The organism is Azospira sp. I09, from assembly GCF_009177135.1.
GTDB lineage: Bacteria > Pseudomonadota > Gammaproteobacteria > Burkholderiales > Rhodocyclaceae > Azospira > Azospira oryzae.
Genome location: NZ_AP021844.1, coordinates 1,181,921 through 1,239,591 on the forward strand (window position 1 = coordinate 1,181,921; position 57,671 = coordinate 1,239,591).

The following is a 57,671-nucleotide window of genomic DNA, read 5'->3' on the forward strand; positions in this document are numbered from 1 at the left end:
CACCACCTTCTGCTCGGCCACCCGGGTCGTGTAGCGGGCGCCCAGGTCCAGGATGGTCCAGGCCGGCAGCTGGTGGGTGTTGGCTGCGTTCAGGTAGAACTTGCCGTTGTAGGTCAGGCGGCCGGTCAGGGTCAGGCCGTTCACCCAGGGCGTATCCCATTCGGAGCCCAGGGTGGCCTGCCACTCGGGCACCCCGATGGCGGTGTTGCCGTCATAGGTGCCGTTCTGGGTGCGGGTCAGCTCCGCCTTGGTGTAGGTGGCTCCGCCCAGCAGGCGCACATTGCGGCTCACCTCGCCGAAGGTGTTCCACTCGATGCCGCGGTGGCGACGTTCCTGGCCGTCGGTGTAGGCATTGCCCACCTTCATCATGCCCGGCTTGGTCAGCTCGAAAAGGGAGACGGTGTTGGCGAACTTGCCCGCTTCCCACTTCACCCCCACTTCCTTCTGCTCGGTCTTGTAGGGAGCGAAGGTATGGCCGTAGTTGGTGGCGGTGACGTCGGTGACCGTGTCGCCCTTGCTCAGGCCTTCGATGTAGTTGCCGTAGAGGGACACCGGCGCCGCCCAGGGCTTCACCACCAGGCCGACGGAGGGCGTCACGGCGCTCTTGTCGTAGCTGGAGGTCTGCACCCCGGTGGTGCCGTTGAAGTTGCGGGTGCGCACCCGCTGGTCCCGCAGGCCCAGGGTCAGCAGCACCTTCTCGTCGAGAAAGGAGAGGGTGTCGGCAATGGCCAGGCTGGTCAGGGTGGTTTCGCCGGTCTTGCGCGCGCTACGGGGCAAGGTGCCGACGTTGGCCGCCGTCGGGTTGTAGATGTTGGAGGCGAAGCTGGTGCCGGACTTGGTCAGGGAACCGCTTTCCTGCAGCAGGCCGGAGGTGCTCACCACCACGTCGTGGCCCACGTCGCCGGTCTTGAAGCGGCCCTTGAGGCCGATCTCGGAGGCGACGGAATCGCTGAAGCCGTACTGGCCGGTGAGCACCCCGGTGAAATTGCCGTTGGCCTGGATGTTGCGGGCATGGGTGCCGTTGATGAAGCCCCAGTAGTCGTAATGCTGGGTGCCCAGGGAGCCGTAGACGGAAAGCTTGTCGTTGATCTCGTAGTCGGCCCGCAGCATCAGGCCCATGTTCTCCAGGGTGCCGTAGGCGCCGGGGAACAGGTTCTGCTTGGCATCGGGCGCGCTGAGGGGGGACGGCAGGGAATCGGCGAACCAGTAGGCGGAGGCCGGCGTGCCGCCCTTCATTTCCTCCTTGCTGTAGTAGAAGTCGCCGGACAGCACCAGGGCCTCGCCCCGGTAATCGGCGCCAACGGAGAGGAAGTCCCGCTTCTTTTGCTGGCCGTCGGTGGTGGTGTCCCCTTCCCGGTGGGCTGCATTGACCCGCAGGCCAATCTGCTTGGTGGGGCCGAAGCGGCGGCCCAGGTCCAGATGGGTGCCGATCTGGGAATCGGAGGTGTAGTCCACGGTCACCCGGGTCAGGGGATCGTCCGCCGCCCGCTTGGTCACCAGGTTCACCACGCCGCCGACACCGCCGCCGGGAGGCATGCCGGTGAACATGGCGCCGGGGCCCTTCAGCACTTCCACCCGCTCCAGGAACTCCACCGGCACGTGGCCCTGGGGCGTCATGCCGAAGAGGCCGTTCACCGACAGGTCGCCAGCGAAGACGTCGAAGCCCCGCAGGCGGAAGTTCTCGTAGAGGTGGCCGGCGGAAACGGTGTAACGGGCGGAGGGCTCGTTGGCCAGCACGTCGGCCACGGTGCGGGCCTGCTGGTTTTCCACCACGTCGGCGGTATAGGCGGTGATGTTGAAGGGCGTGTCCATCACGTCCCGGTTGCCCAGCATGCCCAGGCGGGCGCCCCGGGCCACCTGGCCGCCGGCGTAGGGGGCCGGCAGGGAGAGATAATCGCCGCTGGCGGTGACCTTCACTTCCGGCAGGGCAGCCTCGCTGCGGGCCGGCAGGCGGCGCAGGGTGTAGGTGCCGTCGCTGCCGGGCACGGCTTCCAGGCCGCTGCCGGCGAGGAGTTTGACCAGGGCCGCATCGGGGGCAAACCAGCCGTCCAGGGCCGGGGCGGTCTTGCCGGCCACCAGGCTGGCATCCACCCCCAGCAGCAGGCCGGTCTTGGCCGCCAGCTGGGACAGGGCCTGGCCCAGGGGCTGGGCCGGCTGTTGCAGGTGGATGCCGGCCTTGCCGGCGGCCGGATCGGCCCACAGGGGCCCGGCACAGCAGAGGGCGAGGGCCAGGGCGGTGAGACGGAAGGCGGGCCGGGCCTGTCGGCGGCCGGGACGCTGGGCTGGTTGGGACATGCAGACTCCTGAAAAGACGGTCGAAAAAAAGTGGCTTTCACTTTCCATGACCGACGAGAAACGGAATCGGGCAGCCCCTGGGCAAAATATTTTGAAAAATTTTCAGGTGCGGACCCGGATCAGCCAGCGGGAGTGGCGCTCCACCCGCAGGGGCAGCACCTCGGCCAGCAGGCGCAGGGCCTTGTCCACATCGTCCGCCGGCAGGGCGCCGGTAAAGCGCAGGCGGGCCAGATCGTCGCCACTGGCGTGCAGGTGGCCGGGGAAATAGCGGTTGAGCTGGGCCAGGACCTCGTCCAGGGGAGCGTTGTCGAAGATCAGGCGATGCTGTTCCCAGCTGTCGGCCGCCGGTGCCGCCGCCAGGGGCTCGGCCGTGCCGCCCGGCCCCAGGCGCAGGGCCTGACCCGGGCCGAGGGTGAAGCTGGCGCCGCCCCGGGCGGCCCGCACGGCGACGGAGGATTCGATGACGCTGACCAGGGTGCCGTCGCCGCTGCGATCCACCACATAGCGGGTGCCCAGGGCCTGGGCCGTGCCCTCCTCGCTCACCACCCGGAAGGGGCGGCCCGCCGGGTCGTGGGCCACCTGGGCCAGGACCCGACCGGCCAGGAGGCGCACCCGGCGCTCCGTGCCGGAAAAATCCACATCCACGGCGGAACCGCTGTCCAGGGTCAGGCGGGAGCCGTCCGTCAGGGTCAGCTGCCGCACCTCGCCGATGCCGCTGCGCTCGTCCGCCAGCCAGTGCTGGCCGTGACCCAGGAACAGCAGACAGAGGCCGAGCAGGGACGCTGCCCCCAGCAGCAGCGGCCGGCGGGCCGGGGCGGCCCGGGGCAGGGGCTGTTCCAGGGCGTCCCACATCAGGCGGATCTGGCGGAAGGTCTCCTGGTGGCGGGGGTCGGCCCGCAGCCAAACCTGGAAGTCCCGCTGTGCCTCGCCGCCGGCATCACCCTCCCCCGTCTCCTCCAGTTCGTCGGCCAGGCGTACCACCCAGGCAGCCGCGGCCTCCCGGATGGCGGCCAGTTCCTCCCGCTCACAGGTGGCCATAGAGCCTCCCGTGGCAATGGGCCAGGGCCTTGGCCAGATACTGTTTGACGCTGCTTTCGGAGACCTGCAGCTCGGCGGCGATATCGGCGTAGGAAAGGCCTTCCAGCCGGGCCAGGAGGAAGGCGCGGCGCGGCTTTTCCTCCAGTTCCTCGGAGAGCATGAGCAGCACCTGGCGTAGCAGCTGGCGCATGGCGACGATGTGTTCGGGGCTGGGCTCGCTGTCCGGCTCCAGGAGCAGGACCAGGGCCTGCAGGGTTTCCCGCTCCACCCGGGAGCGCTGGTGCAGGTTGATCAGCAGGCGGTTGGCCGTCACCAGCAGGTAGGCGCGGGGCTCCCGCAGGGCCGGCATTTCCGGCAGGGCCAGCAGCTTGAGGAAGGTGTCCTGGGCCAGGTCGGCGGCATGGTCGCGGCAGCCCGTCTTCTTTCTCAGCCAGCCGAACAGCCAGCCGTGATGGGACCGATAGAGATGGTCGACAGATTCGGTCGAAGAAGCGACGTGCATGCAGGAACTCCGCGGGAAAGCCAGGTGGACGGAAAACGTGGCTGGCGCGGAGTAAGGCACTCACTGCTGGCTAGATGCGAATTATTCTCAAATATATCGCAAGATGCAAGCGCCGCCCGGGGGGCCGACTCCCGCCGCCATCGGGGCCGGGGCATCGGCGGCACCTGGCACCGTCCCTCCCCGCCTCTTGTTCGGAAGGCATCCAGGCCCCAGAATAAACCGACGTCATCAGCCACCGCGTTACTCACCGGGACCCCGCCAGCCATGAATGCTCCAGCCAAGATTCCCGCCGTCGAGGCCCCGGGCGCCGACATGCCGCGCTGGCTGCCCCATGCCCTGGTGGCCCTGATCATCGCCACCCTGGTGGTCTCCCTGGCCGCCATGGCCATCTGGGAGGAGCGCATCCGCTATCGGGAGCGGGCCGAGGTGGCGACCCAGAACGTCTCCCACATGCTGGACCTGCACCTGAGCAGCGTCTTCGACAAGATCGACGTGGTGCTGCAATCGACGGTGGCCCAGTACCAGGAGCAGCTAGCCGGGGGCAAGGTGCGGCCCCTGGAACTGAAGCTCTATCTGGAACGGCAGCAGGCCCTGGTGCCCGAGATCATCAGCCTGCGCATCATCGACCGGGACGGCGTGGTGCGCTACGGTGCCGGCATTCCCGGCGGCGGCCCGGTCAACCTGGGGGACCGGGAGTACTTCCTGCGGGCCCGGGACGGCAGCGCCAGCGAACTGATCATTGCCGGTCCCCTCATGGGGCGCATTGCCAAGCAATGGGTGGTCACCCTCTCCCGCCGCATCGAGGCCCCGGACGGCACCTTCGCCGGCGTGGTCTATGCCGCCATCCCCACCGTGCATTTCGAGCGCATCCTCGCCTCCGTCAGCCTCGGTCCCCAGGGCGCGGCTTCCATCCGCACCGCCGACCTGGCTCTGGTGCACCGCTATCCGAGCACCCGCAACGCCGTCGGCAGCCGGGAGGTTTCCCAGGAACTGCTGGACATGCTGCGCCGGCACCCGACGGACGGCCAGTATCTGGCCCGCACCAGCCTGGACGGCGTCGAACGCAACAATGCCTACCGCCGCCTGGAGTCCTACCCCTTCTACGTCATCGTCGGCATGGCCAGCCGGGACTACCTGGGCGGCTGGCAGGGGCACAGCCTGATCCTGGGCGGCCTGGCGGCCCTGGCCGTGCTGGCCATCGGCCTGGCCGCCTGGCTCATGTACCGCTCCGCCGAGCGCCTGCGGGCCGACCTGGCGGTGCGCAAACGCATCGGCACCGAGCTGGAGACCCTGCTGGAGGAACGCACCCGTCTGGCCACGGAACTGGCGGAGCGGGCCGACGAGGCGGAGGCGGCGAACCGGGCCAAGAGCACCTTCCTGGCCAAGATGAGCCACGAACTGCGCACTCCCCTCAACCACATCATGGGCTTCACCACCATCCTGCAGCGGGAAGTCCAGGGCCCCCGGGGCCAGGACCATCTGCACAAGGTGGAACAGGCCTCCCAGCGCCTCCTGGAACTGATCAACTCCATCCTCGACGTCTCCAGCATCGAGAGCGGCAAGATCACCCTGGCCCTGCGCGACTTCGGCCTGGCCGAGCTGCTGGAGGAGGCCCGCCAGGGCCTGGCCGAAGCGGCGGCGGCCAAGGGCATCGGCGTCCAGGTGGTGAGCGACCCGGCCCTGCCAGCCCGCCTGCACGGCGACCCGGAGCGCATCCGCCAGGTACTCAACGGCCTGCTCGACAACGCCATCAAGTTCTCCGAACAGGGGCCGGTGATCCTGCGGGCCCACCGGGTGCCCAGCGACGACGGCAACGTGCGGGTGCGTTTCGAGGTCAGCGACCAGGGCATCGGCGTCGCCCCCGAACTGCGGGACAACCTCTTCCAGATCTTCAACCAGGGCGACAATTCCAGCACCCGCCGCTACGGCGGCGCCGGCCTCGGCCTGGCCCTGTGCAAGCGCCTGGTGGCCCTGATGCTGGGCGAGATCGGCTGCACCTCCGCCCCGGGCGACGGCAGCACCTTCTGGTTCACCCTGCCCCTGGGGGCGGTGGACGAGAATCCGGGGGTCCTCGGCGCCGGCGACTGGCAGCGGGTACGCCACGTGCTGGCCGAACTGGAAGCCCTCCTGGCCGCCGACAACTTCCAGGCCCAGACCCTGTGGAAGCGCTACACCCCCCTGCTCCACGCCGCCCTCGGCCCCGGCGCCCGGGCCTGCGACGAGGCCATCGACAGCATCGACTTCGACACCGCCCTGCGCTGCCTGCGGGAGGCCCGCCGCGCCGTGCCCGAGCTGCGGGACCCGGCCCACTGAAATACCGCCGGGCCGGTTGCCCTCCGGCACCCTGCCCCAGGATCAAGCAAGCACGCCCATCTCCGGCATGGGTCGGCCACAATGGCCGCCCCATCTGCCTCCCCGGGCATGCCCCGGGGGAAAATCCGGCGCAAAAAAAAGCGGGCTAGGCAGGCCGCTGTGTGTCGTTCCCGGCCGGACCCGGCGCTTCCCCGGGAATGGGCAGGCTGAAGAGGCGCTTCAGGCGCACGCATTCCGGATTGAGGCTGCCGTCCTCCAGCAGGGCCGGAAACTCCCGGCACACCGAAGGCCGGTTGTCGTAGATGCCGCAGCGATTATCCGCCTGCAGGGCGATGCAGCGCCCCTCCCCCGACTCCGTGCCCTTCATGCAGGCGCGGAAGGGCGTCAGGGACGACGTCAGGGCTTCCGGCACATAGCCGCCGGGCTGGGTATCCAGCTCCCCGTGGTAGAAGGAAACGCGAAAGAACTTGCAGCAACAGCCGCAGCCGACGCAGGGATGGTCGTTCCCCGCCATGTCGTAGAAAACCCGGTCGTCCTCGGTGCGAATGCTGATCTGGGGCATGTCGTTCTCCCGGCCCGCCCGGGCCGGCACAAGCAAAAGATGGATGGAAATGGCCCCCGCCGCACCACCTCCGTTGCCCACCGTGGGTTGGCAACCGGACAAGAGGGCCGGGGACGGGCAGTTTAAAAAAACTCGGCGCCCTTGATAAGTCCCCCGCCCTATCCGCTCCGTTGAACATCACCAATGCCCAGCCCCGCAGGCAACGGGTCAGTACAATGGCGGCCAGCCGCAATACTGACGATCAACCGCACACGCAGCCAAACTTCACGCCGAAGGACTAGCCATGCATTACCAACGCCTTGCCACCGCCATCATCATTGCCGCCTGTCTGGGAACCTCGGCATGCCAGAAAGCCGCCGACAGCGAAGGAGGCAGTGCCTCTTCCCAGGCCAGCCCCAAAACCATCAAGGCCTTCCAGGATCATGTCGCCAAGTTCTCCATGACGCTCTTCCGGGCTGAGGCCGATGGTGTCTTCAACGGCAAGACCGGACTCACCGATCTCCAGCCCCTGGTCGATGGAGTTTACTTTAGCGGTGGCGTCCCGCTCCCCGTTCCCTCCGGCATCCAGACCGCACCCGCTCCCTGGCAGTATCTGCGCAGCGAATTCAGTGTGGTCATTGGCGGTCCCCAGGGCGAAGAACTGGGTTCGGCAGCAGCCGACGACCTGCTCCTGCTGACCAATATCCGTCCCGAAGTATGCGACGCTCTCAACGCCGGCCTGGGGCAGGACAAAGGCAGTACTGGCCGCCTGGAAAAAAAACGCATCACTGCCGCCGTCGGCAGCAAAATCGAGCAGAACGAAGGCTGCGTCGCCACCCCAGACGGATTCGCCTACTTCGTCGTCACCAACCGGCACTGATCCGATACGGCGAACCGGGAGCGTCCCTCATCTAGCGGGTGATGGGCTCGGATCACACCCTCAAAGAAAAGCGGCGGGCCTGATGTACTCAGGACCCGCCGTTTTGCCGTATTGCCACCGTTAGTTCTGCAACTCAGCCCTTGGCAAACCGCATCACCCCGCCCTCGTCGCAACTGACCAGGATGGTGTCCTTGGGACCGAAGTTGCCTTCGAGAATCTGCTTGGCCAGCGGGTTCTCGATGTGCTGCTGGATGGCCCGCTTCAGCGGGCGGGCGCCGAAGATGGGGTCGAAGCCGGCCTTGGCCAGTTCGTCCAGGGCGGAATCGGCCACCTCCAGGCGCATTTCCAGCTGGGCCACCCGCTTTTCCAGATAGCCGAGCTGGATGCGGGCGATGTTGCGGATGTTCTTCTCGTCCAGGCTGTGGAAGACCACCGCCTCGTCGATGCGGTTGATGAACTCGGGGCGGAAGTAGCTCTTCACCTCGCCCATCACCGCCAGCTTGATCAGCTGGTAATCGTCGCCGGCCATCTGCTGGATCATCTGGCTGCCCAGGTTGGAGGTCATGACGATCACGGTGTTCTTGAAGTCCACCGTGCGGCCCTGGCCGTCGGTCATGCGGCCGTCGTCCAGCACCTGCAGCAGCACGTTGAAGACGTCCGGGTGGGCCTTTTCCACCTCGTCCAGCAGGATCACGCTATAGGGCTTGCGCCGCACCGCTTCGGTCAGGGTGCCGCCCTCCTCGTAGCCGACATAGCCCGGAGGCGCGCCGATGAGGCGGGCCACGGAGTGCTTCTCCATGAACTCGCTCATGTCGATGCGGATCAGGTGCTCTTCCGAATCGAAGAGGAACTCGGCCAGGGCCTTGCACAGTTCGGTCTTGCCGACGCCGGTGGGGCCGAGGAAGAGGAAGGAGCCGTAGGGCCGGTTGGGATCGCTCAAACCGGCGCGGGAGCGGCGGATGGCGTCGGACACCAGGCGCACGGCCTCATCCTGGCCCACCACGCGCTGGTGCAGGCGGTCTTCCATTTTCAGGAGCTTGTCCCGCTCACCCTGCATCATCTTGGAGACGGGAATGCCGGTGGCCCGGCTCACCACTTCGGCGATTTCCTCGGCACCCACCTGGGTGCGCAGCAGCTTGTTCTGCTGCTGTCCGCCTTCGCTGGCCTTCTCGGCCACCTTGAGCTGGGCTTCGAGCTGGGGCAGCTTGCCGTATTGCAGCTCGGCCACCTTTTCCAGCTTGCCTTCGCGCTGCAGCTTGGCGATCTCGGCCTTGATCTTGTCGATCTCTTCCTTGACGTGGGCGGCGCCGTGGACCTGGGCCTTCTCGGCCTTCCACACTTCCTCCAGGTCGGAATATTCCTTCTGCAGCTTGGCGATTTCGTCCTCGATCAGGCCGAAGCGCTTCTTCGAGGCTTCGTCCTTCTCCTTTTTCACCGCTTCCCGCTCGATCTTCAGCTGGATGATGCGACGGTCCAGCTTGTCCATCACTTCCGGCTTGGAGTCGATTTCCATCTTGATGCGGGCGGCGGCCTCGTCGATGAGGTCGATGGCCTTGTCCGGCAGGAAGCGGTCGGTGATGTAGCGGTGGGAGAGTTCTGCCGCGGCGACGATGGCCGGGTCGGTGATGTCCACGCCGTGGTGCAGCTCGTACTTCTCCTGCAGGCCGCGCAGGATGGCGATGGTGGCTTCGACGGAAGGCTCGTCCACTAGCACCTTCTGGAAGCGGCGCTCCAGGGCGGCATCCTTCTCGATGTACTTGCGGTATTCGTCCAGGGTGGTGGCACCGATGCAGTGTAGCTCGCCCCGGGCCAGGGCGGGCTTCAGCATGTTGCCGGCGTCGATGGCGCCCTCGGCCTTGCCGGCGCCGACCATGGTGTGGATTTCGTCGATGAAGAGAATGATGCGGCCTTCATCCTTGGCGATGTCGTTGAGCACGGCCTTGAGGCGCTCCTCGAACTCGCCCCGGTATTTGGCGCCGGCCAGCAGGCCAGCCATGTCCAGCACCAGCACCTTCTTGCCCTTCAGGGTTTCCGGCACCTCGTCATTGACGATGCGCTGGGCCAGGCCCTCGACGATGGCGGTCTTGCCGACACCGGGCTCGCCGATCAGCACCGGGTTGTTCTTGGTACGGCGCTGCAAAATTTGAATGGCGCGACGGATTTCGTCGTCCCGGCCGATGACCGGGTCCAGCTTGCCCTGGGCGGCCCGCTCGGTGAGGTCCACGCAGTATTTCTTCAGGGATTCGCGCTGGCCTTCGGCCTCCTGACTATCCACGCCCTGGCCGCCGCGCACGGCGTCGATGGCGGCTTCCAGGGGTTTCTTCTCCAGGCCGTATTGCTTGGCGATGCGGGAGGTTTCACCCTTGTCGCCGGTCAGGGCCACCAGGAACATCTCGGAGGCGATGAACTGGTCGCCCCGCTTCTGGGCTTCCTTGTCGGTAAGGTTGAGCAGGTTGGTCAGGTCGCGGCCGATGGTGACGTCGCCGCCGTGGCCTTCCACCTTGGGCAGGCGGGCGATGGCCTGCTCCAGGGCGGTGCGCAGGGGCGGCACGTTGACGCCGGCCCGGGCCAGCAGGGAGGCAGTGCCGCCGTCGTCCTGGTTGAGCAGGGCCAGCAGCAGATGGGCCGGGTCGATGAACTGGTTGTCGGCGCCGATGGCCAGGCTCTGGGCGTCGGCCAGGGCCTGCTGGAATTTGGTGGTGAATTTGTCGAAGCGCATGGGAGCTCCTTTCCGATGGATTGACCGGAAGATGGGGGCACTCCCTTTGATTTCAACTACCTGGCCGCCCTAATTGCAGGGCCGCGCTTCATGGCCGGCGGCAGCCCGCAGCCAGCGGGCCTCCAGTTCCTCGGCCGGCAGGGGATGGGAAAACAGATAGCCCTGGCAGGTGCGGCAGCCGTTTTGCAGCAGGATGCCACGCTGCTGGTCGGTCTCCACCCCTTCTGCCAGGATGTCCATATCGAGGTGCTGCCCCAGCTCGATGATGGAGGCAACGATGTTGGAACTGACCGGGTCGTCGGCAATGTCCCGGATGAAGCTGCGGTCCAGCTTCAGGGTGTGCAGGGGGAAGCGCTTGAGGTAGGAAAGGGAGGAATAGCCGGTGCCGAAATCGTCGATGGCAAGCCGGATGCCCATGGCCTCCAGGGCTTCCAGCTTGGCGTCCACCTGGGCCGAATTGTCCATGAGCAGGCTTTCGGTGATTTCCAGCTCCAGGTAGCGGGGCGCCAGGCCCGTCTCCGCCAGGATGGCGTTGATGCGCTGCAGCAGGTCGGCCTGGCGGAACTGGCGGGAAGAGAGATTCACCGCCACCCGGCGGATCGGCAGCCCCCGCGCCACCCACTGCTGCATCTGGCGGCAGGCCTGGCGCAGCACCCATTCCCCCAGGGGCAGGATCAGGCCGGTTTCTTCCGCCAGGGGAATGAAGCGGGCCGGCGGCACCAGTTCGCCACCGGGAAGGCGCCAGCGCACCAGGGCCTCCACCCCCTCCAGGCTGGCGGTGCGAAGATCCACCTGGGGCTGGTAGTAAAGCAGGAACTCCTCCTTCTCCAGGCCCCGGCGCAGGGCCGCCTCCAGGGCCAGGCGGGCATCCGCCTGCCGGGTCTGGACTTCGCTGTAGAAACGGAAGGTGTGGCGCCCCGCCGCCTTGGCCTGGTAGAGGGCGGAATCGGCATGCTGGATCAGGGTGGTGGCGTTGTCCCCGTCCGCCGGATAAAGGCAGATGCCGATGCTGGCGCCGACGTAGACCTCGCTCCTGTCGTCGAGAGGGAACGGCGCCGCCAGTTGCTCCAGAAGCTTTTCCGCCACCACGGCGGCCCGTTCCGGGGTGGCCGCGGTTTCCAGCAGGAGCAGGAATTCGTCGCCGCCCAGGCGGGCCAGGGTGTCGCTCTCCCGCAGGCAGGGCCGCAAGCGCTCGGCCACGGCACAGAGCAGGCGGTCCCCGGTCGGATGGCCGAGGCTGTCATTGACGTCCTTGAAGCGGTCCAGGTCGAGGAAGAGCACGGCACCGCTGCCGCCTTCCCGGGCCGAGAGGCTGAGGGCATGCTCCAGGCGGGCCAGGAACAGGGTGCGGTTGGGCAGGTCGGTCAGGGGATCGTGGTGGGCCAAGTGCAGCAGCTTCTGCTCGGAGCGCCGGATCGGCGACAGGTCGAGAAACACGCCCACATAGCTGACCGGCTGGTGCGCCTCGTCGCGCACCGTGCTGATGGTCAGCCATTGGGGATAGGTTTCGCCGTTCTTGCGCCGGTTCCAGATTTCCCCCTGCCAGTGGCCGCTCTCCAGCAGGTCGCGCCACAGCTGGCGATAGAAGGCGCCGTCCTGGCGGCCCGACTTGAGCAGGCGCAGGTTGAAGCCCTGCAATTCCGCCTCGCCGTAGCCGGTGATCTGGCAGAAGGCCGGATTCACCGCTTCCACCCGGCCCTCCAGGTCGGTCACCACGATGCCCTCCCGGGCGGCGGAGAAGACGGCGGAGGCCAGGTTGAGGCGATGCACGTAATCCCGGCAGGCCGCCAGCTCCCGGGGAGTGCCGCTGCGGTAGAGCAGCAGGTAGAGCACGGCGGCGCTGCTCCCCAGCACCAGCACGGCGGCACCGCCGTCGGAGAGGCCGGCCGCGCCCTGCAGCACGGCCAGCAAGGCGCCGCCGGCGCACAGGTAGAGCAGCACCAGGGGCCAGGCCTGGCGGTGCCCGGGGCGCAGCAGGGGATTGGCGCAGCAGGCCGGCGCCGAGGATTTCGGCGCCGGGCTCAAAAGAGCTCCACCAGGCCGCCGGCCGGCGCCTTGCTGCTACCGGTGATGCTGGCATAGAGGCCCTGCACCAGCTGGTCCAGGGGTTCCTCCCGGGGGTGGCAGGCCTCCAGGGACTCCAGGGATTCGAGCTGCAGCACCAGGGACTGGACGTAGTCCTCCATGCGCAGCATGCCCTCCTGGATGCGTTCGATCTGCTGCCGGGTGATGTCCTGAAACTGGATGCTGCTCATCACCTGGAGAATGGCCTGGTCCAGCATGGCGGCGCCATCGCAGATGAGACGCACCGAATTGGCCTCGCCGCTGATGGCCTGCTGGATGCCCTCGGCCAGCCCTTCCAGCTGGGCGGTGATGGCCTGCAGGGAAGTACGCTCCGCGTCCACGTGGGTGCCGGCCAGCTTGTGCTCGAACTGGGACTGGATGCTCTGGGCCATGGCCGAGATGCCGGAATGGATTTGGGTGGCGGCCTGGTCCACCTCGCCCGACAGCTTGCGCACCTCGGTGGCCACCACGGCGAAGCCGCGCCCCGCCTCCCCGGCCCGGGCCGCCTCGATGGCGGCATTCAGGGCCAGCAGGTTGGTCTGGCCGGAAATGTGCCGGATCACCTCCACCAGGCCGCCCAGGGCCCGGGTTTCGCCGATGACCCGGCTGGTGCGCTGCTGGTCCTCCGCCGATTCGCTGACCCGCTCTTCGATGTACTGCTCGAGACGGGAGATGACGGTACGGTTGTGGGCCATGCGGGCCTCCGTGTCTTCCGTCAGGCGGGCACTCAGCTCGTCGGCCTGGGACACCATCTGCTTGAGGTCGCCCATGGTGGCGTCCAGGTTCTCGCACTGGACGATGATGTCCCGCGCCGCCCCTTCGGTGATCTGCACCAGCTGGCCCAGCTGCTCCCGCGTCAGCTCACCGACCCGCCCCACTTCCCGCACCCGCCCGGCCAGTTCGGCGGCGCAGGCCAGACGCTCCCGGGAGCGCTGCTGCAGATGCTCGGCCGCTACCCGGGAGCCGAGCAGGAAGTCCCGGTAGAACAGGCGGGAGATGGCGTAATGGACGCAGAAGGCAACGACCACGATGCACATCGAACCCAGGGTATCCACCACCCGGTCCGACAGGCCCAGGGAATTTTCGGCAAAGCGGTGAAAGGCTTCATGGCCGCCATAAACGGCGGCCCCCGTGGCGGCGGCGATGGACAAAAAGGCCAGGATGCCGCGCTTGAAGAGGCGTGATGCTTCCAATGATTCCTCCAGGGAGCTGTTGTTGTCCCGCATCCACGGTCGTGGTGATGGTTCCTGGAGTTGCGCGCCGGGATGGGGTGGTTTGCGGCTGCCACGGACATGGCCGGCAGCCCTGCTGGCCGCCACCGATTCCAACCAGGACAAATTTATGACGCTTTGATTCGCCCCGGTATCACCCGGGACCTGATTCCCCTATCACCTTCCTGCCGGAGGTCTGTCGTCGTTGCAACTACAGCCTGCCGGGGAAAGCTCGAGCCGTACGGAATGGCCCTAGAAGGGGGCCGGCGGGCTGGCGATGAGGCGGTTGTTGATGGCGTAGAGGGTCAGTTCGGCATTGTTGCGGATGCCCATCTTGGCCAGGATGCGGGCCCGGTAGGTGCTGATGGTATTGGGGCTGCGGTGCAGGGTTTCGGCGATCTGGGAGACGGAGCGCCCCGCCGCCAGCAGGCACATCACCTGGTACTCCCGGTCGGAGAGGTTCTCGTGGGGCAGGCACTGGCGCCGGCCGCTCACCTCCAGGGCCAGCCACTCCGCCAGGCGGGCGCTGACGTAGGTGCCGCCGGCGGCCAGCTTGCGCACTGCCCGCACCAGTTCCTCCGGTGCGTTTTCCTTGTTGAGAAAGCCGCTGGCACCGTTCTTCAGGGCGCGCATGGCCAGGTGCTCCTCCGAGTGGATGCTGAAAATGAGAATGGGCATGGCCGGCGCGATGCGGTGGATTTCCGGCAGGGCCTCCAGGCCGTTGCGGCCCGGCAGGTTCACATCCAGCACCAGCACGTCGAAGCTGCGCTGTCGCAGCAGCAGCAGGGCCTCGTCGATGGTGCCGGCCTGGGCCGCCACTCGCATGTCGTGTTCCTGGTCGAGGATCTGGCTGATGCCCCGGCTGACGACGGGATGGTCGTCAATGACCAATATTTCCAATATCCGTCTCCCTTGTTATGAGTGGAACGAGAACCCGCACCCGGGTGCCCTCGATTTCCGGGCGGGTGGCGATGTGCACCTCGCCACCGCATTGGGCCGCCCGCTCCTTGATGCCCAGCAAGCCCAGGGAATGGCCGTGGGCGGGCAGCATCGGCATCCCCCTGCCGTTGTCCCGCACCTCCAGCAGGACCCGGCCGTCAGCCAGGCCCAGGCTCACATCGATGCGGTTGGCCTGGGCATGGCGCGCCACATTGGTCAGCAGTTCCTGGCAGATGCGGAACAGATGGGTGGCCAGGACATCCGGCAGCTCCAGGCGCTCCCGGGGCACCACCACGTTGCAGCGGATGCCCAGGCGGCGGCGGAAATCGTCCACCAGCCACTCGACGCCGGCTCCCAGGCCCAGGGTGTCGAGGATGCCGGGGCGCAAATCCCAGGAAATGGTGCGCACGGCGCGCAGGGTGTCGTCGATGAGGCGGCCGACCTCCTGCAGCCGGGTCTTTTCCTCCGCCTGTCCGCCCAGCAGGCGGGCCCGCAGCCAGGCCATCTCCAGCTTCAGCACGGTCAGGCTCTGCCCCAGCTGGTCGTGGATTTCCAGGGAGATGCGGGAACGCTCCTCCTCCCGCACCCGCTGCAGGCCTTCGTTGAGGGCCCGCAGCTGGTCCCGGGAGCGCATCAGTTCGGCGTCGGCCTGCTTGCGGGCGCTGACGTCGTGGATGTAGCCGTGCCAGATGACGCAACCGTCGTCCTCCAGCCGCGGCACCGCCTTGCTCTCCACCCAGCGCACGCCCCCCTGGGGATGATGCACGCGGAACTCGCAGTGCCAGGGGGCCATGGTCCGGGCCGACTCCAGCACCACCGCCAGCACCCGTTCCTGGTCGGCGCCGTGGATGCGGCTGAGGACCGGCCCCAGGTCCTCCGTCAGGTCCTCCGGCCGCAGGCCGAAGATGTCCACCGAGCCCTGCATGGCGTAGGGAATGCAGAAAGTGCCGTCGGGCCGCAGCTTGATCGAATAGATGACTCCGGGCACCGAGGCCGCCACCCGGGCCAGCTTGTCCTGCAGCATGAGGCGCTGCCGCAGGCCCTCTTCCGCCTGGCGCCGGGCGGTGATGTCCATGTGGATGGTGACCAGGCCCTGCAGGCCCGAACCCAGGGGCGTCGCCTGCAGCAGATACCAGCGCTCGCCGGCAGGACCATGGCAGGGATACTCGATGCTGGCCACCGGCAGCCTTTCCTCCAGCACCGCCTGCATGCTGGCCAGGGCTTCCGTCGCCGAAGCCTCGGGAAAGGAGCGGCGGCAGACCTCGAAATAGTTGAGCCCCACCCCTGCCGCCAACTCCTCGCCGGCGCCGTTGCCGAGGGCGAACTCGGACCATTTGCGGTTGGTGCGCAGGATGTTGCCCTCCCGGTCCAGCACCGCCACGGCCACGTCGAGGGAATTCATGATGGCGTTGGTGAGAATCTCGTTGCGGCTGGCCAGAGCCTGGCTGCGCCGGTTCTCCGTCACGTCCAGCAGGGTCCACTGCAGGTAGCGCTCGCTGTCGAGAAAGACCAGGTCCACCGAGATCATCAGGTGGCGCACCTGGCCGTCCGGGCGGCGGATGGAACGTTCGCTCTGGTAGCCCCGTCCGTCGATGAGGATGGAGGCCAGGGCCACTTCCCGCTGCAGGGGGGAGCCCCACAGATGCAGGGCGAAGGAAGTCATGCCGATGACTTCCTGCCGCTCCAGGCCATAGATGTGGAGAAAGGCGGGATTGACGTCGAGCAGGGAACCGTCGGCCACCCGGCAGAGGGCGATGCCCGCCGGGCAGGTGCGGAAGATGGTGGAGAAGCGGGCCTCGCTCTCACGCAGGGCGATCTCCACCTTCTTGCGTTCGGTCACATCCTGCAGGGTGCCCATGGCCATGGCCCCGCTCCGGCGCCGGCGCTTGCCGCCGCGGCCGGGCAGACCCGAGGAGAGGGAGAGGTGGCGCAGGCCCCGGTGCGCGTCGCCAACACGGAATTCCACGGTTCCCGGCGCCGCCGTCGGCGGCGGCTGCAGCCAGATGCGGCGGATGCGTTCCCGATCCTCCGGCACCACGCATTCGAGGAATTCGGCCAGGCGCGCCGCCCGGGTCGGCAGGCCCAGCAGCAGACTGGCGCGGCCGTCGAGGAAGATGCGGTCCTGCTGATGCTCGTAGCACCAGATGCCCAGGTCCGAGGATTCGAGGGAGAGATGTAGCAGCCGCCCCAGGTTGAGGGAGGACAGCAGGCGGGGAATGGTTTCCCGGTCGAGCAGCAGCAGGCTGCAGGACCACCCGATGCCGACCAGAATCAGCGCAGTCAGGAAGTCCGGCCAGATTCCTCCCATGATTCCTTCCTCCAGCATGTCCTAGTCGCTAATGGCGCCCCCCTTGCCGACCGCCCCGACCGCTCCTCCCGGAGATAGGCTGAGATTCGGCGGCAATGGAACTGAGCCCAGAAAAAGGCCGGTGTATTCTTGTTGTGAACAAACGATGTATTGCGCTACGTCCTGTTCCCCTCCCCCACGCCTTGCTGGGGACCACAGGAGCTTCCATCCGTACACTGCAACCCATCCGGACCGGATTGAGGCAGAACGTCGAGGCAGCATCGGCCCTGGACCTACCGACCAAACTCACCATTTTAGGGCGCCGGACCTGGCCCACCTATCAGGAGCCGATTCATTTGTGTGTAGCGAAAATCGTTATTGTATATGGCGCTTTTCACTACATCCCCAGCTTTCGCGCCCCTATTCCCACGGCATCCTGTTTTTAGAACATCGGCGTAGGACAGGCGCCTAATCGTCGTTTCCGGACAGCGGCGTTTGTCGGGACGGGCCCAGTTTCGGCTAGAATCTCCGCAGCAGATTTGCTCTGCCTTAAAAAAATAACGAGCAGGCATGCCGTCCGGCGCCTGTGGAGGAAGACACCATGACTACCGGAAAACCCGTTTCCATTCGTACCAAGTTCCTCTGGCTCACCGGCATCACGGTCCTGAGCCTGGTGGTGCTGTTCGCCGTGGTGCTGGCCACGGAAAAATCCCTGCTCATGCAGGATCGCCAGGAAAAGGTGCGCAACCTGGTGGAAGTGGCCCACGGTCTGGTGGCCCACTACGACAAGCAGGTCCAGGCGGGCAAGCTGAGCAAGGAAGAAGCCCAGCAGGCCGCCATCGCCGCCATCAAGGACCTGCGCTACGACAAGATCGAGTATTTCTGGATCAACGACCTCAACGACCTGATGGTGATGCACCCCATCAAGCCGGAAATGGACGGCAAGAAGCTGGACCAGCTGAAGGACAAGGCCGGCAAGCTGCTGTTCGTGGAATTCAACCAGACGGTGAAGAACAAGGGCGCCGGTTTCGTCGATTACCTGTGGCCCAAGCCCGGCTTCGAGGACCCGGTGCCGAAGATTTCCTACGTCAAGGGCTATGAGCCCTGGGGCTGGGTCATCGGCAGCGGCATCTACACCGACGACGTGAACGCCATCTTCAAGCAGGAAGCCATCAAGTTCCTCGTCTGGGGCCTGGCCATCGGCGGCCTCATCAGCGTCTCCCTGTTCCTGGTGCGGCGCAGTCTGCTGCGCATCCTGGGCGGCGAACCCCACGAGGCCACGGTCATCACCAAGCGCATCGCCGCCGGCGACCTGACGGTGGACATCCGCACCGAGGCCGGCGATTCCACCAGCCTCATCGCCAGCATGAAGGAAATGCAGGAAACCCTGCGCAGCATGATCGGCAGCATCGTCGGCGGCGCCGAACAGCTGTCCACCGCTGCCGCCCAGCTGATGCGGGCCTCCGAGGAAGTCACCGGTTCGGCCCGGGAGCAGAGCGAATCCGCCGCCTCCATGGCCGCCGCCATGCAGGAGATGACCGTGAGCATCGACCAGGTGGCGGAAAACGCCCGGGAAGCCCACGCCATCAGCACCCAGTCCGGCGACTATTCCCAGCAGGGCACCGTGGTCATCCACAACGCCGCCCAGGAAATGCGCCAGATCGCCGAAGCGGTGCAGGCCTCCTCCTCCATCATCGAAGAGCTGGGCCGCCAGTCCGACCAGATCACCTCCATCGTCAACACCATCAAGGAAATCGCCGACCAGACCAACCTGCTGGCCTTGAACGCCGCCATCGAGGCCGCCCGGGCCGGGGAACAGGGCCGGGGCTTTGCCGTGGTGGCCGACGAGGTGCGCAAGCTGGCCGAACGCACCAGCCTGTCCACCCAGGAAATCGCCGACACCATCAGCAAGATCCAGGCGGGCACCCGCAACGCCGTGGCCAGCATGGAACTGGGCGTGAATCAGGTGGACAAGGGGGTGGAACTGGCCAACGAGGCCGGCGAATCCATCAACAACATCCGGGACGGCGCCCAGCGGGTGACCCAGGTGGTGAACGACATCACCAATTCCATCAAGGAACAGAGCACCACTTCCAGCGACATGGCCCAGAGCATCGAGCGCATCGCCCGCATGTCCGAGGACAGCGCCAACGCCATCGCCCACACTGCCGAGGCGGCGCGCCACCTGCAGGAACTGTCCCTGGAACTGCACGGCTCGGTGAGCCGCTTCAAGACCCACTGAGGCGTCACCGCCGACCACGCCAAGGCCGCCTGCGGGCGGCCTTTTTCATGGGGCAGGCCAAAGACTCCCAATGACTGAAGCACCACCGCACCCCGTACCCGCCATGGTCGTCCGGCGTCGGCCGGCGGCCGGCAATCCCCCATGAAAAAGCCGCCTGACGGCGGCATCTGAAAAGTCTCTTACCTGGAAAGGCAGAAGGGACGGGCATCCTGGGCATGGCATGCCGGAGAGCGGCGTCCTGCCTGTCTCCTGGAGTGGCTTATTTGCCGCCCTTCTCCCAGCGGGCGGCGGCGGAGTCGTCCGTTTCCCGGGCGTCCACCCAGCGGGCGCCGGCGGGGGTCACTTCCCGCTTCCAGAAAGGGGCCCGGGTCTTCAGGTAGTCCATGATGAACTCGCAGGCAGCGAAGGCCTCGCCCCGGTGGGCGCTGCTCACCACCACCAGGACGATCTGGTCGCAGGGCTGCAGGGTGCCGACCCGGTGGATGATGCGGGCGCCGAGGATGTCCCAGCGCGTCCTGGCTTCGGCGACGATGGCCTCCAGGGCCTTTTCCGTCATGCCCGGGTAGTGCTCCAGGGCCATCTCGGAAACGCCGCTGCCCTCGTTCATGTCCCGCACCAGGCCGACGAAGGCGGCCACGGCACCGACGCCGGGCTGGCCGGCGCGCAGGGCCGCCACTTCGGCGGACAGGTCGAAATCCTCTTGCTGCACGCGGACGCTCATGTTCGCTCCTTCAGGGAATCAGCCGCATCAGCCGCCGGTGACCGGCGGGAAGAAGGCCACTTCGTCGCCGTCGTGCACCGGGGTGTCGGCCCGGGCCATGTCCTGGTTCACCGCGAAGCGCAGGTTCTTGGTGGTCAGCAGTTTTTCCCAGTCGCCGCCCCGGGCCGCCAGGTGGGCCCGCAGGGCGCCCACGTCGAGCAGGTCGAGGGGCGGCGAGACTTCCTCGGCGGCCGTGCCCAGGGCTTCCCGCAGGCCGGCGAAATAGAGCACCTTGATCATGATGGAACCTTAGCCCAGGAGTTCGGAGAAGGAGAGGAAGCGCACGGTGTCGCCGGCCTGGATCACCTGCCCCGGAGGATTGTCGATGAGGCCCGTGGCTTCCACCAGGGAGGCCATGACCCCGGCGCCCTGGTGGCGGTAGAGGGCCACGCTGCCTTCGGCGGTGAGGCTGGCACGGAGGAATTCCCGGCGTTTGTCGGCCTTCTTCCACTCGCCGGCAGCCGGGAGGGAGTAGGCCCGGGGGGCCACCTCGGTAGCGCCCTGGCTGCGCAGGATGAAGGGCCGCACCAGCATGAGGAAGGTGACGAAGGCGGAGACCGGATTGCCCGGCAGGCCGATGAAGGCGGCGCTGCCCTGCCCCGCGCTTTCGCCTTCGCTGCGGCGCACTTCGCCGAAGGCCAGGGGCTTGCCCGGCTTGATGGCGATGCTCCACAGGTTGAGGCTGCCTTCGGCTTCCACCGCGGGCTTGACGTGATCTTCCTCGCCCACGGAGACGCCGCCGCAGGTCACCACCAGATCGGCGGCGTCAGCGGCTTCGCGCAGGGCGGCCCGGGTGGCTTCCAGGCTGTCGGGCACCTGGCCCAGGTCTTTCACTTCGCAACCCAGGCGTTCCAGCAGGGCGACGATGGCGTAGCGGTTGGAGTTGTAGATGGCCCCTGCCGGCAGGGGCTGGCCCGGCATCACCAGCTCGTCGCCGGTGAAGAAGGTGGCCACCCGCAGGCGGCGATACACGGGTACTTCGGCCAGGCCGACGGAGGCGGCGAAGGCCAGCTGGGCCGGACCCAGACGGGTGCCGGCGGCGAGGATGCGGGCGTCCTTGGCCACGTCTTCCCCGGCCCGGCGGATGTTCTCCCCGGCCTTGGGTACGTGCTGGAAATTGACCCGGCCTTCGCCGGCATGCTCGCAGCGTTCCTGCATGATGACGGCGTCGGCGCCGGGAGGCACCGGGGCGCCGGTGAAGATGCGGGCGGCGGTGCCCGGTTCCAGGGTGGTGCCGACGGAACCGGCGGGAATGCGTTGCGAGACCGGCAGCACGGTGCCGGGCACGGGAATGTCGGCGGCGCGCACGGCGTAGCCGTCCATGGCGGAGTTATCCAGGGGCGGCACATTGACCGTGGAGGTCAGGTCCTGGGCCAGCACCCGGCCGGCGGCGGCCTGGGTGGGCAGCCAGCGCACTTCGCTGACGGGCTTGGCAGCGGCCAGCAACTGGGCCAGGGCGTCTTCAAAACTGAGCATGGGCGTCATCCTTGGTGTATTGGCTTTGCATCATCGCTGTGGGTGCTTGAAATAGTCCATGACGAAAGCAGCCACCGCTTCCGCATCGTTCACGTCGAGCACCGGCAATGCGGTGTGCACCGGGCTGTCGGTGGCCACGGCGACGATGTGGGGATTTTCAGGATACAGGGGCGCCTTGCCGTTGGCGGCCCGATACACCTCGATTTTCGGTATCGCCTCCTGCTTGAAGCCTTCCACCAGCACCAGGTCGCAGGGGGCGAAGCGGGCCAGGTGTTGGGCCAGGGTCGGCTCCGCCTCTTCCCGCAGTTCGTGCATGAGGGCCCAGCGGCTGCCGCAGGTGACCATCACCTCGCCGCAACCGGCCTGCCGGTGGCGGTAGGAATCCTTGCCCGGGGTGTCCAGGTCGAAACCGTGGTGGGCGTGCTTGATCAGGGAGACTTTCCAGCCCCGGGCGATGAGCCGGGGAATGACCTGCTCCACCAGGGTGGTCTTGCCGGAGCCGCTGGTGCCGGTGAAGCCGAAAACCCGAGGGGGACGCACTTCCTCCGCCATCACTTTTCCTCCCGGCAGGGCACGGCGAAGACGGCGGCAAAACCGCCGCCGGCGGTGCGGAAATTGGTGGTCTGGCCCTGGTAGAGGCGGGCTGCGGCCAGCTGCACCTGGCCCTGGTAGGCGTAGGCGCGGATGTCCAGCTTCAGGTGGGCGTGGCTGTCACCGGCGGCGGGGCCGGAGAAGACGCGGCGCTCCGAGGGCGGCACCAGGGCCTGGGCCACGTAGGCGGTGCCGTCGTCCTGGCCGGCGGCGAGGATTTCCTCGAACACCCGCTTGGTCAGCTTGTCGCCCCGGTAGGCGGCGCGGCTGCCAAAACCGGCGGCGGGCTTGAAGAACCACTGCTTGCGCTGGCTCCACCACTGTTCCCCCTCCGCCGCCCGCACCAGGCGGGTGGGGGGAATGGTGGCGGCGAAGATGCGGCGGCAAGTCTCGGGCACGCCCAACTCGGCCAGCCGCTGCGGGTCGGAGAGCAGCACCAGGTTGCGCTTGTCGGCAAAGAGGGCGTGAGCCCGGGGATGGGGCGTGACCACGGAGGCACCGGCCAGGTAGGCCTCTTGCAACGGCGCGCTGGCCGGCTCTTCCAGGGCGAAGTCGGTGAGGCGGTTATAGACCAGGTCCACCGGCTGGCCGCCGTGCCACAGCACACCGTCCCGATAGGTGAATTCGCCGGGGTCGGCCACCACGGCGGAGATGCCGGCGGCTTCGAAGAGACGGCGGAACAGTTCGAATTCGGGGGCCAGGTACTGCTCCGCCGGCGCCGTATCGACGATGGCGATGCGGCACAGGGGCGCGTCGCCCCGGGCCAGGCGCCATTCCTCGCGGAACATGGCGAGGAAGGCGGCTTCCACCCCGCCGGCCTCCGGCAGGAAGTGGCTGACGGTGGCGCAGCAGGCGCGCTGGGCCCGGGCCAGCTTGGCGTTGAGCAGGCCGCCGCCGGCGTTGGTGTTGATCTCGATGAGGCGGGGGCCGTCCACGGTGAGGTGGAAGTCGTAGCCGAGGAAGACGCCGGCGTTGGGCGGGGCGAAGCGGGCGCTCTGGGGTGCCCAGGCCAGCACCGCTGCCTGGTAGGCCGGCAGGCGCGCCACCTCGTCCACCGCCGCGGCCAGCTCGGCCATGGCTTCCAGGTGGGCCTCGCCGACGAAGACCATGGTGTCGGAAAAGAGGTGGGGCCGGCTCTCGCGCAGCGCCCGGTAGAAATCGCCGTTGCCCCCCTCCCCTTCCAGCTGGGCCTCCAGGGCGGCGTGGTCCAGGGCCAGGCAGGCGCAGTCCCGGTTAAGGTGGGCGGCGGCCTCCCGGCAATCCGGGGAAAGCTCGTCGAGGCGGGGAACGGGAGGCAGGATGGCGGCCATCATAGGGTCAATTGGGCTGGAGGGCGGCATAGAAATCCAGGACTTCGATCAAATCCCGGGTCCGCTTCATGGGCGGCAGGCTGCGCCAGACGCGCTTGCCGTAGGGTTTGGTGATGAGCCGGGGGTCGCAGATCATCAGCACGCCCCGGTCCGTCTCGTCGCGGATGAGGCGGCCGGCGCCCTGCTTGACGTTGATCACGGCCCGGGGCAGCTGGTATTCCATGAAGGCGCTGCGGCCTTCCTTTTCCATCTGTTCCACCCGGGCTTTGAGCACCGGGTCGTCCGGCGGGGCGAAGGGCAGCTTGTCGATGACCACCAGGGAAAGGGCCTCGCCGCGCACGTCCACGCCTTCCCAGAAGCTCTGACTGCCCACCAGGACGGCGTTGCCGAGGCGGCGGAAGCGTTCCAGCAGCTCGGTCTTGCTGCCTTCGCCCTGGAGCAGCAGGGGCATTTCCAGGCCCTCGTCCTCCAGCTTGGCGGCCAGCAGTTCGTGGGTGCGGCGCATGGCCCTGAGCGAGGTGCACAGGAAGAAGGCGCCGCCGCCGCAGGCCTTGAGGGCGGGCCAGGCGGCCTCCACCACGGCTTCGGTGAAGCCGGGCAGGTTGGGATCGGGAATGTCCCGGGGGGCGTAGAGCACGGCCTGCTGGCCGTAGTCGAAGGGGCTTTCCCAGCGGGCCGATTCGGCGTCCCACAGGCCCAGCTCGTTGCAGTAGTGGGAGAAGTCGGCCTGCACCGCCAGGGTGGCGGAGGTGAATATCCAGGCCCGGGGATGGCCGTCCAGCTGCTTGCGGAAGAGGCGGGCCACATCCAGGGGGGTGGCGTTGAGCTGCAGGGAATGGTTGAAGGCCTCGCCCCAGCGCACCACCCCGGGCTGCTCCTGGCGCCACTGGACGAGGCGCTGCAGCAGTTCGCCATTGCGCCGCCAGCAGTTCTCCAGGCCCTCGCTGCGCTCGGCCTGGTTTTCCAGGATGGCGTTGAGCAGCTCCAGTTCCTTTTCCAGATTGCTGAGTCCGTCGAGGAACTGGGCGTTGCCTTCGAGCTGGCTCCACGCGTAGCGGGCCGGCTCCACGGCGACGGTGAGGCGCAGGTCCTTGGCGGCCTTGTCCACGATGCGGGTGGCCTCCTGCAGGTCGAGGCAGTCCCGGGCGTTGGCCAGGCCCTCGCTGCGGGCGTCCCGGGCCAGGTCCAGGACCTGGGAGGTGGAGAAGCTGTCGCCGAAGAAGAGGCTGGCGGTTTCCGGCAGCTGGTGGGCCTCGTCGAAGATCACCGCGTTGCAGGCCGGCAGCAGTTCGGCCATGCCTTCGTCCTTGAGCATGACGTCGGCGAAGAAAAGGTGGTGGTTCACCACCACCACGTCCGCCGAGAGGGCTTCCTTGCGCGCCTGCAGGACGAAGCATTCCTTGTGGTGGGGGCACTCCTGGCCCAGGCAGTTCTCCCGGGTGGAGGTGGCCATGATCCAGGCCGTGGCGTTTTCCGGCACGTCCAGGCACTCGGCCTTGTCGCCGCTGCGGGTTTCCTTGGCGAAGCGGGCGATCTTCTGGATGTAGGCCACGTCCTCCCGGTTCTGGAAGCGGCCGTCGAGCAGGGAGCGGTCCAGATGGTAGGGGCAGACGTAGTTGGCCCGGCCCTTGAGCAGGGCCACCTTGACCGGGGCTTTGAGGGCGGCGCGGACGGTGGGGATGTCCTTGTTGAAGAGCTGATCCTGCAGGGTCTTGGTGCCGGTGGAGACGATCACCTTGCCGCCGGAAAGCAGGGCCGGCACCAGGTAGGCGTAGGTCTTGCCGGTGCCGGTGCCGGCCTCGGCCACCAGCATGCGGTTGTCGGCGATGGCGGCGGCGATCTTCTCGGCCATCTCCACCTGCTGGCTGCGGGTGCGGTAGCCGGGGATGTTGGCGGACAGGGGGCCGTCCGGCTCGAAAACGGCGGCGGTATCAGCGACAAGATGGGGAGAGGCGAGCATGGAGGCGGGACCGAAACAGGGTGCCAATGCTACCAGAAAGCCGGCCCGCCGCCTGCGCCGGCCGCAGGGCCGCACCCGGCGCCGGCCTTGCTCCCCGGGCTGCCGGGCGGAGCGCCGGAGGCCGGCGCCGTCCGGGTTTCCCCACGACTGCTGCATATAACTATAGTAATATTCGCGCTCGAAATTCCGCCGCCGTTCCCCGTGTCTCTGGTCATCAACGAAAAATCCCTCCCCCGCCTGCAGCTCATCGGCATGCTGACCCTGGTCCTGGTATTCACCCTGGGCCTGGGCATCCACTTCACCCTGCAGCACGAGCGGGATTTCGAGGCCAGCCTGGCGGCCCTGGAGGCGGAAACCCTGGCCCAGCAGCAATCCCTGCTGGAGGCCGAGGTGGATTCCAAGCGCAACTACCTGGAGTTCGTCCGCTCCCGTACCGAATCGGTGCTCAAGACCAGCCTCAAGGTCCAGGTGGACCAGGCCCTGCGCCTAGCCGAGGCCATCTATGCCCAGGAAAAGGGCAAGCGCCCGGAAAAGGAAATCCGCCGCCTAGTGGTGGAGGCCCTGCGCCCCTTGCGTTTCTTCGACGGCCGGGGCTATTTCTTCATCGACGACCTGGCCGGCAACTGCGTCCTGCTGCCCACGGCCCCGGGCCGGGAAGGCAGCTCCCTGCTCGACAACCGGGACGACAGCGGCCACTACATCATGCGCGGCCTGATCGAGGCGGGTACCCGGGGCGACGGCTATTCCCGCTACCGCTGGTACGCCCCCGGCAACGAGAAGGAAATGGCCGACAAGATCGCCTACGTGCGCCGCTTCGAGCCCTTCGGCTGGCTCATCGGCGCCGGCGACTACCTCTACCAGATGGAGGCGGACCTGCAGCGGGAGGCCCTGGAACGCCTGCGTTCGGTGCGCTTCGCCCACGACGGCTACCTGGCGGTGCTGCACGAGAACGGCAACATCCTCATCACCCCCGCCAACCCGGGCATCGAAGGGCGCCGCCTGGACAGCCTGGGGGGCAGCGACGAACAGCGCACCATCGGCCGCATTCTCGACCTGGCGCGGCAGGGCGGCGGCCCCATCCGCTACGACTGGATCAACCCGGCCACCGGCAGGCTGTCGCCCAAGCTCTCCGTGGTGCGGCCGGTGGAATCCTGGGGCTGGGTGCTGATCGCCGGGGTCTACCTGGACGACCTGCAGGAAGACCTGGCGCGCCGCCGCAGCTCCCTGGAATCGGGGGTGCGCCAGCACATCAGCACCACGGCCCTGGTGCTGGCCGTCGCCGCCGGCGCCACCCTGCTCTTCTCCTTCTTCTTCTCCGGCTGGCTGGCCCGCCTCTTCCGCCAGTACCGGGAGGACCTGGACAGCCGCAATGCCCAATTGCTGGAGAACGCCCGGGAACTGAAGCTGGCGGCCCAGGTGTTCGAGAGCGGCAACGAGGGCATGGTCATTACCGACGGCGACAACCGCATCATCACCGTGAACCAGGCCTTCACCCGCATCACCGGCTACCGGCCGGAAGAGGTGGTGGGGCAGAACCCGGCCATCTTCTCCTCCGGCCGCCACGATGCCGACTTCTACCGCCAGATGTGGCACCAGCTGCGGGACACCGGCGCCTGGGCCGGCGAGATCTGGAACCGGCGCAAGGACGGCTCCTTCTTCCCCGAGTGGCTCAACATCAGCAGCGTGCGGGACGAGGGCGGCCAGGCCAGCCACTACATCGCCGCCTTCTCCGACATCACCGAGCGCAAGGCGGCCGAGGCCCAGGTGCGCCACCTGGCGGAGTACGACGCCCTCACCAACCTGCCCAACCGGGTGCTGCTGCAGGACCGCCTGGGCCAGGCCATCGCCGCCGCGCGACGGGCCGGCAGCTGCCTGGCCCTGCTCTTCCTCGACCTGGACCGCTTCAAGAACATCAACGACTCCCTCGGCCACACCGTCGGCGACCAGGTGCTGTGCCAGGTGGGCGAGCGGCTGCTGACGGCGGTGCGGGCCAGCGACACGGTGAGCCGCCTGGGCGGCGACGAATTCGTGCTGCTGCTGCCCCAGCTGGAAAGCCCGGCCCAGGCCGCCAGCGTGGCGGAAAAGCTGCTGCACACCCTGGCCACGCCCCTGGCCATCGACGACTACGAACTGGCGGTGACGCCCAGCATCGGTATCGCCGTCTTCCCCGAGGATGGCGAGGACGGCGACACCCTGCTGAAGAACGCCGACGCCGCCATGTACGTGGCCAAGGAAAGCGGGCGCAACAACTACCAGTACTTCACCGCGGCCATGAACGCCCGGGTGTCCCAGCGGCTGCTGCTGGAAAACAACCTGCGCCAGGCCCTGGCGCGCCAGGAGCTGGCCCTGCACTACCAACCCCAGTACGACCTGCACAGCGGCACCCTGGTGGGCTGCGAGGCCCTGCTGCGCTGGCGGCAGCCGGAGCAGGGCCTGATCCCGCCGGACCGCTTCATCCCGGTGGCGGAGGAGACGGGCCTGATCCTGCCCATCGGCCAGTGGGTGCTGCGGGAAGCCTGCCGCCAGGCCCAGGCCTGGCAGGACGCGGGCCTGCCGCCCCTGGTGGTGGCGGTGAACATTTCCGCCGTGCAGTTCCGCCAGGCCAACCTGGCTGCCCTGGTGCAAGAAGCCCTGGCCGCCAGCGGCCTGTCGCCCTGTTGGCTGGAACTGGAGCTGACCGAATCCATGCTCATGGAAGACGGCGAGCGCCACACCCAGACCCTGGCCCAGCTCAAGGCCATGGGCATCCGCCTGGCCCTGGACGACTTCGGCACCGGCTATTCCAGCCTGGCCTACCTGAAGCGCTTCTCCCTGGACAAGCTGAAGATCGACCGCTCCTTCATCCGCGACCTGCCCCAGGACGCTGACGACGCCGCCATCACCACCGCCATCATCGGCATGGCCCGGGACCTGGGCCTGGAAACCCTGGCCGAAGGGGTGGAGACGGAACAGCAATGGTCCTTCCTCGCCGAGCGGGGCTGCGCCCAGATGCAGGGTTTCCTCCGGGCCCGGCCCATGCCGGCGGACGAGATCACCGCCCTCCTGGGCCGCCACGGCAGCGCCACGCCCGCGAACGGCTGAGGACGCCGCAGCGGCACCTGCCCCGGGAGGCAGGCAGGACGGACCTGGGCGCCGCCCCATGCCGGAAACGCCCGTCCCTTCTTGGTTTCAGGCAGGTCGTTGGTGGCGCGCCGCTTTCCGCGACGTCCCGCCATGGACGAAATCAAAGCCCCAAGCCGGGGCGTTTATGGGCGGATTGCGCGTAGAATGGCGGGTCCATTTTCAGACCCATCCCATTGCCCATGTGGTTCAAGAACCTGCAAATCTACCGTCTGCCCGCAGGCTGGAAACCCAGCCCCGAAGCCCTGGAAACCCAGCTGGGCCGCAACCGTTTCAACCCCTGCGGTCCCATGGACCCGCAAACCAAGGGCTGGCTGCCCCCCACCGACGAGCCCGCCCTGGCCCACGCCCAGGGCCCCTATCTGCTGCTCTCCCTGGCCGTTGAACACAAGCTTCTGCCCTCCTCCGTGGTCAACCAGACCGCCCAGGAACGGGCCGAGGAACTGGCCGTGCAGCAGGGCTATCCGGTGGGCCGCAAACAGCTCAAGGAACTGCGCGAACGGGTGCGCGACGAACTGATGCCCCGGGCCTTCACCCGCCGCCGCCGCACCAGCGTCTGGATCGACACCGCCGGCGGCTGGCTGGTGGTGGACGCTAGCAACGCCTCCAAGGCCGAGGAAGTGCTGGAGATGCTGGGCAAGTCCCTCGACGAATTCCCCCTCACCCGCCTCAACACCGCCATGTCCCCGGTGGCGGCCATGACCGACTGGCTGGCCGGCGGCGACGCCCCCGGCGCCTTCACCATCGACCGGGACTGCGAACTGAAATCCCCGGTGGAGGAAAAGGCCGCCGTGCGCTACGTGCGCCACACCCTGGAAGGGGACGACGTGCGCCAGCACATCGCCGCCGGCAAGCTGCCCACCCGCCTGGCCCTGACCTGGAACGACCGCATTTCCCTGATCCTCACCGAGAAGCTGGAAGTGAAGCGGGTCGCCTTCCTCGACGTGGTCAAGGAAGAGGCGGAAAAGCAGGCCGAGAACGCCGCCGAGCAGTTCGAGGCCGACCTGGCCCTGATGAGCGGCGAATTCTCCCGCCTGCTGCCGGCCATCGTGGAGGCCCTGGGCGGCGAGCAGCCCCTGCAATAAGTCATTGAATTCAACGGCCCCCTTGAAAAGGAGGGGGCCTGTCGGGTTAGAATCGCCCCCTATGACCAAATCCGAACTCGTTGCCGATCTGACGGGCAAGCTTCCCCATCTGACCACCCGGGATGTGGACTTTGCCGTCAATCTGATGCTCGACGCCATTGCCGAAGCGCTGACCCGGGGCGACCGGGTGGAAATCCGCGGTTTCGGCAGTTTCTCCCTCAACTACCGTCCGGCCCGCCAGGGCCGCAATCCCAAGACCGGTGAACAGGTGGAAGTCCCGGCCAAGCACGTGCCCCACTTCAAGGCCGGCAAGGAACTGCGGGAACGGGTCCAGGAAGCCGCCGAAGCGGCCGCCCGGGACCAGCGCCTGCGCCAGGCCGCCTGAACCCGCAGCCCCCCGCCACACCGATCCACACACCCATAACACTCGAGACAGACCATAAAAAAAGGGGCGGCCCACGGGCCGCCCCTTTTGCATGCTGCTAGCGCAACGTTCAGTCGCGCTCGCCGGTGAAGGCCATCAGCAGGTTCAGCAGGCTGACGAAGACGTTGTAGATGTCCAGGTACACCGACAGGGTGGCGACGATGTAGTTGGTCTCGCCGCCGGTGACGATGCGGCTGATGTCGTAGAGGATGTAGGCGGAGAAGAGCATCACCGCGGCAGCGGAGATGGTCAGGGCCAGGGCCGGGATCTGGAAGAAGATGTTGGCCACGGCAGCCAGCAGGATCACCACCATGCCGATGAAGAGGAACTTGCCCATGAAGGAAAAGTCCTTCTTCGTCACGGTGGCCACGGTGGCCAGGGTGAAGAAGATGGCACCGGTGCCGCCGGCCGCCATGGCGATCAGGGAACCGCCGTTGGAGAAGCCCAGGGCCACCTGCAGGATGCGGGACAGCATCAGGCCCATGAAGAAGGTAAAGCCCAGCAGCAGGACCACGCCCATGCCGCTGTTCTTGGTACGCTCGATGCCCCACATGAAGCCGAAGGCGATGCCGAGGAACAGCAGGAAGGAAATCATCGGGCTGCCGGCGAAGAAGGAGAAGCCCATCTGCACGCCGACCATGGCCCCGATGACGGTGGGGATCATGGAGAGGGCCAGCAACAGGTAAGTGTTGCGCAGCACCTTGTTCTGGGTGGCAAGGCCGGCCTGGGTGCCGGCACCGGTCATTTGATACTGGGGAAGCATGGAGTCCTCCAAAAGAACGAGTTGGTTTTTGTTAACGGCTAAGACTAACCGGGCCCCGGCAAAGTTGCAAACCTGGGAGCCCCCCTTACACACCGTTACAGAAAGGCATTCCGGGCGGTCACGCCGGCGCCGCCAAAAGGGCCGCCGGCCTGTGCTATGATGGCGCCCCACATCGCCCTCCGGCCCGCTGTCCTGCAGGCTCCCGGCGACTGCGGAGGCTTGGGTGAGTGGTTTAAACCAGCAGTCTTGAAAACTGCCGATGGGCAACCATCCGTGAGTTCGAATCTCACAGCCTCCGCCACTTTTTCCTCCCCCTGCCGTCACGATCCAGCAGCCCGCGCAAAAAGGGCTCGGACGACGTCATTGCATCAATCAAGCCGCGGTATCCCGCCAGACGCTCTGCCGACCAAGGCGGCCCCAAGCCGGCTCCAAATCTGCCCCGAATCCGCCCCAAATTTTCCCTGCCACCCCGCACACCGTGAAGGCGGGAACGACCTGACTCAGGGCGCGGAACGGACTGCCTGCAGGCCGGCGATGGCGCCGCTCCAGACGACGCTGCAGCGCCGCTCCGCCGCCTCTTCGCAATGGCGAACCGCCTGGCGCTGGGCCTCGTTGAGGTCGGCGAAACCGAAGGTGAGGAAGGAACGCCGGTCGCCGGCGTGATCCGGCTCGGAGCGGGCCAGGACATAGAAGCCGGCCTGGGTCACGGCCAGCGTCACCTGGCAGTTGGCGGCGCCGCAGTTGGCCAGGGCCCGCCTGCGGGCGTCCGGCAGGCCGGCGCTGCTGCGGGAGAAGGCAGCCTGCACCTGGTTCTCCGCCCGCACCACAGCCTTGGTGGTATCCAGCACGCAATCCCGACGGGGGGCCTGGCGGTTGCACAACTCCAGGGCCGCCAGATTGGCTTCCAGTTGGCTGTCGCGGGTGGCCCAGCCGCTGGCCTCGCCGCTGCCGGCCGCATAGGCGGAGGCGCCGGCCAGGGCCCCGGGGGAGGCCAGGAGAATCATCATTGCCGGCACCAGCCGGCTCGCCACGCTGCCTGTCACTGCCCATCTCCCAAGAGAAATCCGCACCGCTGCCAGCTTACCCGTTCACACCAACTCGGAACCAGAGGCCGCTCCGTACGCGCCTGCGCCGGGGCAAGCGGTGCAATGCGGAGCGCGCCAGTTCTAGCGAAAAAACCGTCGCCGCGTATCCGCTCCCGGCCACAGGGCGACGGTCCGGCGGGTCCGGGCTAGTCGCTGCTGCCGGAACGGGCGCCCTTCCTGCCGGCGGGGGCGGCGGTCTCGTTGCGCCGTTTGACGGCGCCGCTGAGGTCGTCCATCTGTTCCAGCCAGAGCAGGGTGTCCGCATAGGACATGAAGCGCTGCAGATAGTCCGGTGACACCTCCTGCATCAGTTGCAGGGCCCGCAGCACCAGCAGGTGGGAATTGAGGGGGCCGGCGTTTTCCGGCGCCTGGGCCAGGGCCTGGGCCAGCTGCTGCTCGGCGCTGAGGCGGGACCAGGTGCTGCGGAAATAGCGCAGGGACTTAAGTTCCCGGGCCGGGGAGACCGTACCCGAAGGGGCCTCGCCGGTGCCGGTCGCCACGGCCGGTGCGGCGACAGGAGTTGCCGGCGCCCCCTCGGGAGCCGCAGGCGGCGGTTCCGCCGCCCCTCCCTGCCCTGCCCCATCGCCCAGGCCGGCCATGTACGCCAGCAGGCCGGCCAGGGGGCCCGGCCCGGCGGGGGCATCCAGGGCCGCGATGCGGCGGGCAAGGCCGGCCAGGTCGCCGGCGGCGAACAGGGCCTGCAACTCGTCGGCTGCCTGAGGATGCCGCGCCGCGGCCCGGGCCAGGGCCTCGGCGGCGGACTGGCGGGCGGCGGCAAGACGCCGGCCGTAGGCGTCCATGGCTGCCTGCAGCCGGGAGGCCAGCCCTTCGGCAACGCCCCCCCGGTACGTCCGGCTGCGGCGGGCCAGGGCTTCCAGGTAGCGCAGGCCGACCGGGTCGAAGCCGGCAGCGCCCTGCTGCCGCAAGTCTTCCAGGGCCACGTGGCCGGCCGTGGAAGGCAACGGCACGGTGCCGGCCGGCGCGCCCGGGGCAGCCTCAGTCATGGGGCTTGCTGCCGCCATTGGTGGTCCTGGGCACCGGCGCCATTTCGACACGCCGGTTGCGGGCCCGGTTCTTGGCGTCCACATTGGGCGCCACCGGCTGCTCGGAGCCGAAGGCGGCGGCGAAAACGGCGGACGAGGGCACACCTTCGTCGATCAGGGCCCGGGTCACGGTCAGGGCGCGCTGGGCCGACAGCTCCCAGTTGTCGTCGAACTGGCGGTTGCTGCCCTTGACCGGCATGTCGTCGGTGAAGCCGCTGACCATGAGCATCTCTTCCCTCGCCCCCAGGTAGGCAGCCAGGGGCACGGCCAGGCTCTTCAGCACCTGCCGCCCCTCGGGCTGCAGCTGGTCGGAATTGAGGGAGAACAGCACGCTGCCGCTGATGCCGATGCGCCCGTTGTTGAGGGTCACCCGGCCCGAGGCCAGGGGAATGGCCAGGGCCTTTTCCAGGGCCATGCGCCGCTGTTCCTCGACCTGGCGCTTTTTCACCTCGGCCTCCAGGGTGCTGACCAGCTCCAGCTGGACGCCCAGCACCCCCACCAGGATCAGCACGAAGGCGCCCAGCAGACCGGCCATGAGATCGCCGAAGACGGCCCACACGGGGGCCGTCTGTTCGACGCTGGCGTCCACCTCCTCCATCAGCCCACCTCGCCGGCGACGGCGGCCGGCCGGGCGGAGAGGCCCTGCAGGTCATCGACGATGCGCTTCTGGGACATGATGCTGAGGTCGATGATTTCCCGGGCCTGGGCCACGTAGTAGGCCAGCTGCTCGTCGCTGCGGGCCATGCTCTTGTCGAGGGAGCCTTCGAGGCGCTGCAGGTTGGCCACCAGCTTGTCGTTGGATTCGGCGAAGCACTGCACGGCATGGCCGAAGGCCTCGCCGAGGCTGGCCACTTCCACGGCGCTGGTGGTCATCTGGGAGGCCACGTCGATCATCCGGGCCGACTCGCCCCCCACCTTGTCGGTGAATTCGGCGCCGACCCGCTCCAGCATGGCGGCGGAGGAGGAAACCAGGGCGTCGATGGCGCTGCGCTGTTCCACCGAGGCATGGTTGATGGCGTCGAGCAGGCCGTTGAGGGTTTCCATGAGACGGCGGCGCTCTTCCAGCAGTTCGTTGTCCCGCACCATGCTGCCGGAGAGTTGCTGGCGCAGTTCGCCGATGACCTCGGCGGCCACCCGGGGCGCCTCGGCGGCGGTCTGCATGAGCCGGGCGATTTCGTTGATGGTGTCGCTGGCGTGGGCCTGGGCGTTTTCGCCGATCTGCCGGGCGGTCTGCTCCAGGGTGGCGCAGATCTGCTGCTGCTGGGCCAGGGTCCGGGCCCCGGCTTGCTGCCACTCGCCCTGGAGGGAGGCGGCCATGGCCTGCAGGGACTGGGCCAGGGCCTGCTGCCGCTGGGCATCCTGGGCCGCCAGATCGGCCTGCAAACTGCGCAGTTCGCCGATCACCTGGGTCACCACCCGGGGCGTCTCCGCCGCGGCCTGCATTAGCCGGGCCACTTCGTCGATGGTGCGGCGGGCGTGTTCTTCCGCATTGGCGTTGAGGCTTTGGGCGCTGGCCTCCAGGGTCCGGCAGATCTGCTGCTGCTGTTCCAGGCTGCGTTCGCCCGCCTGACGCCATTCCTGCTGCAGGCTGGCGGCCATGCCTTCCAGGGACTGCTGCAGCGCCGCCTGGCGCTGGGCTTCCCGGGCCGCCAGATCGGCCTGTAGGCTGGCGTTGTCCGCATGGACGCCGGACAGCAGGGTCGCCGTTCCCTGCTCGAAGGCGGCTGCCAGGGCGGCCACCTGGGAGGTGACGCCGGCGGCCACCCGCTCGTGCAGGGAGGTGGTTTCCCGGGCGATGCCGGCCATGGTGGCTTCCACCACCGGCTGGATGGCGGCGCCGGCGGCCCGGGCGCTGTCGCTGAGGCTGGCCTTGAGGGAGGCATCGACGGACTGGGCCAGATTGCCATAGACCTCCCGCACGTCCCGGTGGAAGGCTTCCTGGCTGGCGGCCAGACGCTGGTGCAGTTCCAGACTGTGGCGCTCCATCTGGGCCATCATGGCCTGCAGCTTGTCGGCCACCTCGGGCAGGGACTGGGACTGGGCCTGCAGGGCCTTGAAGGTTTCCTGGCGCTGATGCACCAGGGAAAAACCGCGCAGGCTGGTGGCGATGCGACTGTCCAGCCCCTGGGCGGTGAGCAGGCGCTGGCGCCGGCACAGGGAGGAGATGAGGCCCAGCATGGCGGAGGCGGCAACGCCGGCGACGGAGGTGCCGAAGGCCAGGCCCAGGCCCTTCACCGGCGCCGCCAGGGAGGCGCGGATGGTCTGCAGGTCGGTAGTGCTCTCCAGGGCCAGGACGGCGCCGTTGAGGGTCACCACCATGCCGAGGAAAGTGCCGAGCATGCCGAGCATGACCAGGAGGCCCACCAGATAGGGCGTCACCGTGGGGCCGGGCAGGCCGGGCCGCTCACCCTCGATGCGCAGGCGCACGGCGCTCTGCAGGGAGGGATGGACCTGCACCAGCCAGTCCGCCAGGTGTTCCAGGTTTTCCGGAATGCGCTCCAGGGCCCGGGCCAGGCTCTCCGTGGCCTGGTGGAAGCGCAGCAGTTCCAGGGCGCCGGCGCAGTACACCACGCCAATGATCAGGGTCATGCTGAATGCCAGGGGATGGGAGGCCATATAGCCCACACCCACCCAGAAGACGGCGATCAGTCCCACCGCAAAGGCGGCCAAGCAGAAATTTCGGTTCATTGCGACTTGCTTACCTCATTGCCAAAAGCCTCCACCAGTCCCAGGACCGGTTGCAGGCGAATCTCCAGTTCCGCCAGCAGCACGCTCTGCAGATCCTTGCAGAACACCGCCAGCCAGCCTCCCGGCTGCATCCAGCGCGCCACCCCGTCGGCCTGGGAGGAAGCCTCCAGGGCCGAGGCGTAGGCGTCGCGCAATTGTTCGAAGCGTTTTTCCAGCAACAGGGGCACGTTGAGGAACAGGTTGCGCTCCCGTTCCGCCAGGGCCTTTTCCAGGACCCCGTCCAGGCCCGCCAGCTGGCGCAGGGATGGGGAGCCGCCCTTCAGCGCCTCCCGCACCTGGGCCCGCAGCTGCACCAGGGCCGCCTCCATCTCCCGTTGCTGGGCCAGGTAGTAACGCCGGTAGGGCAGGTACTTGCCGCCGCTTTCCAGGGTGGCACCGGCTTCCGGCACGGGCAGCTTGATGCGGGCCTTGCCGCCGCCCTCCTGGGTGATGGCATCGCGCAGGGCCGCCTGGGCCCGGGCCACCAGGGCAGCCACCTGGTCCGCCGCCCCCGCCGCCGTCCCCCCCGGTCCCTGGCGCAGGGAAGGATGGAGGGCGCCGGAAAGGGCGATGGCGTGGTTGAGGTCCAGCCACTGCCCCAGCCGTTCGGCGAAGGACGGCTTGCCACGGCTCTCCGCCCTGGCATCGCCCCGCTCCCCGGCGTTGAAATCGGCGAGCAGGCGCACGAGCCGTGAACTGTTGAAATTGGTACGCGACAAATACGTCTTCACTACGGCGATGGGTTGTACCAACGGATTGCCGGAAGCGGTGCCCGCCGGGGGCCCGGCCCTTCCTCGATCCACCAAGTTGCCGGCGGCGCCCCTAGGCCGCCAGGCGCCGGACAAGCCAGGCGCCGATGTCCGCCACCTCTTCCAGGCAGACGGAATGTTCCATGGGATAGAGGCACCATTCCGGCGCCAGACCCCATTGTTCCAGCCAGTCCCGGGCCTGCAGGCCCAGGGCCGGCGCCACCACGCCGTCGTCGCTGCCGTGGGCGGCGAACACCGGCAGTTCCCGGTTGGCCGGGCTCAGCTCCCGGCGCACCAGTTCCGGCGCCGGCAGGTAGGTGGACAGGGCGATCAGTCCGCCCAGGGGCTCGGCCTGGGTCAGGGCCGTGGAGTAGGCCACGGCGCCGCCCTGGGAAAAGCCGGCAAGGAAAATGCGCCGGCTGGGAATGCCTGCCGCCACCTGTTCGTCGATCAGCTGCCGCACCGTTTCCCGGGAGCGCTGGAGGCTGGCCTCATCCACCTCCCGGCTGCCCGGGGCCAGGGACAGGATGTCGTACCAGGCGCGCATCTCGTAACCGCCGTTGCAGGTGACGGGCATGTAGGGCGCGTGGGGAAAGATGAAGCGGCCGGGCAGCTCGGGCGGCAGCCCCAGTTCGGGGATGACGGGCACGAAATCGCTGCCGTCGGCACCCAGGCCGTGCAGCCAGATGAGGGCGAAGGTCGGCGCGGAACCGGTATCGATCTGGATCGGGGCGTCGTTCACGGGCACACGGCGGGAAAGAAAACGGGGACGCCGGGTCAGTCCCGGCGCACCGCGTCGGCCCAGCAGTTGGGCGTTTCGTAGAGGCGCACCTGCTGCAGGCGCAGATGGTTGCCGTAGCTGTCCTGATAGACCGCATCGAGAATGCGGAAAGCCGTTTCCGACAGGTTTTCCGCCGTGGGAATGCAGTCCAGCACCACGGTCTTGTGGTCCGGCAGGGTCTGCAGGAATTCCACCACCGCCTTGTCCCCGGCATAGACCAGGAAGGCGTGGTCCCACACGTCCACCACATGGGCCTTGGCCAGGGCCTTGACGTCGGAGAAGTCCATCACCATGCCGTTGGCCGGATCGCCGTCCTTGCTGATGATGTCGCCGGCCAGGGTGATTTCCAGGACGTAGCGGTGCCCGTGCAGATGGCGGCACTGGCTGCGGTGATCGGGAATGCGATGGCCGGCATCGAATTCCAGGCGGCGGGTGATTAGCATGCTGGGGAGGTGTTTTTGTAAGCCGCTGATTATATCATTGGCCACCAGCCCGCCCCGCCGCCGCTGCCGGGCGCCTCTCCGGCCCGGCCCCAGCCCCGCTCCGGCCATTCTTCAGCCACTGTCCGACCGCCCATGGAATCCCCTGCCCAGCCCCTCAGCGTCACCGACCATCGCCGCGACAGCGCCGGTCTGACCTACGTCTATCCGGTGGTATCGCGCCGGGCGGGCGGCGTTTCCGTCGGCATCAACCTCAATCCCAACAACGCCTGCAACTGGGCCTGCGTCTATTGCCAGGTGCCGGATCTCACCCGGGGCGGCCCACCGCCCATCGACCTGGCCCAGCTGGAGCGGGAACTGGACGCCATGCTGACGGACCTCCTGCGGGGCGATTTCATGCTGCGGGCCGTGCCGCCGGAAGCGCGCCGGCTCATGGACATCGCCTTTTCCGGCAACGGCGAACCCACCAGCGCCCCCGAATTCCCGGCGGCGGTGGAAGCAGTGCGGCGCCAGGTCGAACGGCACCAGCTGCAGGGCCGCATCGCCCTGCGCCTGATCACCAACGGCAGCCTGCTGCACCGGCCCGAGGTCCAGGCCGGCATCGGCCGCCTGGGCGAAGCCGGCGGCGAGGTCTGGTTCAAGGTGGACCGGGCCACGGTGCCGGGCATGGAGGAGGTCAACGGTACCCGGGGCGATCCGGGCAAGGTCCTGGCCAATCTGCGCCGCTGCGGCGAACTGGCCCCCACCTGGGTCCAGACCTGCCTCTTCCGCCGCGACGGCGCCGCACCAGCGGAGGCCGAGCTGACGGCCTACCTGGAACTGCTGGCCCAGGCCGGGGAACGGCTGCGCGGGGTCCATCTCTACGGTCTGGCCCGCCCGTCCCTGCAACCCGGGGCCAAGCGTCTCGAGCGCCTCAGCCCGGCGGAACTGGAGGCGGTGGCCGTGCGTATCCGCGCCCTGGGCCTGCCGGTCACGGTCAGCCCCTGAAAAACGGCACGGCAGACCCCAAAAGAAAAAGCCCCTGCAAGCAGGGGCTTTTTTTACAGCAGGGGACCGATATGAATCAGGCGGCCTTCTTCTGCTTGGCCTTGGCGGCCTTCTTCAGGTTCTTCAGGGTTTCGGGTTCGAAAGCCTTCAGGTACTCGACCACTTCGATGTCCTCGCGCTTGATGCGCTGGATGTCCACCTGCTCCACGTGCACCAGGCGCAGCAGTTCGCGCACGGGCTTGGGCATGTTGCGGCCGCTCTCGTAGCGGGAACCGCCGCTCTGGGTGACGCCGATCTTGGACCAGAATTGCTGCTGGTTCAGGCCCAGCTTGCGGCGGATTTCGCGGGGGTCGATCTTTTCAACCAGTTTGACATTGCTCATGGTGTGTTCCTCTCGAATATTGGGGTGTCAATCTGCTCTGGCAGAGCCGTTTCGGCGCCAAACCGCTTGCCGAAGGCCATGTTCTGGGACACCCAAAACATATCACCAAAGTCATAGTACGTAAGTATAGGCCATTCACATATATTTGCAAGTGGCATGAATCAAAAAATCACTAAGGGATTTCACTTAGTTGGCCTAACCGAACACCCTACTGTTAGGCACGCGGTTCAGATAGAATCACGGGTTTTCTTACTCCGCTCAATTGGATAACGAATGGCGCTGATAGTTCAGAAGTACGGCGGCACGTCGGTGGGCTCGACGGAGCGCATCAAGAATGTGGCCAAGCGCGTGGCCCGCTGGAAGGCAATGGGCCACGATGTGGTGGTGGTGCCCTCGGCCATGTCCGGCGAAACCAATCGCCTGATCGGCCTGGCCAAGGAAATCTCCGCCACCCCATCCCCCCGGGAACTGGATGTGATCGCCTCCACCGGCGAACAGGTGACCATCGGCCTGCTGGCCATGGCCATCCAGGAAGAAGGCCTCAAGGCCAAGAGCTACACCGGCTCCCAGGTGCGCGTGCTGACCGACAGCACCTTCACCAAGGCCCGCATCCTGCAGATCGACGACGAGCGCATGCGCAAGGACCTGGCCGAAGGCAACGTGGTCGTGGTCGCCGGTTTCCAGGGCGCCGATGAGAACGGCAACATCACCACCCTGGGCCGCGGCGGCTCCGATACTTCCGCCGTCGCCCTGGCCGCCGCCCTCAAGGCCGACGAATGCCAGATCTATACCGACGTGGACGGCGTGTACACCACCGACCCCCGCGTCGTGCCGGAAGCCCGCAAGCTGGACACCATCACCTTCGAGGAAATGCTGGAAATGGCCAGCCTCGGCTCCAAGGTGCTGCAGATCCGCTCCGTCGAGTTCGCCGGCAAGTACAAGGTAAAACTGCGCGTCCTCTCCAGCTTCCAGGATGAAGGGGAAGGTACGCTGATCACTGTTGAGGATGACAAGAACATGGAACAACCGATCATTTCCGGCATCGCCTTCAATCGCGACGAAGCCAAGCTGACCGTGCTGGGCGTGCCTGACCGTCCCGGCATCGCCTACCAGATCCTCGGCCCCATCGCCGACGCCAACATCGACGTGGACATGATCATCCAGAACGTCGGCGTGGACGGCACCACCGATTTCTCCTTCACCGTCAATCGCAGCGAATACACCAAGGCCATGGCCGTGCTGGAGCAGGTCAAGCAGCACGTCGGCGCCCGCGAGATCGTCGGCGACAACAAGACCTGCAAGGTTTCCGCTGTCGGCGTCGGCATGCGCTCCCACCCGGGCGTGGCCAGCCAGATGTTCCGCACCCTGGCCGAGGAAGGCATCAACATCCAGATGATCTCCACCTCCGAGATCAAGATTTCCGTCGTCATCGACGAAAAATATCTGGAACTGGCCGTGCGCATCCTGCACAAGACCTTCGGTCTGGACCAGGCGTAAACGGCGCCGCGCAGTTATTTGCAGCCCCGGCTGCAAAGTAGTTTGACCCGGGCCGGCTAACCCGTTAATATGCCGGCCTTCCGGAGACGTGGCCGAGAGGTCGAAGGCACTCCCCTGCTAAGGGAGCATACGGGCTAAAACTCGTATCGAGGGTTCGAATCCCTCCGTCTCCGCCAGCCTTTCCTGCAGTAAAAAAGGCTTGGCAAACGAAGCGTGTTTTTATACAATCTCGCTTCTTTGCGGAAAGCAGCAAAGAAAGTAGTAAAAAGTTGCAAGACAGCGCGCCCGTAGCTCAGCTGGATAGAGTACTTGGCTACGAACCAAGGGGTCGGGCGTTCGAATCGCTCCGGGCGCGCCATCAAGCATTCAGGCCAATCTTAGGATTGGCCTTTTGCTTTTTCAGGCCCCGTTTTCCCCTTCTCCCCCCTTCCCGCCGAAGCTGAAAAAAATCGCCCGGAACCCCTGGCGTTTTTGTTCCGAATCCGTATAATGCGCACCTTCTGTTGCGCGCCCGTAGCTCAGCTGGATAGAGTACTTGGCTACGAACCAAGGGGTCGGGCGTTCGAATCGCTCCGGGCGCGCCATTCAGATAAGCAGGAAAGCCAAGGGTTCAGACGTCAGCGCGTCTGGGCCCTTTTGCTTTTCCGGGTACCCCCGGCGCCACTTCTGCACCACCGGCGGTGCCCTCACCACCCTGCCCGGCGGAGCGGGCTTCGCTGCCGCAGCCAAGCCGCCGACGGCGGCGATCACAGGCCCTCCCGCACCACCGTCGTCAGGCGAAATATTTCCTTACAAAGTGCTCCTGCAGGGCGGCGCCAGGCTCCGTATACTTCACCCCGCCAGGTAGCCAGGATTTCCGCCATCCCAGCCCCCCAGCCCATAACAAGACTCGGCCGATACATCGGCCTTCACTTTCCCCATCGAGAGTCCTGCCGCCATGGTGCTGTCACCTAACGCCCTGCCCTTGCCCCGCCTGCGCCCCCTCCTGCCGCTCCTGCTCACCGCCCTGCCGCTGGCCGCCGCAGCTGCGGAAGCAGAGCCCCCCACAACCAAACCCGCCAGCAGCCAGAAGGATGGCCGCACCCTGGGGGAAATCGTGGTTTCCTCCACCCGCCTCGACGACACCGAGCAACGCCGTTTCGCCACGGCCGCCAAGATGGTTTTCGGCCGGGAGGAACTGGACCGCTACGGCGACTCGTCCGTGGGCGACGTCCTGAAGCGTCTGCCGGGCGTCACCATGTCCGGCACCCCGGGCCGGGGCGGCGACATCCGCATGCGGGGTCTGGGCAACGGCTACACCATGATCCTGCTCAACGGCGAGCCCGCGCCCCGGGGCTTTTCCCTGGACAGCATCCCGCCCGAACAGGTGGAGCGCATCGAGGTGATGCGGGCCCCGGTGGCGGAGCACAGCGCCCGGGCCATCGCCGGCACCATCAACATCGTCCTGCGGGAGGACTTCGCCCGCAAGCAGAACGACTTCCGTCCCAGCCTCAACCTGGAGAACGGCCGCCTGCAACCCTCCGTCTCCCTGCAGCGCAGCGACGCCATCGGCAACTTCGGCTACAACCTCAATGCCAACCTGATGCACCGGGACCAGGACAGCGAAGTGGCCACCACCACCAGCGCCCGCAACCTGGTCACCGGCATCCCCATCCTGCAGCGCCTGGAGGAAAGCCGCAGCCATACCGTGGCCGACGGACTGCACCTCTCCTCCCGCCTCAACTGGAAGCTGGACGGCGGCGACAGCCTGAGCCTCAATCCCTTCCTGGCCAAGAACCAGAGCGCCACCACCGGCAACACCCAACTCACCCAGAGCGTCGGTGCGGCCCCCTATGCCAATGCCAGCTGGCGCACCGAGAACGAGAGCACCATGCTGCGCCTCATGGGCAACTGGAAGCATCGCCTGGACGGCGGCAGCAAGCTCGACATCCGCTTCAACGGCGGCCTGGCCAACAGCGACAGCACCACCGACCGGCGCGAATACGATGCCGGCGGCGCCGTGGCCCACACCCACTGGAACAGCACCAGCATCCGCGACAGCAGCTTCAGCACCGCCGGCAAGCTCTCCCATCCCCTCAACCGGGAGCACAACCTGGCCTTCGGCTGGGAACTGGAACGGGGCCAGCGCAAGGAGAGCGCCACCACCGTGCAGGACGGCGCCCTGCAACTGGCCCAGTTCGGCAGTGATCTGCAGGCCAGCACCAGCCGCCTGGCGGCCTTCGGCCAGGACGAGTGGGAAGTCTCGCCCCTGTGGTCCCTCTACGGCGGCCTGCGCTGGGAAACCATCCGCACCCGCAGCGAGTGGGCCGCCGGCTCCGCCAGCAACGACAGCAGTGTGGTCAGCCCCCTCTTCCACAGCGTCTGGCGTTTCACCGAGGAGAGCAAGGACCAGATCCGCCTGGGCCTGACCCGCAGCTACAAGGCGCCGACCCTGAACCAGCTGGTGCCCCGGCCCAGCCTCTCCAGCACCTATCCCACCAGCGGCGCCAACACGGTGGACAAGGCGGACAGCGCCGGCAACCCCAACCTCAAGCCGGAACTGGCCTGGGGCCTGGACCTGGCCTTCGAGCATTATCTGGCGGAAGGCGGCATCCTCAGCGCCAGCCTGTTCCAGCGCAACATCGACAACCTCATCCGCAACGTCACCTCTCTGCAGAGCGTCAGCTGGTCCCCGGTGCAGCGCTGGGTCACCACGCCCCAGAACATCGGCAGCGCTACCACCCGGGGCATCGAGCTGGAAGCCAAGTTCCGCCTGCCGGAACTGCTGGCCGAGGCCCCGCCCGTGGACATCCGGGCCAACCTCAGCCGCTTCTGGTCCGAGGTGGAGGGCATCGTCGGCCCCAACAACCGGCTCGACCAGCAACCCACCTACAGTGCCAACCTGGGGGCCGACTACCGCCTGCGCAGCCTGCCCCTCACCATCGGCGGCAACCTCAACTGGACCCCCGCCTACACCGTGCAGCAGAGCAACACCCAGACCTACACCCAGCAGCTGAAGCGGGTTTACGACGTCTATGCCCTGTGGCAGGTGCAGCCGGACACCCGCATCCGCTTTTCCGCAGCCAACCTGCTGCAGGCGGATTACGACACCGGCGCCACCTACCTGAGCGGCAGCACGGAGCAGTCGGTGCAGAGCAGCACCCGCACCTACCGCATCTTCTCGGCGCGGCTGGAGATCAAGTTCTGACGCGGCCCGCAGCCCGGCGATCGACCTAAGTCATTGATCGTATTGGCCAAGCGGGAAGCCTTGGGACTGCCGGCAAGGGCCGGGGTCCGCTTCCCGCCGCCGGCACGGTGCCTCCGCCCCCGTTTTTTTGCACCAGATCGGGGCAGGAAAAATCCATCCCGCAGTCATCCCAATCCGGGGGAAAGCCCCATCCCTGCTGAATTTCCAGCAAATCAGGCTAGGCAGCTTCGTCCCGTTATGCCAGAATCCCTGCCGAGCGCGGAATCCCGCGTCACCTTCGAAACCAAGGAGATTTCTGAATGAACAAGAGCGATCTGATTGACGCTATGGCGGCTGGTGCCGACCTGAGCAAAGCTGCTGCCGGCCGTGCCCTGGACGCAGCCATCGAAGCCATCACCAAGGCCGTCGCCACCGGCGACAGCGTGACCCTGGTCGGTTTCGGTTCCTTCAAGGCCGTCAAGCGCGCTGCCCGTACCGGCAAGAACCCCAAGACCGGTGCCACCATCCAGATCCCGGCTTCCACCAGCCCCAAGTTCTCCGCCGGCGCCGCCTTCAAGGCTGCCGTCGCTCCCAAGAAGAAGTAATCCTTCTTCTCCGGAAAGAAAAGGCCGCCCAAGGGCGGCCTTTTTGTTTGGCCGAGGCCGGCAGCGACGGCCTCTGGCCTGCCCCTACTGCAGGCTGAAGTCCACGCGCCCGCCCACCGGCGCCCCCTTGGGTGCTTCGCCGCCCACCTTGGGCGACAGCAGGAACAGGCGCTCGGCCGCAATGCCGCCCTTCTCCACCAGCCAGGTTTGCACCGCCGTGCCGCGACGCTGGGCCAGCTGGCGCATCTCCTCTTCTTCGGCGGGGATGTTGGCAATCATCAGGGCTTCCATCTCCGCCACCGGCAGGCTCTTGGTGAGGCCGATGAAATTGCGCGGCTTCTTGAAAGATTCCTCCTTGTAGGCCTTTTCCAGGTAGCGCGGATATTCCTCGGCGCTCACCGTAACCGCGGCGATGCTGCCGGAGGCCTTGCCGCCCTTGGCCTGCTCGGCCAGCTTCTGGGCCCGCACCTTGCGCTCCAGGATGGCGCGCTTGAGGCCTTCCTGCTCCGCCGCCGGATCGGCCGTGCCGGTGATTTCCAGTTCCAGGGCCGGACGTTCGCGCAGGGCCTTGGCGATGGTTTCCAGGCGCTTTTCCACCTCCGGGGTGATGCGGGCATGGCCGGCATCGAAAGCCACGTAGGACAGTTCCTCACCGCCGCCGAAGAGGGAGGACAGCAGGGTGAAGGGCGAAGTCACCGCCTTGGTCGCCAGGTTGAGGATCATCTTGCCGACGATGCCGCCGATGGAAAACTGGGGATCGTTGAGGGAGCCCTGCACCGGCAGGTTGAGGTCGATCTCGCCCCGGGAGTTTTTCAGCAGCGCCACCACCAGGCCGATGGGAATGCCCAGGGCGTTGGGACTTTCCACCTTGTCACCGAAGGTCAGCTGGTCGATGAAGATCTTGTTCTGGGCCTGCAGCTCGCCCTTCTCCACCTTGTACTGCACATCCACCGAGAGCTTGCCCTTCTCGATGGTGTAGCCCAGGTAACGGCCCGAATAGGGTGTGAAGGAGGACATCTCGATGCCCCGGGCCTTGGCCTGCACATCCAGGGCGATGGGCGAGCCCAGGGGATCGATCTTGCCGGAGATATCCAGGGGTGCGGTGCGGTCCACCTTGCCCCGGATCAGCAGCTCCGCCGGCTTGCCCGCCGCCAGGGTGCCGATGCGGCCCGACAGGTCGGTCAGGTTGGCGCTGTAGTTGGGCTTGATGAAACGGTCGGTGAAGTTGATGTTGCCACCGGCCAGCGCCACCTTGCCGATGCGGATCTGGGGCGCCGGCCCGGCGGGCTTGGCCGGGGCAGCGACGGGGGCAGGAGCTGCAGCCGGCGTCGCCGGCACGGCGGCGGCGGAAGCGGCAGGCGCAGCGGCGGCCGGCTTGGCGCCTTCGTCCTGGCGCACGATGTCCTGCAGGTTGAGGCGGCCTTCGGGCGACAGGATGGCCCGGGCGTAGAAGCTGGTGATGGCGATCTCGCCCACGGCAAAGCGGGGCGGCACGCTGCCGGCCTCGACCCCGGTCAGGCGCAGGCTGCGCCAGCGCAACAGGTCGGTGGCGTTGAGCTTGTCCAGCACGTTGAAGTCGGTGAGATTGACGTCGCCGTCAAAGGCCACGCCGGGAGCGGCTCCAGCGGCCCCAGCCGCCACCTTAAGCTTGCCCTTCACCGTCAGGTCGCCCTTGGTCAGCAGGGCGTTCAGCTGCTCCGCCGCCAGGCCCTGCAGGGCCACCAGATTGACCTGTTCCAGATCCAGCTGCAGATCGGCGGCCAGGGGCGCGAGGGCGGCCGCCCCCTCCACCTTGAAGCGTCCCTGTTCGTTGATGCGGGCCTCGATGCCGATCTGGCTGCGACTGCCGGCGGCGGAGGAAAGGCCGGCCACATGGAGGTCCAGGCCGTCCACGCTGAGGGGCGGCACCTTCTCCAGATTGTCGTCCGTATAGCGCAGCTTGCCGCCACCGACCCGCAGCTGGGCCACCTGCCAGCCCCAGGGCGCCGGCGCCTTGGCGACCCCGGCCGTACCACCTGCCTTGGCCGGGACTTTGGCGGGAGCCGCCTTGGCCGGGGCCGCCGGCGTAGGCGCCAGGGCAGCCAGGGACTGCAGCAGATCCACCTCGCCGCCCTTGAGGCGATGTACCCCGGCCTGGGGATTTTCCAGGGTGATGCCGGCCACCTTGGCCTGACGGCTGACCAGATTGACCGACACCCCATCCAGGGTCAGGGCGGAAAAGCCGAGGAAGGGCTGCTTCTCGCCGTCCCGGGAGAAGGCCAGATCCCGCACGGCCAGCTTCAGGTCCACGCCCTTGGCATCGTCCAGGGTGGCCCGCTGGATGCCCAGCTGGATGGCTCCCACCTGCAGCCCCACCTTGTTACCCTTGGCAGCGACACCCTTGATGCCCAGGTCGCCGCTGACGCCGACGCTGGGGGCCTGGCCCTCGGCCTGGCTGAAGGTCACCGCCAGATCGCCTTCCAGCTTGGCGGCCGTGACGGTCAGGGGAATGTTGGCGGGAATGTAGGCATCCACCCCGGCCAGGTCGAAGTCCCGGATTTCCACATCCACCACCGCATCCTTGCCCGGGGCGAAGGGACGCAGCTTGCCGCCGAGGGACAGGGGCGCGCCGTTGAGTTTGGCGGCGAAATGGGGTTCGACGAAGGATTCCACGGTGCCCGGCGTGTTGGCCAGGAAAGGAATGCCCAGGGCCAGGTCGGTGATGTGGTGGCTGACCTTCACCGGCCGGTCGTCGAAGTCGATGCGGCCGCCCTCGACGGCGATGTTGGCCACGGAGAATTTCGGCGGCGGCCCCTCGGAGGGCTTTTCCGTCCATTTCTCGATCAGGTCCGAGATGTTGTAGCGGTTGCCCTCCTCCCGCACCAGGTGCACATAGGGCCCCACCAGCTTGACTTCGCTCACCACCGGGATGCCCCGGGCCAGGCTCATGGAGGAGATATTCACGTGCAGGCTGTCGAAGCCCAGCAGACGCTGTTCCGCCGGCACGCTGGCATCGGCGCCGCGCTGCCCCACGGCAAAGCCGCTGATGGTGGCCGACAGGGTGTAGGGGGAAACCTGGATGCGCTCGATGCGCACCGGCCGCTCGAATTCCTCGGCCAGCAGGGATTCCAGCTTGACCTTGGCGAAGCCCGGCAGCCAGAAATAGCCGAGGAGGCCGAACAGCACCAGGAAGATGCCCAGGCCCCAGGCGCCCTGGCGCACCCGCCGGTGGCGGGCGAAGGCTTGCAGGCGGGGTTGCAGGTGTTGCAGGCCGGCCTGGAGCCGGGTGGAGAGATCGTTGTTCTGTCGGGGTGCGGAGGCAGTCATGGCAATGCTCTTTTCTTATGGTGTGACGCCAGTTTATTACGACGAATGGGAAATCCGGTACGACCTTGGTCACGTCCGGGAACTGCCCGGCCAAATTCCCGACTAATTTACTAGGAAATAAACCAGCTCAAGGGAGGCCGTCCATGGACGCCGGCGACAAGTATTCGGTGGAACGCATCACCTGGTTCAAACGCTGGACGGACAAGCTCTTCTCCTTCCGTCTGACCCGCCAGCCGTCCTTCCGTTTCGTCCCCGGCCAGTTCGTGCGCCTCGGCCTGCCCCTCACCACAGCCCCCGACAGCTCCCTGGCCTGGCGCCCCTACTCCATGGTTTCCGCCGCCTACGACGAGCATCTGGAGTTCTATTCCATCGCCGTGCCCGACGGCGAATTCACCTCCCGCCTGGCCCGCCTCGGGGTCGGCGACCGGGTGGCGGTGGACCGCCAGGCCTGGGGCCACCTGACCACGGACCGTTTCCAGGGCGGCCGGGACCTGTGGCTGCTGGCCACCGGCACCGGCCTGGCGCCCTTCCTCTCCATCCTCAACGACCCGGCGGTGTGGCAGCAGTACCAGCACATCGCCCTGGTGCACAGCGTGCGCGACGGCGCCGAACTGACCTACCGGGACTGGCTCGCCGCCCTGCCCGGCCACCCCCTGGTGGGAGAGCTGGCCGGCCGCCTGCGCTACCAGCCGGTGGTAACCCGGGATGGGACTGCCCCGCCCGGCACCCTGAGCCGGCGCATCCCGGCCCTGCTGGCCGACGGCAGCCTGGAAGCGGCCCTCGGCCTGGAGATCGACCCGGCCCACAGCCGCCTCATGGTGTGCGGCAATCCGGCTATGGTGGAGGACACCCGCCTGGCCCTGGAGGCCAAGGACTGCCGTCTCTCCAAGCGGGGCCAGCCGGGTCAAGTGGCCCTGGAAAATTCCTTCTAGGCGGTCATGCCGTCGTCACGGCGGCTATGGCACACTGAACGGCAGCCCTTTGCCCAAGGAGACTTCCATGCAGGTCGGCGTACCCAAGGAAATCAAGGTCCACGAATACCGGGTCGGCCTGGTGCCGGCCACCGTCCGCGAACTCACCGCCCGGGGCCATCAGGTGCTGGTGGAACAGGGGGCCGGCCAGGGTGTCGGCTACGACGACGGCGCCTATGCCGCCGCCGGTGCCACCATCGTGCCCGATGCGGCTTCTGCCTGGCGTGCCGATCTGGTGGTCAAGGTGAAGGAGCCCCAGCCGGCCGAATTCCCCTACCTGCGCCCGGAACTGACCCTCTTCACCTACCTGCACCTGGCCCCGGACCCGCGCCAGGCCCAGGCCCTGGTGGATTCCGGCTGCACCGCCCTGGCCTACGAGACGGTCACCGACGCCGTCGGCGGCCTGCCCCTGCTGGCGCCCATGTCGGCGGTAGCCGGGCGCATGGCGGTACAGGTCGGCGCCCACTGGCTGGAAAAGGCCCAGGGCGGCCGCGGCGTGCTGCTCGGCGGCGTGCCCGGGGTACCGGCGGCCCACGTGGTGGTGCTCGGTGCCGGCGTCGTCGGCAGCCACGCCACCCGCGTCGCCGTGGGCCTGGGGGCCGAAGTGACGGTGCTGGACCTGTCCCTGTCCAAGCTGGAGGCCCTGGACCGGGAGTACCCGGGCCGGGTGCGCACCGTCGCCGCCACCCGGGAGACCATCGAAGCCTACGCCGTTCGCGCCGACCTCCTGGTGGGCGCCGTGCTGGTGCCCGGCGCCGCCGCGCCGCGTCTGGTGGACCGGGACCTGGTCGGCAAGATGAAGGCCGGCAGCGTCATCGTGGACGTGGCCATCGACCAGGGCGGCTGCGTCGAGACTTCCCGCCCCACCACCCATGCGGACCCCACCTACGTCGTGGACGGGGTCATCCACTACGGCGTCGCCAACATGCCCGGCGCCGTGCCCCGTACCTCGGCCCAGGCCCTCAACAACGCCACCCGGCCCTTCGTCCTGGCCCTGGCCGACAAGGGCTGGCGGCAGGCCACGACAGACGATCCCCACCTGGCCGCCGGCCTCAACGTCAACGCCGGCCGCATCGTGCACGGGGCGGTGGCCGCCGCCCTGCAGGGCAATCCGGGTTGAGCCCGGCCCTCACCAAGGGGCTATGACCCTGGTCATAGCCCCGGGGAACTAGCCCTTGATCCGCCCCCTCGAAAAGGAGAAAGTCAAATCCATCAACTCCGGTGCGATGCAAGCCATCCGAACCGGCGGATCACTCCCCGAGCTGTAGCGTGCGGCGGCGCCCCCGGCCCCGCATACCGGGCCCCTGGAGGTAGCGGCATGAGCAGTCCAACCGAGGCAGGCAGCGCCACATCCCGGACGCCCCGGGAGCACTCCTTTGCCCCCCCTGATTTCCAGGCCCTCTTCGAATGCATCCCCACCCCCTGCCTGGCCCTGGACCCGGAACTGCGGGTCATCGCCGTCAGCAGCGCCTATACCGAGGCCACCTTGACCCGGCGGGAGGACATGCTGGGCCGGGACATGTTCGACATCTTCCCGGACAACCCGGACGATCCTGCCGCCGACGGCGTGCACAACCTGCGGGCCTCCCTGGAACGGGTGCTGCAGACGGGGCAGCCCGACCTGATGCCGGTGCAGAAATACGATATCCGGCGCCCGCCGGAACAGGGCGGCGGCTTCGAGGTGCGTTACTGGACGCCCATCAACACCCCGGTGCTCGATGCCGAGGGACGGCTGCGCTACATCATCCACAAGGCCGAGGACGTCACCGAGTTCGTCATGCTGCGGGAACAGAAGCTGGAGCAGAGCCGCATCACCGACTCCCTCCGGCAGCAGGCGGAAAAGATGGAGGCGGACATCTACGCCCGCTCCAAGACCATCGCCGAAAACAACCTGCGCCTGCACCAGGCCAACGCCGAGCTGGCCCGGCTCTACGAGAAGACCCGGGAACTGGATGAACTGAAGACCCAGTTCTTCGCCAACATCAGCCACGAACTGCGCACCCCCCTGACCCTGATCCTGGGCCCCGTCGGCAAGCACCTGGCCGACCCGGACCTGGCGCCCGCCCTGCGGCGGGACCTGGAGGTGGTGGAACGCAACGCCCGCATGCTCTACCGGCACGTCAACGACCTGCTGGACGTGGCCAAGCTGGAAGCCGGGCGCATGGTCATGCACTACACGGAGGGCGACCTGGCGCACCTGACACGGGTCATCGCCTCCCACTTCGATTCCCTGGCCGAAGGCCGCCGCGTCCGCTACGTCGTGACCACGCCGCCGGACCTGACGGCCCAGGTGGATGCGGAAAAGTACCAACGCATCCTGCTCAACCTTCTTTCCAACGCCTTCAAGTTCGCCGGCGACGGCGGCGCCATCCAGCTGCGCCTGACGGCGGCCGGCGGGCAGGCCCGGATCGAGGTGGAGGACAACGGCCCGGGCATTCCCGAAGCCATGCGGGAGCAGGTATTCGAGCCCTTCCGCCAGGTGGAGGGCGGCAGCAGCCGCCACCACGGCGGCACCGGTCTGGGCCTAGCCATCGTGCGGGAACTGGCCCAGCTCCATGGCGGCAGCGTCCGTATTGATGCCGCCCCCTCCGGCGGCGCCCTGTTCATCCTGGAACTGCCCCTGCTGGCGCCCCCCGGCACCCAGTTGCAGGCCCAGGGCGAAGCCCTTCCCGGCGACCTCAGCCGCCAGGCCCTGGAAGAACTGCAGCCGCCCCCCGCATCACCGGAACACCGCCAGGGCCGGGCAGATGCGGCCCTGCCCCTAGTGCTGGTGGTGGAAGACAACCCGGACATGAACGCCTTCATCTGCGAGGCCCTGGGCCGGCACTACCGCGTCGCCTCCGCCCGGGACGGCCAGGAAGGCCTGGAAATGGCCTGTCGCCAGACGCCGGACCTGATCGTCAGCGACGTCATGATGCCCCGCCTCAGCGGCGACCGCATGGTCCAGGCCCTGCGCCAGGAGCCGGCCCTGGCCGGGGTGCCGGTGGTGATCCTGACCGCCAAGGCCGACGAGGACCTGCGCATCCGCCTGTTGCAGGACAGCGTGCAGGACTTCCTCAACAAGCCCTTCTCGGTGGAGGAACTGCTGGCCCGGGTGGGCAGCCTCCTCGCCGAACGGCTGCAGGCGGCGGACCTGCTGCGGCAGAGCGAAAAGCGCTTCCGCGCCACCTTTTCCCAGGCCGCCGTGGGCATGGCCCATGTGGCGCCGGACGGGCGCTGGCTGCTGGTGAACCAGCGCCTCTGCGACATTATCGGCTACGCCCGGGAAGAACTGCTGGGCCGCACCTTCCAGGAAATCACCCACCCGGACGACCTCTACAGCGACCTGGAGCAGATGCATCGGCTGCTGGCCGGCGAGATCGACAGCTACGCCATGGAAAAGCGCTACCGTCACCGGGACGGCCACCTGGTGTGGATCAACCTCACCGTCTCCCTGGTGCGGGCGGCGGACGGCAGCCCGGAGTACTTCATCGCCGCCGTGGAGGACATCCAGCGGCGCAAGGAGGCGGAAGGGGAAATCCACCGTCTCAACGCCGACCTGGAGCGGCGGGTGGAAGAGCGCACCGCCGAGCTGCGGGCCGCCAACCGGGAACTGGACAGCTTTGCCCACGCCGTTTCCCACGACCTGCGGGCGCCCCTGCGGGCCATCACCGGCTTCAGCCGGGCCATCATCGAGGACTACGGCACCGCCCTGCCGGCGGAGGCCCGGGAATTCCTCGACCACATCATCGCCTCGGGCCAGCAGATGGGCGCCCTGATCGAGGGTCTGCTGACCCTCTCCCGCAGCAGCCGGGAAGAACTGCGGCGGGACGACATCGACCTCTCCGCCCTGGCCCGGCGCATCCTGGAGGAACTGGCGCGCAGCGAGCCCGGGCACCGGGTGGCCTGGCAGGTGGAAGACGGCCTGGTCGCCCGGGGCGACATCCGCATGATCGAGGTGGTGCTGCGCAACCTGCTGGGCAACGCCTGGAAATACACGGCCCGCACTGCGGCACCCCTGATCCGGGTGCATGCCCGGCGCCAGGAAAAGCAGATCCAGTTCTGTATCGCGGACAACGGCGCCGGCTTCGACATGGCCCAGGTGGGCAAGCTGTTCCAGCCTTTCCAGCGGCTGCACCGGCAGGACGAATTCCCCGGCATCGGCATCGGCCTGGCCACGGTGCAGCGGGTGGTGCATCGCCACGGCGGCAGCATCGAGGCCAGGGGCGAAGCCGGCCACAGCGCCAGCTTCTGCTTCACCCTGCCCCTGCCGGAAAACGAACCGGCCCCGCCAGCCCCGTCGACTCCAGCGGCCCCCGGCTAAGGCGCCGGCACGGCGGCTCAGCGGCCGGAGAGGGCGTGGCCCAGCATGGGGCCCATGCCCGCCATCACGGTCTGGTTGGCCTCTTCCATGGCCGCCAGGGCCTGCAGGGATTCCTCGGTGCGGCCGGCGTAGTGCAGTTCCAGGGCCTGGCGGGCCCGCTGGTGCACCGCCCGGTGGGGCGATTCCAGGGCGCTGTAGCCGGGCAGGCGGGCAAAGCGGGCCTTCACCTCCGCATCGTAGTACCAGCGACCCAGGCGGCACTCGGTCTCGTCCGGCACCTGCTCCGGGCGCAGGCCGGAGATGCCGAGAAAGACCTTGTACACCTCCAGCTTGAGGCTCAGTTCCTCCAGGTTGGCCAGTTCCACATTGGCCAGCAGGGCGGCCCCGTCCACGCTGGCCTCCATGGCGGCGGAAAGGCCCTGCAGGGCTTCCATGCTGCGCATGGCCGCCTCGCTGTCGGCGGCGAAGCGGGCCGCATTGCCGGCACCGGCCTGCATGGCGTCGTGGGCGGCGCCGGTTTCCGTCTGGATGGTGGTGACCAGGGTGCCGATGTCCACCGTGGCCCGGGTGGTGCGCTCCGCCAGCTTGCGCACCTCGTCGGCCACCACGGCGAAGCCCCGGCCCGCCTCGCCGGCCCGGGCCGCCTCGATGGCAGCGTTGAGGGCCAGCAGATTGGTCTGGTCGGCGATCTCCTTGATCAGCTGAACGATGCCACCGATCTCCCCGGCCCGCCGGGCCAGGTCTTCCACCCGCCGGGAGGAGTGGCCCAGGTGCTCCACCAGGGAAGTGAGGTTGCTGGCGATGCGGGCGAAGGATTCCCGGTTGTGCAGGGCCTGGCCGGCAGCCTCGGCGGCGGAGAGCTTGTCCTGGTTGAGATGGCCGGCGAGGCCGACGAAGGACTGGCTGACCCCGGCCAGGGAGGCGCCGAAGGCATCCAGGCTGCCGAACACCCGGCCCAGGCTCTGGCGTTCCTGCTCCAGGTTTTCCGCCTGCTGCCGCCACTGTCCGGCCTCGGCCTCAAGGCGTTGGATTTCTGCCCGGGCCTGCTCGTCCCGGGCCGCCCACTGCCGCACTTCCTGCTCCAATTGCGCCAGCCGCCGCTGCTTTTTGCCCCACAACATGATGCTCTCCTGAGAATATCCGACAAAATTTGTCGGGATTTAATAGTTGAGCATTTTACTCGGCTATACCCCCGTGCATTTGATCCAGGCTAAAAACGGCTCCGCCCATTTATTATTCCTATAACGAATAAACAAAAGACTATTAAGTCTTTTTAACGCTTAAGCAGATAGCCTAAAGTTCGGCCATCCGCTCCCAACCCAGGAGAACACCATGACCCGCCGGAACGCCTGCCCGCCTTGTCGAATGTGCCCAACACCATCCGCCAGACCCAGCGTCCGCCCATGGCGCAGTTCATCAAGCACATCACCAGATTCCGGAGAACACCATGCCCCTGACCGATCTCGTCCATTACCTGAACGACCGTAACCGCAGCCAGTACGGCCCCCACCTGAGCCCCGGCGACTCCCTCAGCCTCGCCCACAACCGGGTCACCGGCCGCTTTGCCGGCCTCACCCTGGACAGCGCCTTCCAGCCCATCACCGACGCCCGCAGCGGCCAGGTTTCCGGCCACGAAGCCCTGCTCCGCGCCACCGCTGCCGACGGCAGCCCCCTCGCCCCCGAAGCCGTCTTCGTTTTGCCCACGGACGGGGAGGAAATCGTTTTCCTCGACCGCCTGGCCCGCACCGTGCACGCCCTCAACTACCTGCTGCAGACCAAAAGCAGCGGCGGCGACCTCTACCTGAACATCCATCCGCGGCACCTGCTGGCCATTTCCGGCGACCACGGCCTGGTCTTCGAAGCCATCCTCAAACGCCTGGGCCTGACCCCGGAGCGGGTGGTGCTGGAAATCCTGGAAAGCGCCATCGACGACTCCGGCCGCATCAAGGAGGCGGTGGCCAATTACCGTTCCCGGGGCTACCGCATCGCCATCGACGACTTCGGCCGCCACCATTCCAACTTCGACCGCCTGTGGCAACTGGAGCCGGACGTGGTCAAGCTGGACCGCAGCCTCATCGTCGAGGCCGGCACCAATCCCAAGGCCCGGCGCGTGCTGCCCCGCCTGGTGGAAATCGTGCACGACCTGGAGGCCCGGGTGGTCTTCGAGGGCATCGAGACGGCGGACCAGCTGGCCATCGCCATCGACGCCGGCGCCGACCAGCTGCAGGGCTACTACCTGGCCCGCCCGGCCCGGGAATGCCTGCCCGCTCGCCATGCCCTGCTCGACACCGGCATCGCCACGCCCTTCCCGGCAGCCGCTGGCAGCCCCCCTGCAGCTCCCGCCCCCCACGCAGGCTTCGACCCGTTGCCGGAACATCAGCGGCAGGCCGCCTGAACGCTGCCCCTCAAGTGTCGGCTTGCCCAATATATAACCAAACGAACTATTTAAATCTTAATTCATTATTTTTCGGTTATTAACCAGCTTTCCTATAGTGGCACCGTCCATTCACGAATCGAGCCAGGAGCTTCCATGAAAAATACCCGTACCTCCCGCTTCCTCAAGCGCCTGCCCCAGCGTCTGCTGGCGGCCCTGGCGGTGGCTGCCGCTGCAGCCGGCGCCCAGGCCGAGACCCTCAAGGTGGGCCACCTGCCCGTCACCGGCCATGCCAAGTACTTCGTCGCCCAGGAACAGGGCTTCTTCAAGAAGGAAGGCCTGGAGGTGGAACTGGTGGAATTCCAGAACTCCGCCGACGGCATCAATGCCGTCATCGCCGGCAAGCTGGACGTGGGCACCTTCGGCACCACCGCGCCCCTGCTGTTCTACTCCAAGGGCTCGGACATCAAGATCATCGGCGGCATCATGGGCCAGGACGCGGCCCTGGTGGTCAAGCCCGAACTGGCCGGCACCATCCGCAGCCTCGCCGACCTCAAGGGCAAGAAGGTCGCCACGGTGCGCCTGGCCTCCGGCGACGCCGTGCTGCGCGGCGCCCTGAAGGACGCCAAGATCAACTGGAAGAGCGACCTGCAGATCTTCGAACTGAAGAATCCGCCCGCCGTGATCGAGGCCGTCAAGTCCGGCCAGGTGGATGCGGGCCTGGTGTGGGGTCCCCATGACCTGCGCGCCGAACAGCAGGGCCTCAAGGTGGTGGTGCGCTCCGGCGACCTCTCCCCCGGCCACCCCTGCTGCCGCGTCATCGTCTCCGGCAACAAGCTGAAGGACGCCGCCACCCTGGAACGCTTCCTGCGCGCCGTGCTGCAGGCCGAGAAGTACGCCGCCGAGCACCGCAAGGAGACCATCGACGCCATCGCCAAGTACATCAAGCTGGATCGGGCCATCCTGGAGAAGGGCTACTACTCCCCCAACCTGGAACAGCGCAGCGACCCCAACGTCAAGGGCGTGGAGAAGTTCTGGCTGTCCATGATCGGTTCCGAGTTCATCGAGGGCAAGCGCCCCCTGGCCCCCATCTTCGAACTCTCCATCTACCAGAAGGCCCTGGAATCCCTGGCCAGGGAAAATCCCAAGGACGCCTTCTACCAGGCCCGCCTCAAGGAATTCAAGGAAAGGGACACCCTGTGAGCAACGCCGCCCAGACCAGCGCCACCGGTCTGGCGGTGGATAACGTCTCCTTCGCCTACGGCGAGGGAGACACCATCCTCCGCCGGGTCGCCCTGGAAGTGCCCGAGGGGCAGTTCCTCACCCTGCTGGGGCCTTCCGGCTCCGGCAAATCCACCCTGCTGCGCCTCATTGCCGGCCTGGAAGCTCCCACCGACGGGCGTCTGGCCTGGCAGGGCGCCACCATCACCGGCCCCGGCATCGACCGGGCCGTGGTCTTCCAGAACTACTCCCTCTTCCCCTGGCTGAAGGTGGAAGACAACGTGGCCCTGGCCGTGGCCAAGGCCCACCCCAAGCTCTCCCGCGCCGAACGCCGGGAGAAGGCCCGGGACTATCTGGGCCGGGTGGGCCTAGCGGACGCCGCCGGCAAGTACCCCTTCCAGCTTTCCGGCGGCATGCAGCAGCGCGCCGCCATCGCCCGGGCCTTGGCCCTGGAAGCGCCGGTGCTGCTGATGGACGAACCCTTCGGCGCCCTCGACCCGATCAACCGGGGCAAGCTGCAGGACCTGCTGCTGGAAGTGTGGCAGAGCACCAGCCCGCGCCGCACCATCGTCTTCGTCACCCACGACGTGGACGAGGCTCTCTACCTGGGCGACCGGGTGGCGGTGCTGGGAGCTTCCCCCGGCCGGGTCCTGGCCCAGATCGAGGTGCCCTTCGAGCGGCCGCGCAACCGGGCCCGCCTCTTCGCCTCCCCGGCCTTCCACGCCCTGCGCGAGGACATCGCCGAACGCCTGGACGCGGACGTGCTGTCCGGCCTGGCGGCGGCGTAAGGCCAACGTACTGAACTGATGTGAAGGAGAAATCCATGTCCGAATCCCTAGCCCTGGAAGGCGAGGCCCTGGCCTCGCCCCTGGTGGACAAGACGCCCCGGCAGGGCCGCTCTGCCCCCCACTCCGGCCTTTTCCCGGCCCTCCTCTCCCGCCTCCCCGCCTGGGAAGCCGTGGCCCTGTGGGCCGTGCTGTTCCTGGCCTGGCAGGGTTCCACCTATTTCATCGACCAGAGCGCCAACCCCCTGTTGCCCGGCCCCCGCATCGTCGCCGAGGCCCTGTGGGAATCCCTGCCGGAACTGTGGAAGGGCACCGTTTCCTCCTTCTTCATCCTGGCTCCGGGCTACCTGCTGGCCGTCGCCGCCGGGGTCGCCCTCGGCCTGGTGGCCGGCATCGTGCCGGGGGTCGGCCGCGGCCTGTTCCCCTTCGCCAAGGTGGCGGCTCCCATCCCGCCCACGGTGTACATCCCCTACGCCATCGCCGTGCTGCCCACCTTCCACCTCTCCGCCACCTTCGTCGTCTTCATCGGCGCCTTCTGGCCCGTCTTCCAGAACTCCGCCGCCGGCGCCCTGGCGGTGGAAGGCCGGCACCGGGACAACGCCCGGGTACTGGGCTTCTCCCGCCTGGAAACCCTGGTGAAGGTGGTGTTCCCCGCCAGCCTGCCCCACATCTTCTCCGGCGCCGCCGTGGGCCTGGGCTTCTCCTTCATCCTGCTCACCGTGGCCGAGC

At 67.5% G+C, this 57,671-nt stretch carries 43 protein-coding genes and 4 tRNA genes (2 of these 47 running past the window's edge); 21 read left to right on the forward strand and 26 right to left on the reverse strand.

What is annotated here, in order from left to right; genetic code table 11:
* From AZSP09_RS05490 to AZSP09_RS05500, 3 genes are all read right to left on the reverse strand, one after another.
* Positions 1-2,295 carry the 5' portion of a TonB-dependent receptor gene (locus AZSP09_RS05490; protein ID WP_152089402.1) on the reverse strand. Its footprint begins 126 nt before the window's first position, so the window shows 2,295 of its 2,421 coding nt (coding positions 1-2,295); it begins with the start codon at positions 2,293-2,295; the stop codon falls past the left edge of the window.
* Between the two features lie 102 nt (positions 2,296-2,397).
* Positions 2,398-3,333, reverse strand: a complete 936-nt coding sequence (locus AZSP09_RS20535; protein WP_152089403.1) for a FecR family protein — start codon at positions 3,331-3,333, stop codon at positions 2,398-2,400.
* Complete coding sequence (locus AZSP09_RS05500) at positions 3,320-3,835, reverse strand: sigma-70 family RNA polymerase sigma factor (protein WP_152089404.1); 516 nt, start codon at positions 3,833-3,835, stop codon at positions 3,320-3,322. Before AZSP09_RS05500 ends, AZSP09_RS20535 begins: the two co-directional genes overlap by 14 nt.
* Before the next feature lie 264 nt (positions 3,836-4,099).
* On the opposite strand from AZSP09_RS05500, the gene AZSP09_RS05505 reads away from it, so the two are divergent.
* Positions 4,100-6,148: a sensor histidine kinase gene (locus tag AZSP09_RS05505; protein ID WP_172974700.1), complete on the forward strand. Its 2,049-nt coding sequence runs from the start codon at positions 4,100-4,102 to the stop codon at positions 6,146-6,148.
* Positions 6,149-6,293: 145 nt separating this feature from the next.
* On the opposite strand, the gene AZSP09_RS05510 is transcribed toward AZSP09_RS05505, so the two are convergent.
* Positions 6,294-6,710 (reverse strand): YkgJ family cysteine cluster protein, encoded by a 417-nt coding sequence (locus tag AZSP09_RS05510; protein WP_152089406.1) that lies wholly within the window; start codon positions 6,708-6,710, stop codon positions 6,294-6,296.
* Positions 6,711-6,993: 283 nt separating this feature from the next.
* Here AZSP09_RS05510 and AZSP09_RS05515 point away from each other — a divergent pair, with 283 nt between their 5' ends.
* Entirely contained in the window at positions 6,994-7,569 is a 576-nt protein-coding gene (locus AZSP09_RS05515; protein ID WP_152089407.1) for a hypothetical protein, read from the forward strand.
* 133 nt (positions 7,570-7,702) lie between these two features.
* Here AZSP09_RS05515 and clpB read toward each other — a convergent pair whose 3' ends face one another.
* The 5 genes from clpB to AZSP09_RS05540 form a co-directional block, all read right to left on the reverse strand.
* Positions 7,703-10,288 carry an ATP-dependent chaperone ClpB gene (clpB, locus tag AZSP09_RS05520; RefSeq protein ID WP_152089408.1) on the reverse strand — a complete coding sequence of 862 codons (2,586 nt, stop codon included), beginning with the start codon at positions 10,286-10,288 and terminating at the stop codon, positions 7,703-7,705.
* Between the two features lie 69 nt (positions 10,289-10,357).
* The gene (locus AZSP09_RS05525) at positions 10,358-12,313 is read right to left on the reverse strand and encodes a putative bifunctional diguanylate cyclase/phosphodiesterase (protein ID WP_152089409.1); all 1,956 of its coding nucleotides are present in this window, start codon (positions 12,311-12,313) and stop codon (positions 10,358-10,360) included.
* Complete coding sequence (locus AZSP09_RS20540; RefSeq protein ID WP_197739058.1) at positions 12,310-13,545, reverse strand: methyl-accepting chemotaxis protein; 1,236 nt, start codon at positions 13,543-13,545, stop codon at positions 12,310-12,312. The genes AZSP09_RS05525 and AZSP09_RS20540 overlap by 4 nt, the downstream gene beginning before the upstream one ends.
* A 270-nt stretch (positions 13,546-13,815) precedes the next feature.
* A complete protein-coding gene (locus tag AZSP09_RS05535; RefSeq protein ID WP_014237218.1) occupies positions 13,816-14,463 on the reverse strand; it encodes a response regulator in 648 nt (215 codons plus the stop codon).
* Positions 14,444-16,810, reverse strand: a complete 2,367-nt coding sequence (locus tag AZSP09_RS05540; RefSeq protein ID WP_172974701.1) for a PAS domain-containing sensor histidine kinase — start codon at positions 16,808-16,810, stop codon at positions 14,444-14,446. The genes AZSP09_RS05535 and AZSP09_RS05540 overlap by 20 nt, the downstream gene beginning before the upstream one ends.
* A gap of 580 nt (positions 16,811-17,390) precedes the next feature.
* Here AZSP09_RS05540 and AZSP09_RS05545 point away from each other — a divergent pair.
* Positions 17,391-19,031, forward strand: a complete 1,641-nt coding sequence (locus AZSP09_RS05545) for a methyl-accepting chemotaxis protein (RefSeq protein ID WP_152089411.1) — start codon at positions 17,391-17,393, stop codon at positions 19,029-19,031.
* Between the two features lie 259 nt (positions 19,032-19,290).
* Here AZSP09_RS05545 and moaE read toward each other — a convergent pair whose 3' ends face one another.
* From moaE to AZSP09_RS05575, 6 genes are read right to left on the reverse strand one after another with little or no spacing between them, the layout of a single operon-like run.
* Positions 19,291-19,752 (reverse strand): molybdopterin synthase catalytic subunit MoaE, encoded by a 462-nt coding sequence (moaE, locus tag AZSP09_RS05550; protein WP_152089412.1) that lies wholly within the window; start codon positions 19,750-19,752, stop codon positions 19,291-19,293.
* Between the two features lie 27 nt (positions 19,753-19,779).
* Positions 19,780-20,031, reverse strand: a complete 252-nt coding sequence (gene moaD / locus AZSP09_RS05555; protein WP_014237213.1) for a molybdopterin converting factor subunit 1 — start codon at positions 20,029-20,031, stop codon at positions 19,780-19,782.
* A gap of 9 nt (positions 20,032-20,040) precedes the next feature.
* Positions 20,041-21,267 (reverse strand): molybdopterin molybdotransferase MoeA, encoded by a 1,227-nt coding sequence (locus AZSP09_RS05560; RefSeq protein WP_172974702.1) that lies wholly within the window; start codon positions 21,265-21,267, stop codon positions 20,041-20,043.
* Positions 21,268-21,297: 30 nt separating this feature from the next.
* On the reverse strand, positions 21,298-21,819 hold the full coding sequence (gene mobB, locus AZSP09_RS05565; RefSeq protein WP_152089413.1) for a molybdopterin-guanine dinucleotide biosynthesis protein B: 522 nt from the start codon (positions 21,817-21,819) through the stop codon (positions 21,298-21,300).
* Positions 21,819-23,171, reverse strand: coding sequence for a hypothetical protein (locus AZSP09_RS05570; protein WP_152089414.1), 1,353 nt, complete (start codon positions 23,169-23,171; stop codon positions 21,819-21,821). The genes mobB and AZSP09_RS05570 overlap by 1 nt, the downstream gene beginning before the upstream one ends.
* A 4-nt stretch (positions 23,172-23,175) precedes the next feature.
* On the reverse strand, positions 23,176-25,128 hold the full coding sequence (locus tag AZSP09_RS05575) for an ATP-dependent DNA helicase (protein ID WP_152089415.1): 1,953 nt from the start codon (positions 25,126-25,128) through the stop codon (positions 23,176-23,178).
* Positions 25,129-25,329: 201 nt separating this feature from the next.
* On the opposite strand from AZSP09_RS05575, the gene AZSP09_RS05580 reads away from it, so the two are divergent.
* From AZSP09_RS05580 to AZSP09_RS05590, 3 genes are all read left to right on the forward strand, one after another.
* Positions 25,330-28,209: a bifunctional diguanylate cyclase/phosphodiesterase gene (locus tag AZSP09_RS05580; RefSeq protein WP_197739059.1), complete on the forward strand. Its 2,880-nt coding sequence runs from the start codon at positions 25,330-25,332 to the stop codon at positions 28,207-28,209.
* 221 nt (positions 28,210-28,430) lie between these two features.
* Positions 28,431-29,333, forward strand: coding sequence for a recombination-associated protein RdgC (locus AZSP09_RS05585; RefSeq protein WP_014237207.1), 903 nt, complete (start codon positions 28,431-28,433; stop codon positions 29,331-29,333).
* Between the two features lie 61 nt (positions 29,334-29,394).
* Positions 29,395-29,718 (forward strand): integration host factor subunit beta, encoded by a 324-nt coding sequence (locus AZSP09_RS05590; protein WP_014237206.1) that lies wholly within the window; start codon positions 29,395-29,397, stop codon positions 29,716-29,718.
* A 109-nt stretch (positions 29,719-29,827) separates the two neighbouring features.
* Here the strand turns inward: AZSP09_RS05590 and AZSP09_RS05595 are convergent, their stop codons facing one another.
* A complete protein-coding gene (locus AZSP09_RS05595) occupies positions 29,828-30,520 on the reverse strand; it encodes a Bax inhibitor-1/YccA family protein (RefSeq protein ID WP_152089416.1) in 693 nt (230 codons plus the stop codon).
* A gap of 213 nt (positions 30,521-30,733) precedes the next feature.
* On the opposite strand from AZSP09_RS05595, the gene AZSP09_RS05600 reads away from it, so the two are divergent.
* Positions 30,734-30,821 (forward strand) — tRNA-Ser (locus tag AZSP09_RS05600).
* A gap of 199 nt (positions 30,822-31,020) precedes the next feature.
* Here the strand turns inward: AZSP09_RS05600 and AZSP09_RS05605 are convergent.
* The 7 genes from AZSP09_RS05605 to queD all read right to left on the reverse strand — a co-directional run bounded on the left by AZSP09_RS05605 (position 31,021) and on the right by queD (position 37,348).
* A complete protein-coding gene (locus AZSP09_RS05605; RefSeq protein ID WP_152089417.1) occupies positions 31,021-31,527 on the reverse strand; it encodes a DUF4189 domain-containing protein in 507 nt (168 codons plus the stop codon).
* Between the two features lie 224 nt (positions 31,528-31,751).
* A complete protein-coding gene (locus AZSP09_RS05610; RefSeq protein ID WP_172974703.1) occupies positions 31,752-32,609 on the reverse strand; it encodes a DUF2894 domain-containing protein in 858 nt (285 codons plus the stop codon).
* Positions 32,602-33,246 (reverse strand): OmpA family protein, encoded by a 645-nt coding sequence (locus tag AZSP09_RS05615; protein ID WP_152089419.1) that lies wholly within the window; start codon positions 33,244-33,246, stop codon positions 32,602-32,604. Before AZSP09_RS05615 ends, AZSP09_RS05610 begins: the two co-directional genes overlap by 8 nt.
* Positions 33,246-35,336: a hypothetical protein gene (locus AZSP09_RS05620; RefSeq protein ID WP_152089420.1), complete on the reverse strand. Its 2,091-nt coding sequence runs from the start codon at positions 35,334-35,336 to the stop codon at positions 33,246-33,248. Before AZSP09_RS05620 ends, AZSP09_RS05615 begins: the two co-directional genes overlap by 1 nt.
* Positions 35,333-36,094: a DUF3348 domain-containing protein gene (locus AZSP09_RS05625; RefSeq protein ID WP_232058858.1), complete on the reverse strand. Its 762-nt coding sequence runs from the start codon at positions 36,092-36,094 to the stop codon at positions 35,333-35,335. Before AZSP09_RS05625 ends, AZSP09_RS05620 begins: the two co-directional genes overlap by 4 nt.
* A 103-nt stretch (positions 36,095-36,197) precedes the next feature.
* Positions 36,198-36,866, reverse strand: a complete 669-nt coding sequence (locus tag AZSP09_RS05630; RefSeq protein ID WP_152089422.1) for an alpha/beta hydrolase — start codon at positions 36,864-36,866, stop codon at positions 36,198-36,200.
* A 35-nt stretch (positions 36,867-36,901) separates the two neighbouring features.
* Positions 36,902-37,348 carry a 6-carboxytetrahydropterin synthase QueD gene (gene queD, locus AZSP09_RS05635; RefSeq protein WP_014237198.1) on the reverse strand — a complete coding sequence of 149 codons (447 nt, stop codon included), beginning with the start codon at positions 37,346-37,348 and terminating at the stop codon, positions 36,902-36,904.
* A gap of 132 nt (positions 37,349-37,480) precedes the next feature.
* Between queD and AZSP09_RS05640 the strand changes: the two genes are divergently transcribed.
* Positions 37,481-38,332, forward strand: coding sequence for a radical SAM protein (locus AZSP09_RS05640; RefSeq protein WP_152089423.1), 852 nt, complete (start codon positions 37,481-37,483; stop codon positions 38,330-38,332).
* Between the two features lie 76 nt (positions 38,333-38,408).
* Here AZSP09_RS05640 and AZSP09_RS05645 read toward each other — a convergent pair whose 3' ends face one another.
* The gene (locus AZSP09_RS05645; RefSeq protein WP_014237196.1) at positions 38,409-38,714 is read right to left on the reverse strand and encodes a helix-turn-helix domain-containing protein; all 306 of its coding nucleotides are present in this window, start codon (positions 38,712-38,714) and stop codon (positions 38,409-38,411) included.
* 273 nt (positions 38,715-38,987) lie between these two features.
* Between AZSP09_RS05645 and AZSP09_RS05650 the strand changes: the two genes are divergently transcribed.
* The 6 genes from AZSP09_RS05650 to AZSP09_RS05675 all read left to right on the forward strand — a co-directional run bounded on the left by AZSP09_RS05650 (position 38,988) and on the right by AZSP09_RS05675 (position 43,982).
* On the forward strand, positions 38,988-40,211 hold the full coding sequence (locus tag AZSP09_RS05650; RefSeq protein WP_014237195.1) for an aspartate kinase: 1,224 nt from the start codon (positions 38,988-38,990) through the stop codon (positions 40,209-40,211).
* 82 nt (positions 40,212-40,293) lie between these two features.
* A tRNA-Ser gene (locus tag AZSP09_RS05655) sits at positions 40,294-40,387 on the forward strand.
* 105 nt (positions 40,388-40,492) lie between these two features.
* Positions 40,493-40,569 (forward strand) — tRNA-Arg (locus AZSP09_RS05660).
* A 149-nt stretch (positions 40,570-40,718) separates the two neighbouring features.
* Positions 40,719-40,795: transfer RNA gene (locus tag AZSP09_RS05665), tRNA-Arg, on the forward strand.
* Between the two features lie 353 nt (positions 40,796-41,148).
* Positions 41,149-43,398 carry a TonB-dependent receptor plug domain-containing protein gene (locus tag AZSP09_RS05670; protein ID WP_197739060.1) on the forward strand — a complete coding sequence of 750 codons (2,250 nt, stop codon included), beginning with the start codon at positions 41,149-41,151 and terminating at the stop codon, positions 43,396-43,398.
* Between the two features lie 299 nt (positions 43,399-43,697).
* A complete protein-coding gene (locus AZSP09_RS05675; protein ID WP_014237193.1) occupies positions 43,698-43,982 on the forward strand; it encodes an HU family DNA-binding protein in 285 nt (94 codons plus the stop codon).
* 84 nt (positions 43,983-44,066) lie between these two features.
* On the opposite strand, the gene AZSP09_RS05680 is transcribed toward AZSP09_RS05675, so the two are convergent.
* Positions 44,067-47,288, reverse strand: coding sequence for a DUF748 domain-containing protein (locus AZSP09_RS05680; protein ID WP_152089424.1), 3,222 nt, complete (start codon positions 47,286-47,288; stop codon positions 44,067-44,069).
* 143 nt (positions 47,289-47,431) lie between these two features.
* Between AZSP09_RS05680 and AZSP09_RS05685 the strand changes: the two genes are divergently transcribed.
* From AZSP09_RS05685 to AZSP09_RS05695, 3 genes are all read left to right on the forward strand, one after another.
* Entirely contained in the window at positions 47,432-48,220 is a 789-nt protein-coding gene (locus tag AZSP09_RS05685; RefSeq protein WP_152089425.1) for a ferredoxin--NADP reductase, read from the forward strand.
* Positions 48,221-48,287: 67 nt separating this feature from the next.
* Positions 48,288-49,379 carry an alanine dehydrogenase gene (ald, locus tag AZSP09_RS05690; RefSeq protein WP_152089426.1) on the forward strand — a complete coding sequence of 364 codons (1,092 nt, stop codon included), beginning with the start codon at positions 48,288-48,290 and terminating at the stop codon, positions 49,377-49,379.
* Between the two features lie 198 nt (positions 49,380-49,577).
* The gene (locus tag AZSP09_RS05695; protein WP_152089427.1) at positions 49,578-52,562 is read left to right on the forward strand and encodes an ATP-binding protein; all 2,985 of its coding nucleotides are present in this window, start codon (positions 49,578-49,580) and stop codon (positions 52,560-52,562) included.
* 17 nt (positions 52,563-52,579) lie between these two features.
* Here AZSP09_RS05695 and AZSP09_RS20545 read toward each other — a convergent pair whose 3' ends face one another.
* A complete protein-coding gene (locus AZSP09_RS20545) occupies positions 52,580-53,683 on the reverse strand; it encodes a methyl-accepting chemotaxis protein (RefSeq protein ID WP_014237188.1) in 1,104 nt (367 codons plus the stop codon).
* A 326-nt stretch (positions 53,684-54,009) separates the two neighbouring features.
* On the opposite strand from AZSP09_RS20545, the gene AZSP09_RS05705 reads away from it, so the two are divergent.
* The 4 genes from AZSP09_RS05705 to AZSP09_RS20550 all read left to right on the forward strand — a co-directional run.
* Positions 54,010-54,957, forward strand: coding sequence for an EAL domain-containing protein (locus tag AZSP09_RS05705; protein ID WP_152089428.1), 948 nt, complete (start codon positions 54,010-54,012; stop codon positions 54,955-54,957).
* A gap of 135 nt (positions 54,958-55,092) precedes the next feature.
* Complete coding sequence (locus AZSP09_RS05710) at positions 55,093-56,139, forward strand: ABC transporter substrate-binding protein (protein WP_014237186.1); 1,047 nt, start codon at positions 55,093-55,095, stop codon at positions 56,137-56,139.
* Positions 56,136-56,945: an ABC transporter ATP-binding protein gene (locus AZSP09_RS05715; RefSeq protein WP_014237185.1), complete on the forward strand. Its 810-nt coding sequence runs from the start codon at positions 56,136-56,138 to the stop codon at positions 56,943-56,945. The genes AZSP09_RS05710 and AZSP09_RS05715 overlap by 4 nt, the downstream gene beginning before the upstream one ends.
* Positions 56,946-56,980: 35 nt before the next feature.
* Positions 56,981-57,671 carry the 5' portion of an ABC transporter permease gene (locus AZSP09_RS20550; protein ID WP_152089429.1) on the forward strand. It continues 164 nt past the right edge of the window, so the window shows 691 of its 855 coding nt (coding positions 1-691); it begins with the start codon at positions 56,981-56,983; its stop codon lies beyond the right edge, outside the window.

What these genes read in the sequence shown, in the direction of transcription:
- AZSP09_RS05650 (WP_014237195.1), top strand. Translation starts at nt 38,988, where the DNA reads ATGGCGCTGATAGTTCAGAAGTACGGCGGCACGTCGGTGGGCTCGACG.
- AZSP09_RS05595 (WP_152089416.1), bottom strand. Translation starts at nt 30,520, where the DNA reads ATGCTTCCCCAGTATCAAATGACCGGTGCCGGCACCCAGGCCGGCCTT.
- moaD (WP_014237213.1), bottom strand. Translation starts at nt 20,031, where the DNA reads ATGATCAAGGTGCTCTATTTCGCCGGCCTGCGGGAAGCCCTGGGCACG.
- AZSP09_RS05575 (WP_152089415.1), bottom strand. Translation starts at nt 25,128, where the DNA reads ATGCTCGCCTCTCCCCATCTTGTCGCTGATACCGCCGCCGTTTTCGAG.
- AZSP09_RS05680 (WP_152089424.1), bottom strand. Translation starts at nt 47,288, where the DNA reads ATGACTGCCTCCGCACCCCGACAGAACAACGATCTCTCCACCCGGCTC.
- ald (WP_152089426.1), top strand. Translation starts at nt 48,288, where the DNA reads ATGCAGGTCGGCGTACCCAAGGAAATCAAGGTCCACGAATACCGGGTC.
- queD (WP_014237198.1), bottom strand. Translation starts at nt 37,348, where the DNA reads ATGCTAATCACCCGCCGCCTGGAATTCGATGCCGGCCATCGCATTCCC.
- AZSP09_RS05515 (WP_152089407.1), top strand. Translation starts at nt 6,994, where the DNA reads ATGCATTACCAACGCCTTGCCACCGCCATCATCATTGCCGCCTGTCTG.
- AZSP09_RS05570 (WP_152089414.1), bottom strand. Translation starts at nt 23,171, where the DNA reads ATGATGGCCGCCATCCTGCCTCCCGTTCCCCGCCTCGACGAGCTTTCC.
- AZSP09_RS05645 (WP_014237196.1), bottom strand. Translation starts at nt 38,714, where the DNA reads ATGAGCAATGTCAAACTGGTTGAAAAGATCGACCCCCGCGAAATCCGC.
- mobB (WP_152089413.1), bottom strand. Translation starts at nt 21,819, where the DNA reads ATGGCGGAGGAAGTGCGTCCCCCTCGGGTTTTCGGCTTCACCGGCACC.
- clpB (WP_152089408.1), bottom strand. Translation starts at nt 10,288, where the DNA reads ATGCGCTTCGACAAATTCACCACCAAATTCCAGCAGGCCCTGGCCGAC.
- AZSP09_RS20545 (WP_014237188.1), bottom strand. Translation starts at nt 53,683, where the DNA reads ATGTTGTGGGGCAAAAAGCAGCGGCGGCTGGCGCAATTGGAGCAGGAA.
- AZSP09_RS05560 (WP_172974702.1), bottom strand. Translation starts at nt 21,267, where the DNA reads ATGCTCAGTTTTGAAGACGCCCTGGCCCAGTTGCTGGCCGCTGCCAAG.
- AZSP09_RS05540 (WP_172974701.1), bottom strand. Translation starts at nt 16,810, where the DNA reads ATGGGAGGAATCTGGCCGGACTTCCTGACTGCGCTGATTCTGGTCGGC.
- AZSP09_RS05695 (WP_152089427.1), top strand. Translation starts at nt 49,578, where the DNA reads ATGAGCAGTCCAACCGAGGCAGGCAGCGCCACATCCCGGACGCCCCGG.
- AZSP09_RS05640 (WP_152089423.1), top strand. Translation starts at nt 37,481, where the DNA reads ATGGAATCCCCTGCCCAGCCCCTCAGCGTCACCGACCATCGCCGCGAC.
- AZSP09_RS05500 (WP_152089404.1), bottom strand. Translation starts at nt 3,835, where the DNA reads ATGCACGTCGCTTCTTCGACCGAATCTGTCGACCATCTCTATCGGTCC.
- AZSP09_RS05615 (WP_152089419.1), bottom strand. Translation starts at nt 33,246, where the DNA reads ATGGAGGAGGTGGACGCCAGCGTCGAACAGACGGCCCCCGTGTGGGCC.
- AZSP09_RS05620 (WP_152089420.1), bottom strand. Translation starts at nt 35,336, where the DNA reads ATGAACCGAAATTTCTGCTTGGCCGCCTTTGCGGTGGGACTGATCGCC.
- AZSP09_RS05670 (WP_197739060.1), top strand. Translation starts at nt 41,149, where the DNA reads ATGGTGCTGTCACCTAACGCCCTGCCCTTGCCCCGCCTGCGCCCCCTC.
- AZSP09_RS05605 (WP_152089417.1), bottom strand. Translation starts at nt 31,527, where the DNA reads ATGATGATTCTCCTGGCCTCCCCCGGGGCCCTGGCCGGCGCCTCCGCC.
- AZSP09_RS05590 (WP_014237206.1), top strand. Translation starts at nt 29,395, where the DNA reads ATGACCAAATCCGAACTCGTTGCCGATCTGACGGGCAAGCTTCCCCAT.
- moaE (WP_152089412.1), bottom strand. Translation starts at nt 19,752, where the DNA reads ATGAGCGTCCGCGTGCAGCAAGAGGATTTCGACCTGTCCGCCGAAGTG.
- AZSP09_RS05545 (WP_152089411.1), top strand. Translation starts at nt 17,391, where the DNA reads ATGACTACCGGAAAACCCGTTTCCATTCGTACCAAGTTCCTCTGGCTC.
- AZSP09_RS05705 (WP_152089428.1), top strand. Translation starts at nt 54,010, where the DNA reads ATGCCCCTGACCGATCTCGTCCATTACCTGAACGACCGTAACCGCAGC.
- AZSP09_RS05675 (WP_014237193.1), top strand. Translation starts at nt 43,698, where the DNA reads ATGAACAAGAGCGATCTGATTGACGCTATGGCGGCTGGTGCCGACCTG.
- AZSP09_RS05685 (WP_152089425.1), top strand. Translation starts at nt 47,432, where the DNA reads ATGGACGCCGGCGACAAGTATTCGGTGGAACGCATCACCTGGTTCAAA.
- AZSP09_RS05710 (WP_014237186.1), top strand. Translation starts at nt 55,093, where the DNA reads ATGAAAAATACCCGTACCTCCCGCTTCCTCAAGCGCCTGCCCCAGCGT.
- AZSP09_RS05585 (WP_014237207.1), top strand. Translation starts at nt 28,431, where the DNA reads ATGTGGTTCAAGAACCTGCAAATCTACCGTCTGCCCGCAGGCTGGAAA.
- AZSP09_RS05510 (WP_152089406.1), bottom strand. Translation starts at nt 6,710, where the DNA reads ATGCCCCAGATCAGCATTCGCACCGAGGACGACCGGGTTTTCTACGAC.
- AZSP09_RS05505 (WP_172974700.1), top strand. Translation starts at nt 4,100, where the DNA reads ATGAATGCTCCAGCCAAGATTCCCGCCGTCGAGGCCCCGGGCGCCGAC.
- AZSP09_RS05610 (WP_172974703.1), bottom strand. Translation starts at nt 32,609, where the DNA reads ATGACTGAGGCTGCCCCGGGCGCGCCGGCCGGCACCGTGCCGTTGCCT.
- AZSP09_RS20535 (WP_152089403.1), bottom strand. Translation starts at nt 3,333, where the DNA reads ATGGCCACCTGTGAGCGGGAGGAACTGGCCGCCATCCGGGAGGCCGCG.